Origin of the sequence: Ensifer sp. YR511 (assembly GCF_900103045.1) — a bacterium.
GTDB classification, from domain to species: domain Bacteria; phylum Pseudomonadota; class Alphaproteobacteria; order Rhizobiales; family Rhizobiaceae; genus Ensifer; species Ensifer adhaerens.
On sequence record NZ_FNGR01000003.1, the window covers coordinates 1 to 57,080 of the forward strand.

General features: G+C 62.8%; 53 protein-coding genes and 1 riboswitch (1 of these 54 running past the window's edge). Of the genes, 19 read left to right on the top strand and 34 right to left on the bottom strand.

Annotated features, from left to right (window positions below):
- The 3 genes from BLU15_RS07200 to BLU15_RS07210 form a co-directional block, all read right to left on the bottom strand.
- The coding region (locus tag BLU15_RS07200; RefSeq protein WP_244546725.1) for a cache domain-containing protein at window positions 1-1,340 on the bottom strand (1,340 nt) is incomplete at its 3' end.
- 378 nt (window positions 1,341-1,718) lie between these two features.
- On the bottom strand, window positions 1,719-2,471 hold the full coding sequence (locus BLU15_RS07205; protein WP_090294827.1) for a crotonase/enoyl-CoA hydratase family protein: 753 nt from the start codon (window positions 2,469-2,471) through the stop codon (window positions 1,719-1,721).
- 11 nt (window positions 2,472-2,482) lie between these two features.
- Window positions 2,483-4,264 (bottom strand): acyl-CoA dehydrogenase, encoded by a 1,782-nt coding sequence (locus tag BLU15_RS07210; RefSeq protein ID WP_090294829.1) that lies wholly within the window; start codon window positions 4,262-4,264, stop codon window positions 2,483-2,485.
- 289 nt (window positions 4,265-4,553) lie between these two features.
- On the opposite strand from BLU15_RS07210, the gene BLU15_RS07215 reads away from it, so the two are divergent.
- Window positions 4,554-5,543, top strand: coding sequence for a transporter (locus BLU15_RS07215; RefSeq protein WP_090294830.1), 990 nt, complete (start codon window positions 4,554-4,556; stop codon window positions 5,541-5,543).
- A gap of 76 nt (window positions 5,544-5,619) precedes the next feature.
- Entirely contained in the window at window positions 5,620-6,054 is a 435-nt protein-coding gene (locus BLU15_RS07220) for a VOC family protein (RefSeq protein ID WP_090294832.1), read from the top strand.
- 131 nt (window positions 6,055-6,185) lie between these two features.
- On the opposite strand, the gene BLU15_RS07225 is transcribed toward BLU15_RS07220, so the two are convergent.
- Both BLU15_RS07225 and BLU15_RS38895 read right to left on the bottom strand, forming a co-directional pair.
- Window positions 6,186-6,614, bottom strand: a complete 429-nt coding sequence (locus BLU15_RS07225; protein ID WP_034801454.1) for a BA14K family protein — start codon at window positions 6,612-6,614, stop codon at window positions 6,186-6,188.
- An 83-nt stretch (window positions 6,615-6,697) separates the two neighbouring features.
- Entirely contained in the window at window positions 6,698-6,952 is a 255-nt protein-coding gene (locus BLU15_RS38895) for a hypothetical protein (protein ID WP_143034205.1), read from the bottom strand.
- Between the two features lie 78 nt (window positions 6,953-7,030).
- Here BLU15_RS38895 and BLU15_RS07230 point away from each other — a divergent pair, with 78 nt between their 5' ends.
- Complete coding sequence (locus BLU15_RS07230) at window positions 7,031-8,182, top strand: glycoside hydrolase family 25 protein (RefSeq protein WP_176960275.1); 1,152 nt, start codon at window positions 7,031-7,033, stop codon at window positions 8,180-8,182.
- Between the two features lie 108 nt (window positions 8,183-8,290).
- Here BLU15_RS07230 and BLU15_RS07235 read toward each other — a convergent pair whose 3' ends face one another.
- Window positions 8,291-9,385 (bottom strand): FAD-binding oxidoreductase, encoded by a 1,095-nt coding sequence (locus BLU15_RS07235; RefSeq protein WP_034801131.1) that lies wholly within the window; start codon window positions 9,383-9,385, stop codon window positions 8,291-8,293.
- Window position 9,386: 1 nt separating this feature from the next.
- Complete coding sequence (locus BLU15_RS07240) at window positions 9,387-10,631, bottom strand: aromatic ring-hydroxylating oxygenase subunit alpha (RefSeq protein ID WP_090294834.1); 1,245 nt, start codon at window positions 10,629-10,631, stop codon at window positions 9,387-9,389.
- A 103-nt stretch (window positions 10,632-10,734) separates the two neighbouring features.
- A riboswitch (cobalamin riboswitch) is annotated at window positions 10,735-10,936 on the bottom strand.
- Between the two features lie 317 nt (window positions 10,937-11,253).
- Here BLU15_RS07240 and BLU15_RS07245 point away from each other — a divergent pair.
- The 3 genes from BLU15_RS07245 (at window position 11,254) to BLU15_RS07255 (ending at window position 14,483) form a co-directional block, all read left to right on the top strand.
- Complete coding sequence (locus BLU15_RS07245) at window positions 11,254-11,853, top strand: DUF6656 family protein (RefSeq protein WP_034801127.1); 600 nt, start codon at window positions 11,254-11,256, stop codon at window positions 11,851-11,853.
- A 77-nt stretch (window positions 11,854-11,930) separates the two neighbouring features.
- Window positions 11,931-12,905 carry an L-threonylcarbamoyladenylate synthase gene (locus BLU15_RS07250; RefSeq protein WP_090294836.1) on the top strand — a complete coding sequence of 325 codons (975 nt, stop codon included), beginning with the start codon at window positions 11,931-11,933 and terminating at the stop codon, window positions 12,903-12,905.
- Between the two features lie 144 nt (window positions 12,906-13,049).
- Window positions 13,050-14,483 carry an FAD-binding oxidoreductase gene (locus BLU15_RS07255; protein WP_060516349.1) on the top strand — a complete coding sequence of 478 codons (1,434 nt, stop codon included), beginning with the start codon at window positions 13,050-13,052 and terminating at the stop codon, window positions 14,481-14,483.
- A 69-nt stretch (window positions 14,484-14,552) separates the two neighbouring features.
- On the opposite strand, the gene BLU15_RS07260 is transcribed toward BLU15_RS07255, so the two are convergent.
- Window positions 14,553-17,027, bottom strand: coding sequence for a DUF1217 domain-containing protein (locus BLU15_RS07260; protein WP_034801120.1), 2,475 nt, complete (start codon window positions 17,025-17,027; stop codon window positions 14,553-14,555).
- A gap of 343 nt (window positions 17,028-17,370) precedes the next feature.
- Between BLU15_RS07260 and BLU15_RS07265 the strand changes: the two genes are divergently transcribed.
- Complete coding sequence (locus BLU15_RS07265; protein WP_034801118.1) at window positions 17,371-17,937, top strand: DUF6101 family protein; 567 nt, start codon at window positions 17,371-17,373, stop codon at window positions 17,935-17,937.
- 401 nt (window positions 17,938-18,338) lie between these two features.
- On the opposite strand, the gene ubiA is transcribed toward BLU15_RS07265, so the two are convergent.
- The 3 genes from ubiA to BLU15_RS07280 form a co-directional block, all read right to left on the bottom strand.
- A complete protein-coding gene (gene ubiA / locus BLU15_RS07270; RefSeq protein WP_090294838.1) occupies window positions 18,339-19,298 on the bottom strand; it encodes a 4-hydroxybenzoate octaprenyltransferase in 960 nt (319 codons plus the stop codon).
- A 74-nt stretch (window positions 19,299-19,372) separates the two neighbouring features.
- Window positions 19,373-20,179: a MipA/OmpV family protein gene (locus BLU15_RS07275; protein WP_051659573.1), complete on the bottom strand. Its 807-nt coding sequence runs from the start codon at window positions 20,177-20,179 to the stop codon at window positions 19,373-19,375.
- A 170-nt stretch (window positions 20,180-20,349) separates the two neighbouring features.
- Window positions 20,350-21,165 (bottom strand): AraC family transcriptional regulator, encoded by an 816-nt coding sequence (locus BLU15_RS07280; protein WP_034801113.1) that lies wholly within the window; start codon window positions 21,163-21,165, stop codon window positions 20,350-20,352.
- A gap of 109 nt (window positions 21,166-21,274) precedes the next feature.
- On the opposite strand from BLU15_RS07280, the gene BLU15_RS07285 reads away from it, so the two are divergent.
- The 5 genes from BLU15_RS07285 (at window position 21,275) to BLU15_RS07305 (ending at window position 28,057) form a co-directional block, all read left to right on the top strand.
- Window positions 21,275-22,471 (top strand): MFS transporter, encoded by a 1,197-nt coding sequence (locus tag BLU15_RS07285; protein WP_060516356.1) that lies wholly within the window; start codon window positions 21,275-21,277, stop codon window positions 22,469-22,471.
- 172 nt (window positions 22,472-22,643) lie between these two features.
- Window positions 22,644-23,684, top strand: a complete 1,041-nt coding sequence (locus BLU15_RS07290) for an ABC transporter substrate-binding protein (RefSeq protein ID WP_090294839.1) — start codon at window positions 22,644-22,646, stop codon at window positions 23,682-23,684.
- A complete protein-coding gene (locus BLU15_RS07295) occupies window positions 23,681-26,050 on the top strand; it encodes a putative bifunctional diguanylate cyclase/phosphodiesterase (protein WP_060584114.1) in 2,370 nt (789 codons plus the stop codon). The genes BLU15_RS07290 and BLU15_RS07295 overlap by 4 nt, the downstream gene beginning before the upstream one ends.
- Before the next feature lie 108 nt (window positions 26,051-26,158).
- Entirely contained in the window at window positions 26,159-27,430 is a 1,272-nt protein-coding gene (gene purD / locus BLU15_RS07300; RefSeq protein WP_090294841.1) for a phosphoribosylamine--glycine ligase, read from the top strand.
- 105 nt (window positions 27,431-27,535) lie between these two features.
- Complete coding sequence (locus tag BLU15_RS07305; protein ID WP_089044748.1) at window positions 27,536-28,057, top strand: plant virulence effector HPE1-like domain-containing protein; 522 nt, start codon at window positions 27,536-27,538, stop codon at window positions 28,055-28,057.
- A gap of 118 nt (window positions 28,058-28,175) precedes the next feature.
- On the opposite strand, the gene BLU15_RS07310 is transcribed toward BLU15_RS07305, so the two are convergent.
- The 6 genes from BLU15_RS07310 to BLU15_RS07335 all read right to left on the bottom strand — a co-directional run bounded on the left by BLU15_RS07310 (window position 28,176) and on the right by BLU15_RS07335 (window position 35,455).
- Window positions 28,176-28,679, bottom strand: a complete 504-nt coding sequence (locus BLU15_RS07310) for a 2-thiouracil desulfurase family protein (protein WP_090294842.1) — start codon at window positions 28,677-28,679, stop codon at window positions 28,176-28,178.
- A gap of 62 nt (window positions 28,680-28,741) precedes the next feature.
- Window positions 28,742-29,122 carry a cupin domain-containing protein gene (locus BLU15_RS07315; RefSeq protein WP_090294844.1) on the bottom strand — a complete coding sequence of 127 codons (381 nt, stop codon included), beginning with the start codon at window positions 29,120-29,122 and terminating at the stop codon, window positions 28,742-28,744.
- Window positions 29,123-29,234: 112 nt separating this feature from the next.
- Window positions 29,235-31,400 (bottom strand): glycine--tRNA ligase subunit beta, encoded by a 2,166-nt coding sequence (gene glyS, locus BLU15_RS07320; protein WP_060516363.1) that lies wholly within the window; start codon window positions 31,398-31,400, stop codon window positions 29,235-29,237.
- 112 nt (window positions 31,401-31,512) lie between these two features.
- The gene (locus tag BLU15_RS07325; protein WP_089044745.1) at window positions 31,513-33,453 is read right to left on the bottom strand and encodes a DUF2207 domain-containing protein; all 1,941 of its coding nucleotides are present in this window, start codon (window positions 33,451-33,453) and stop codon (window positions 31,513-31,515) included.
- Between the two features lie 109 nt (window positions 33,454-33,562).
- Window positions 33,563-34,834, bottom strand: a complete 1,272-nt coding sequence (locus BLU15_RS07330) for a 3-phosphoshikimate 1-carboxyvinyltransferase (protein ID WP_090294845.1) — start codon at window positions 34,832-34,834, stop codon at window positions 33,563-33,565.
- A 72-nt stretch (window positions 34,835-34,906) separates the two neighbouring features.
- Entirely contained in the window at window positions 34,907-35,455 is a 549-nt protein-coding gene (locus BLU15_RS07335; RefSeq protein WP_034801085.1) for a LemA family protein, read from the bottom strand.
- A 247-nt stretch (window positions 35,456-35,702) separates the two neighbouring features.
- On the opposite strand from BLU15_RS07335, the gene BLU15_RS07340 reads away from it, so the two are divergent.
- Window positions 35,703-35,900, top strand: coding sequence for a cytidine/deoxycytidylate deaminase family protein (locus tag BLU15_RS07340; RefSeq protein WP_034801082.1), 198 nt, complete (start codon window positions 35,703-35,705; stop codon window positions 35,898-35,900).
- Here BLU15_RS07340 and BLU15_RS07345 read toward each other — a convergent pair.
- The 6 genes from BLU15_RS07345 to BLU15_RS07370 all read right to left on the bottom strand — a co-directional run bounded on the left by BLU15_RS07345 (window position 35,893) and on the right by BLU15_RS07370 (window position 39,807).
- On the bottom strand, window positions 35,893-36,459 hold the full coding sequence (locus tag BLU15_RS07345) for an AAA family ATPase (RefSeq protein WP_090294847.1): 567 nt from the start codon (window positions 36,457-36,459) through the stop codon (window positions 35,893-35,895). The two genes, BLU15_RS07340 and BLU15_RS07345, sit on opposite strands and share 8 nt — an antisense overlap.
- Window positions 36,456-37,412: a glycine--tRNA ligase subunit alpha gene (locus BLU15_RS07350; protein ID WP_060516372.1), complete on the bottom strand. Its 957-nt coding sequence runs from the start codon at window positions 37,410-37,412 to the stop codon at window positions 36,456-36,458. The genes BLU15_RS07345 and BLU15_RS07350 overlap by 4 nt, the downstream gene beginning before the upstream one ends.
- Window positions 37,413-37,537: 125 nt before the next feature.
- Window positions 37,538-37,729 carry a membrane protein gene (locus BLU15_RS07355; RefSeq protein WP_034801076.1) on the bottom strand — a complete coding sequence of 64 codons (192 nt, stop codon included), beginning with the start codon at window positions 37,727-37,729 and terminating at the stop codon, window positions 37,538-37,540.
- Window positions 37,730-37,763: 34 nt separating this feature from the next.
- Window positions 37,764-38,630, bottom strand: coding sequence for a S49 family peptidase (locus BLU15_RS07360; protein ID WP_090294849.1), 867 nt, complete (start codon window positions 38,628-38,630; stop codon window positions 37,764-37,766).
- Window positions 38,631-38,803: 173 nt separating this feature from the next.
- Window positions 38,804-39,574, bottom strand: a complete 771-nt coding sequence (locus BLU15_RS07365) for a tRNA1(Val) (adenine(37)-N6)-methyltransferase (protein ID WP_060584101.1) — start codon at window positions 39,572-39,574, stop codon at window positions 38,804-38,806.
- 11 nt (window positions 39,575-39,585) lie between these two features.
- A complete protein-coding gene (locus BLU15_RS07370; RefSeq protein ID WP_034801069.1) occupies window positions 39,586-39,807 on the bottom strand; it encodes a putative signal transducing protein in 222 nt (73 codons plus the stop codon).
- 107 nt (window positions 39,808-39,914) lie between these two features.
- On the opposite strand from BLU15_RS07370, the gene BLU15_RS07375 reads away from it, so the two are divergent.
- The 4 genes from BLU15_RS07375 to moaB all read left to right on the top strand — a co-directional run bounded on the left by BLU15_RS07375 (window position 39,915) and on the right by moaB (window position 44,390).
- A complete protein-coding gene (locus BLU15_RS07375; protein WP_060516377.1) occupies window positions 39,915-40,931 on the top strand; it encodes a polyprenyl synthetase family protein in 1,017 nt (338 codons plus the stop codon).
- 160 nt (window positions 40,932-41,091) lie between these two features.
- Window positions 41,092-42,927 carry a tetratricopeptide repeat protein gene (locus BLU15_RS07380; protein WP_060516379.1) on the top strand — a complete coding sequence of 612 codons (1,836 nt, stop codon included), beginning with the start codon at window positions 41,092-41,094 and terminating at the stop codon, window positions 42,925-42,927.
- A 7-nt stretch (window positions 42,928-42,934) separates the two neighbouring features.
- Window positions 42,935-43,846 carry a 4-(cytidine 5'-diphospho)-2-C-methyl-D-erythritol kinase gene (locus BLU15_RS07385; protein WP_090294851.1) on the top strand — a complete coding sequence of 304 codons (912 nt, stop codon included), beginning with the start codon at window positions 42,935-42,937 and terminating at the stop codon, window positions 43,844-43,846.
- A 1-nt stretch (window position 43,847) separates the two neighbouring features.
- Window positions 43,848-44,390 (top strand): molybdenum cofactor biosynthesis protein B, encoded by a 543-nt coding sequence (gene moaB, locus BLU15_RS07390; protein ID WP_090294853.1) that lies wholly within the window; start codon window positions 43,848-43,850, stop codon window positions 44,388-44,390.
- Window positions 44,391-44,683: 293 nt separating this feature from the next.
- Here the strand turns inward: moaB and BLU15_RS07395 are convergent, their stop codons facing one another.
- Window positions 44,684-45,205, bottom strand: a complete 522-nt coding sequence (locus BLU15_RS07395; protein ID WP_090294855.1) for a glycosyltransferase family protein — start codon at window positions 45,203-45,205, stop codon at window positions 44,684-44,686.
- 175 nt (window positions 45,206-45,380) lie between these two features.
- Between BLU15_RS07395 and BLU15_RS07400 the strand changes: the two genes are divergently transcribed.
- The gene (locus BLU15_RS07400; protein WP_090294856.1) at window positions 45,381-46,538 is read left to right on the top strand and encodes a PA0069 family radical SAM protein; all 1,158 of its coding nucleotides are present in this window, start codon (window positions 45,381-45,383) and stop codon (window positions 46,536-46,538) included.
- A gap of 221 nt (window positions 46,539-46,759) precedes the next feature.
- On the top strand, window positions 46,760-47,410 hold the full coding sequence (locus BLU15_RS07405; protein ID WP_060584097.1) for a ribonuclease HII: 651 nt from the start codon (window positions 46,760-46,762) through the stop codon (window positions 47,408-47,410).
- A gap of 299 nt (window positions 47,411-47,709) precedes the next feature.
- On the opposite strand, the gene BLU15_RS07410 is transcribed toward BLU15_RS07405, so the two are convergent.
- From BLU15_RS07410 to BLU15_RS07455, 10 genes are all read right to left on the bottom strand, one after another.
- Entirely contained in the window at window positions 47,710-48,195 is a 486-nt protein-coding gene (locus BLU15_RS07410) for a F0F1 ATP synthase subunit B (protein ID WP_034801048.1), read from the bottom strand.
- 13 nt (window positions 48,196-48,208) lie between these two features.
- Window positions 48,209-48,826, bottom strand: coding sequence for a F0F1 ATP synthase subunit B (locus BLU15_RS07415; RefSeq protein WP_034801046.1), 618 nt, complete (start codon window positions 48,824-48,826; stop codon window positions 48,209-48,211).
- 76 nt (window positions 48,827-48,902) lie between these two features.
- Entirely contained in the window at window positions 48,903-49,130 is a 228-nt protein-coding gene (locus BLU15_RS07420; RefSeq protein ID WP_025426100.1) for a F0F1 ATP synthase subunit C, read from the bottom strand.
- A gap of 82 nt (window positions 49,131-49,212) precedes the next feature.
- The gene (locus BLU15_RS07425) at window positions 49,213-49,965 is read right to left on the bottom strand and encodes a F0F1 ATP synthase subunit A (protein ID WP_043620932.1); all 753 of its coding nucleotides are present in this window, start codon (window positions 49,963-49,965) and stop codon (window positions 49,213-49,215) included.
- Between the two features lie 60 nt (window positions 49,966-50,025).
- The gene (locus BLU15_RS07430; protein WP_034801042.1) at window positions 50,026-50,385 is read right to left on the bottom strand and encodes an AtpZ/AtpI family protein; all 360 of its coding nucleotides are present in this window, start codon (window positions 50,383-50,385) and stop codon (window positions 50,026-50,028) included.
- Window positions 50,386-50,685: 300 nt separating this feature from the next.
- On the bottom strand, window positions 50,686-51,807 hold the full coding sequence (locus BLU15_RS07435; RefSeq protein ID WP_060516388.1) for a cell wall hydrolase: 1,122 nt from the start codon (window positions 51,805-51,807) through the stop codon (window positions 50,686-50,688).
- Between the two features lie 345 nt (window positions 51,808-52,152).
- Window positions 52,153-54,054: a potassium transporter Kup gene (locus BLU15_RS07440; RefSeq protein WP_034801041.1), complete on the bottom strand. Its 1,902-nt coding sequence runs from the start codon at window positions 54,052-54,054 to the stop codon at window positions 52,153-52,155.
- Window positions 54,055-54,070: 16 nt separating this feature from the next.
- Entirely contained in the window at window positions 54,071-55,048 is a 978-nt protein-coding gene (locus BLU15_RS07445; RefSeq protein ID WP_034801039.1) for a magnesium transporter CorA family protein, read from the bottom strand.
- A gap of 362 nt (window positions 55,049-55,410) precedes the next feature.
- Window positions 55,411-56,574 carry an Mrp/NBP35 family ATP-binding protein gene (locus BLU15_RS07450; protein WP_034801037.1) on the bottom strand — a complete coding sequence of 388 codons (1,164 nt, stop codon included), beginning with the start codon at window positions 56,572-56,574 and terminating at the stop codon, window positions 55,411-55,413.
- 460 nt (window positions 56,575-57,034) lie between these two features.
- A protein-coding gene (locus BLU15_RS07455) for a LuxR family transcriptional regulator (RefSeq protein WP_051659571.1) crosses the window boundary here: on the bottom strand, window positions 57,035-57,080 show its 3' end. 728 nt of this gene lie beyond the right edge of the window; only the last 46 of its 774 coding nucleotides appear in the window; its start codon lies off the right edge, out of view; its stop codon occupies window positions 57,035-57,037.

Below are 57,080 nucleotides of genomic sequence, written 5' to 3' on the forward strand. Positions count from 1 at the left end.
TCGTCGGCGGCCGAGCGGATTTCCGTCGCGCCGGCATCAATGCCGCGGGCATTGGCACCGACGGCGCAGAGCGTGTCGTGCAGCTTGGCGACCGAGTTGTTGAAGTCGGCGCGCAGGCGATCGAGACGATCGGCAAAGGGATTGTCTATGCGATAGGCCAGATCGCCGTCAGCAAGACGGCCGAGGCCGGTTGCCAGACCATCGACAGCCTGCTGCACTTCGGCAGCATCGCGCGCCTTCTGCGCTTCGCGTTCCAGTCGCTCGCGTTCCGACAGCGAACGGTTCGCATCCGCTTCGCTTTCGAGGCGGGCGCGCTCGACTGCATTGGCCTTGAAGACGGCGACGGCGGCGGCCATCGAGCCGATCTGGTCGGTCCGCTCTTCGCCGGGGATTGCAACGTTGTGGTTACCCGAAGCGAGCTTCTCCATCGCGCTGGTCATGTCCGTAACCGGGCGGATGACGAGGCGGTTGAGGAAGGTCGCGAGGAAGACGAGCATCACGCCGACCGCAAGGATCGTGGCGATGGTCGCGGCAATGCGGAACTGATCGATCGCCGAATAGGCGGCGTCGGCGTCGATGACGAAGCCGACATACCATTCGACTGAGGGCAGGCCCTGGACCGGAACGAAGCTCACCAGCATCGGCTTGCCGTCGAGCTCGGTGTTCATGATACCGGAGCCGATTGCCGGTGTGTCGATCGGGAAGGCATCGGCGAGCGACTTGGTGACCAGCTTGGCATCGGGATGAACCAGGATCTGGCCGTCCTTGCTGGCGAGGAAGGCAAAGCCTTCACCGCCGACATCGACGCCCTTGATCATCGTCACCAGGGTATCGAGCGAGAAGTCGCTGGCGGCAACGCCATAGAGCTTGCCGTCGCGCTTGACCGGAACGGCGGCGCTGATGATCAGCGCGCCGCTGGACGCGTCGACATAGGGTTCGGTCAGCACGCGAGCGTCAGCCTTGATGGCCTGCTGGTACCAGGGGCGCTGACGCGGGTCATAGCCTGCCGGCATCGGATTGTCGGGCCAGGTGATGAACTTGCCGCTTTCGTTGCCAACATAGGTCGACATGAATTCGCTGGTGAGAACGTCGTTCTTCAGGATCGGCTGGACCCCACCGTCATCCGCGACGTTGCCGGTGGCATCAGCCACCATCGCCGTCAGCGTGACGCGGCCGTTCAGCCACTTGGCGACGCTCTGCGCGGCCTGGGTGCCGGAGGAGGCAATGTTCTCCTCGACGGCCTTGGTGGTCGTGTCGCGCTGCAGGCTGTCAATGTAAACGGAAAAGCCGGCGAAAGCGCCGACGACGACACAGGACGCGGCAACGAGAATGCGCGTCATGAGGTTCGATCGCTTGGACAAGGTGGGCTCCCAATGGGTGCCGGCGGCGACCGCCGGACATGAGCTCTTGATGATTTTCGCGCAGCATCCCTCGTCCGTCCGTGAAGACGGCGCGCAGAGGCTGACGGGAAAACGTTGAACATGCCCGAAGGCGGGGCCAGCCCTGCTTCATGCGGCTGGGGCCATCCCAAAATAGGGATGGGCCTATCGCGCAGGACGCTAGCGACCGGTATTTAAGAACAAATTAAAATTGATCTATTCAAGTTCGCGATGGCGGCGGCAACGGGATCTTTACCGCCGGACGGGTAAGAGCTTGCCCCCGAATGCAAAACGGGTGCACAGCGGCACCCGTCTCACCCATCACAAATCCAAACTGGTTTAGCGGCGCATGAACGCCTCGAAGGCGGCCCGCGCCTCGGCACTCTTCAATTGCGCGGCGAAGTGCTTCGCCTCTTCGTCGATACGCGCCAGCACGTCGCTGCGGTCGCCACGGACGAGATCGCGGGCGATGCGAAGCGCCTCCGGCGGCTTCTTGGCGAGCCGGCCAGCAAGCGCCAGGGTTTCGCTCTCGACCGCGTCCGCGCCGACAATCTTCCAGATAAGTCCCGCGTCCACGGCCTCGCCTGCGGTGAGCGGTTCGCCGGCGGCAAGCAGCGCGAAGGCCCGCTGGTGACCCATGATGCGCGGCGCGATCAGGCTGGAGGCCGCTTCCGGCACCAGCGCCAGGTCGACGAAGGGCGTCTTGAAGACCGAGCGCTCGGACGCAATCGTCAGGTCGCAATGCAGATGGATCGTCGTGCCGATGCCGATCGCGAGACCGTCGACGCCCGAAACGACAGGCTTCGTTGCGGTCGCGAGTGCCTTCAGGAACTCGATCACCTCTATGCCCATGGAACCGCCCATGGCGAAGGCGAGGAAGTCGGCCATGTCGTTGCCGGCGGAGAAGCAACCATCGGTGCCGAGAAAGGCGGTGGCGCGCACGGCCGGATCGCTAGAAGCGACCGTCAGCGCATTGGTCATCTTCGCGTACATGTCGCGCGTGATGGCGTTTTTCTTTTCCGGCCGGTTGAAGCGGATCACCTGGACGCCGGGGTGGGCTTCCGGCCGTTCGATGAGCACGTGGTCGGTCATGATGGGTCCTTTCAGGCCAGAACAGCGCGAGCGACGGCGAGGCTGTCGGCACCGTTGACGACACGGTCTTTCAGTGCGGCAGTCTCGGCCAGCAGGTTTTCGGCGGTGAAGCGGCAGAGCGCAATGCGCTGATCGTCCTTGCCATCGCTGACTTCCGCCAGACCACCCTTTGCGAGATAGGCGCCGGTCAGCGCCAGGCCGAAGAGCCGCTGGTAGGCGGTGGCGCCGGCGAGTGCTTCTGTGAGCTTGCCGCCGGCAACCGCCGCAATCAGCCACTCGGTCGCGGCCGAAAGATCGTCCAGCGCCGCATCGAGGCGTGCAGCCGTCTCGCCAAAACCGTCGCGGTTCGAGGCACGAACTGCCGCGGCGATCTCGCGCAACTCGGCAATGAAGCCACGCACGTGGCCGCCATCGGAAAGCGGCAGCTTGCGGGTGACGAGGTCGATCGCCTGGATGCCGTTGGTACCCTCGTAGATCGGCGCGATGCGGGCGTCGCGCAGATAGCGGGCAGCACCCGTTTCCTCGATAAAGCCCATGCCACCATGCACCTGGATACCCATCGAGGCGACATCGACGCCGGCGTCGGTCGAGAAGGACTTGGCGATCGGCGTCAGCAGGCTGGAGCGTTCCTGCCAGAACTTCGCCTTTTCGCCTTCGGCTGCATGCCCCATGTCGACGGCGTGGGCGCAGGCGTAGGAAATCGCGCGCGAGCCCTGCGTCAGCGCCTTCATCGTCAGGAGCATGCGGGCAACATCCGGGTGCTCGATGATCGGGCTCATGCCCTGCCCCGTCCAGCCAGGCGCCTTACCCTGAGTGCGCTCCTTGGCAAAGGCGATCGCCTTCTGCGTCGCGGCGTCGGCAATGGCCACACCCTGCATGCCGACGGCCAGGCGGGCGTTGTTCATCATCGTGAACATGCAGGCGAGGCCGCGGTTCTCCTCGCCGATCAGATAGCCGATCGCGCCCTTTTCAGCGCCGAACTTGCCGTCGCCATAGATCATCGTGCAGGTCGGCGACCCATGGATGCCGAGCTTGTGTTCGAGCGAATGGCAGAAGAGATCGTTGCGCTCGCCGAGCGAACCGTCCGCGTTGACCAGGAATTTCGGCACGAGGAACAGCGAGATGCCGCGGGTGCCGGCCGGCGCGTCCGGAAGGCGCGCCAGCACCAGATGGACGATGTTGTCGGTGAAGTCGTGTTCGCCCCAGGTGATGAAGATCTTCTGGCCGAAGATGCGGTAGGTGCCGTCGTCGCGGCGCTCAGCGCGGGCCTTGAGCACACCGAGGTCGGAGCCGGCATGCGGCTCGGTCAAGTTCATCGTGCCGGTCCATTCGCCGGAGACCATCTTCGGCAGATAGGTCGCCTTGAGCTCATCCGAACCGTGCTTTTCCAGCGCCTCGACGGCGCCCATGGTGAGCGTCGGGCCAAGCGCGAAGGCCATGGAGCCGGCGTTCCACATTTCCATGGCGGCGACGTGCAGCATATGCGGCAGGTTCTGGCCGCCGAAATCTTCCGGGGCCGTCAGCCCGTTCCAGCCGCCGGCGATCCAGTTGTGGTAGAGATCGCGCCAACCGTCTGGGGTCTCGACCTTGCCTTCGACGAGGCGCGAACCCTGCTTGTCGCCGATGTCGCCAAGCGGCGCCACCTCTTCCGTCGCGAACCGACCGGCCTCCGAAAGGATGGCATCGACCAGGTCTTCACCGAGATCACCCAGCGCGCCCGATTGCAGTGCATCGCCCATGCCTGCCACGTGCTTCAGCGTGAATGCGATCTCGTCGACGGGTGCCTTGTACATGATGATCCTCCCAGATAGCCAGGTCGCGCCGGGCGCGGCCTCGTGCGCCGAACACTATTGATTTTTACGTAAACGTCAACGTCAATTGCCGTCGGCTTCCCGAACATCGGGCTACGGCCGCCCGTAACAAAACTGTCATCAACGGCGCATAGAAGCCAAGACAGATAGTGCCGCGCGTCGTCGCTGGACGCGCGACTGTCACTTTAGCACTTTGAATGGCTGCGTGTTCCTCCCTCCCGTTGCCAACGATGGATCGGAACAGGCGGCGGACCCTGGACAAGGCGTTCAGATGAACCTGATTTCCACCGAAATACCCGGCATCGTCTGGGCCTATCGTTTCCTGCCGGGTGAAAGCCGCTGCCAGCGGATCGCCACCGACGCCTCGATCGACAGCCTGCTATCCGGGGAAGGATGGGTGTGGGTTCACCTCGCGCTCTCGGACGCGCGAACGCCTGCGCTCATCGAGCGGATCGGCAACCTGCCGCCGCTCGCAATCGCCACGCTGACGAGCCACGACACCCAGGCGGCCATCACCGTTTCGGACGATATCGTGCACGGCACGCTCGTCGATTTCGAGCGCACCTTCGACGCGGTGACGAAGACGATCGGCTGGCTGCATTTCGCCGTGAGCGACCGCATCATCATCACCACCCGCCTGCATCCTTTGCGCAGCATCGACCGCGTCAAGGCAGCGGTGGAAAAGAGCACGAAATGCGCACGGCCGATCGACCTCTTCGAGATGATCGTCGTCGAATTCCAGCGCACGCTGATCTCGCTGGTTCTGGAACTGACCGAGGATCTGAACGTCATCGAGGACCATGTTTATGGCGAGGCCGGGCATCGGCAGCAGCCGGGGCTTGCGCCGCTGCGGCGCACGGTGGTGCGGCTGCATCGGCACCTTCGCACGATCCTCGCCTTGCTCAGGCGGGCGGGCGCATCGGATGAGGACGAGGTACCGCCCGGGTTCATCGACGCCGCCGAGCGGCTTTCCGACCGGCTCGAAGCGGTCGACCGCGACGTCTTCGCGCTGCAGGAACGCGCGCGTCTGCTGCATGAAGAGATCGACAGCAAGATCTCGTCGGAGACCAATCGGCATCTTTACATCCTGTCGCTGATGACCGCCTTCCTCCTGCCGCCGACGCTCGTCACCGGCTTCTTCGGCATGAACACCGGGGCGCTGCCCTTCGCCGACGGCACCGGCACGCTCTATGCGGCGTTGTTCATCGCACTCTCCATGGGCTTTGCCTGGTGGATTCTCCGGCGGATCGGCATTCTCTGAGACGCGGTTCGGAACCCTCCCCAGGCGTTCGGTGTTGTTTGGAGCGACGTCCCCGTAGACCGTGGAGATTGGAAACATGGCGCTCAAGCGAATGGACAACATAGGCATCGTCGTCGAAGACCTCGAAGAGACGGTCGATTTCTTCCGCGAACTTGGCCTTGAGCTCGAAGGGCGGGCGACGATCGACGGGGAATGGGCCGGGCGTGTCACCGGGCTCGGCGATCAGCATGTCGAAATTGCCATGATGCGCACGCCGGATGGCCACAGCAGGCTCGAGCTTTCCCGTTTCCTCGCGCCACCGGTGGTCGCCGATCACCGCACTGCCCCGGTCAATGCGCTTGGCTACCTCCGAGTCATGTTCGCGGTCGACGACGTCGACGAGACGGTTGAGCGGCTCCGCAAACGCGGCGCGCAGTTGGTCGGCGAAGTGGTCCAGTATAAGGACGCCTATCGGCTTTGCTATATCCGCGGTCCCGAGGGCCTGCTCATCGGGCTCGCCCAAGAACTTTAGCCACTGCAGGACAAGTTTTCGCCAGGCACGGCGCGATCATCGGCCAGGCCCATCGCTCGCAGTTATGGCGGCCTCATGTGATCCCAGGCGAAAAAGGGCCAGGAGCGGAAGCGCCCGGCCCTGCCTACCCTTTAACCATAGGGCGAATAGCACTGGCGGCGCGGGCCGCCATAGGGCTGATAGGTATTGTCGTAGGCCCGGTATGAGCGGTAGCGGTCGTAGCACCACTGCACATGGCGGCTGCCATAGACGGGGGCAGGACGCGTGTAGCGCGGCGGCTGGGCGATCGCTCCACCGATAATCACTCCGGTGCCGAAGGCTGCCATCGGATACCACCAGCCATTGTAGTAGCGATAGCCAGGGCGGCGGTAGTTATAACCGCGGTAGCCGTTGTAGTAGTAATAGCCGCCACGACGCTCCATGCCCGGTCGGCGATACTGGACGTTCTGTGCATCGCTCTGCCGCTCAAGGCGCGGCGGTGTCGGCGTGAAGGCCTGCGACGGGGCGGCCGACGTCGCCAGCACAGCCACCGCAACGGCCACGGAAAACCACCGGCTCATCCCGGACTTCAGCACGTTCTTCATAAAATCCCTCCATCACCGAACGCATTTTGCGCGGCCCGGTTTCGGGTTGCCGCGGCATTTCAACCTTTCCATGATTTCACCCGGACCGAGGCCGATACGGGGATGTCCCTCAGCCGGGAAATCCGAAATCGACCGATAACGCATAAGTCACCGGTTTTGTTCCATCTTCCGCCTCCTGCGGGATCAGGTGGCGCGGCCAGCACCCGTTGCTGCAGCAAGGCATTGCCGCATCGTCGACCAACGCCTTCCCGGCTGATCGTCAGATCGCGAACATGAAAGCAATTGCTTATATACAGCCACAGGTCGGTATACATTCGCGCGTCGCTCCCGCACAGTCCGCTCGGGGGCTGGGATTTACGATGCGTTAACGATACTGTCGGCAATCTCAGAGAATGGCAAAGCGGTGTATCTCCACGACAGGGATGATTCTGCGCCTCGCGACCTTCATCGGTCTGGCTTTCGCGGCGGCGATCGCACGCGCCGGTGAAATGGAGCCCTGGAAGACCAAGTCGAATGCCATCATCGTCGACGCCTATGAGATGAACAGCATCGACTGGGAAACGATGCTTGGCGACAAGCGCGTTTCCGGTTTCATCGCCAAGGCCTCCGACGGCCTGCCCGAAAGCTTCTCCTGCACCGGCGACCACAACGGCGACACCTTCAACCACTGCAAGACCATGTGGCGCAAATACGCCGTCAGCCGCGAGCTCTACCAGACCCGCCGGATGATTGCCCGTTCGCACGGGCTGCTGTGGGGTGCCTACCATCTTGCCCGCCCGGGCAATCCCGTCGACCAGGCGAACCATTTCCTCGATTACGCCGATCCGCGCGACGACGAGCTGATGGTGCTCGATCTCGAGGGCATCGATCCGGACAAGTACATGTCGCTGGAGGACGCCGCCATCTTCGCCGGGCACATCAAGACCCGGACCGGGCGCTACCCGATCCTCTATACCAACCACATCACCGCCAAATACATCGCCGCGCACCGGGCCAAACACCGGCTGCTGTCGCGCCTGCCGCTCTGGTACGCCCGTTACAAACCGGATATCCGCCAGGTTTTCCCGATGGGCAACTGGGACAGTTACGCGCTGTGGCAGTTCTCCTCGGGCATCAACTGCGGCAAGCGCCGCTGCCCCTACCGCGTGCCGGGAACGCTTGACGACATCGACGTGAATGTGGCGGCAATGTCGCCGCCGGCGCTGAAAGCGATCTGGGCACAGGGCGCCTTGCTGCCGGAAAAGCCACTGCCGCTGATGCTCGTCGCCCAAGCCGAGCGGGGAACGGGCATGCTGGCGGTGGCAAGGGCGACTGCGATGTTTAGCGAGCCGCTGCTCGTGAGCCGCGCCGACGCTACGAGCGGCGCCGGCAGCGGCGTCGACATGTTGGTGACCGGCTCGATCGATTTCGCCCGCCAGGAACGTGCCCTGCAGGTGGCGATCGCCGGCAATGATGCCGCCCAGGGCGCATGCTCCAAGACGGAGGCCGGCACCGACGCCCCGGCAAGCGTTTCCGCCAATCCGATCCCCTGCAACGCGCCCTAAAGCCTCTCGCTTGAAAAAGCATTCACGCGACAGGCACTAAGCGCTTGTTGTTATGCATGTCGTTGCCGCAAAACCGCTGCACACTTTTGCGCGACATCATTAAAGCCTTCAAGCTTCGATCTGGACGTCTCCGAGCGGTCGCGAGCAGCAGGCGAGGATGTAGCCCTCATCGATCTCGTCGTCGAGAATGCCGCCATTGTGGCTCATATCCACCTCGCCTGAGACCTTCATCACCCGGCAGGTGCCGCAGATGCCGCCTTCGCAGGCAGCGCCGATGCGCACGCCGTTGGCGCGCGCCGCCTGCAGGATCGTCTGGCCGGGCTTGGCCTCGATCTCCTTGCCGCTCATGGTGAAGGCGATCTTGGCGGCCTGGACCTCGCCCTCGTCACCGGCGCCGGCGCGCACGGCAATCTCTTCCGCCGCAGGTGCGGCGGCCGGCTGGAAGCTCTCCTCGTGGTAGCGGCCCATGTCGAAACCGGCCGATTTCAGCATCTCGCGCACGCCGCGCATGAACGGTTCGGGGCCGCAGCAGAAAACGGTGCGGTCCATGAAATCGGGCGCAAGCAGCGGCAGCTTGGCGCCATCAATGCGGCCGCGAAGCCCGTGCCAGCCGTGGCGTGCCTCATGTCCCTCGACGATGAAGCCGAGGTTCAGCCCGGACATCTGCGTCGCCAGAACCTCCAGCTCCGAACGGAACAGCAGGTCCTCCGGACGACGCGCGCAGGAGATGAAGGTCACATCCGTCTCCGGCACGCAGTCCGCCATCCAGCGCGTCATCGACATCATCGGCGTGATGCCGGAGCCGGCCGAGATAAACAGGTATTTGTCGCCGGGATGGCGGACGAAGCTGAAATCGCCAAGCGGGCCAAAGGCGCGGAGTTTCATTCCGGGCTTCAGGTGCTCGAACATCCAGCGGGTGCCGATGCTGTCTGACTGCGCCTTGACGGTCACGGCGATCGACAGCGGCCGCGAGGGCGTCGACGACAGGGTGTAGGTGCGCATCACTGGCTCGTCGGCGACGGGCAGTTCGAGGGTCACGAATTGCCCGGGCAGATAGCGAAACCAGGCGGGCTTTTCGGCCCGGAAGGTGAAGGTCATGACATCGGCGGTCTCGACGACCGCCGATGTGCATTCGAGCATCTGCTGCCGGTCGATCCAGACGTGGAGCGCGTCGAAATGGTGAAACGAAGAGGCCATCTGCATGTTAGGCGACCCTTGAAAGCGGAGCCGCGTCGCCGGCAAGGCGCTGCTCCATGAACTTGCAGTACCACTCGACGAACTGCATCACGCCACCCTCGTGCTCGGGCGAATAGGGACCGGGCTCATAGGCCGGTGAGCGGATGCCGAAGGCATTTTCCTCGACGATCTGACGGTCCTGGTCGTTGGTCTCGGTCCAGACATGCGTCAGTTCATCTAGATTGTAGTCGACGCCTTCGACCGCATCCTTGTTGACGAGCCACTTCGTCGTCACCTGAGTCAGTTCGGGCCCGAGCGGCAGCACCCGGAAGGTGATGGCGTGGTCGGCGAGCACATGGTTCCAGGTGGTGGGATAGTGGAACATCAAGAGCGTGCCGATCTGGCTCTGGGAGACGTCGGCGGACAGGGCCCGCCTGACGGCGCGGGCGCCCGACATGGTGTAGCTTTCGGCATTGTCGACAAGCGGCATGCGGGCGGCGCGGAACTGACCGGTCGGCGACATCTTAAATTCGCTCGGCAGGCCCTCGGCCTCGCACTTCGCCCAATGTTCGGCGATCACAGGATCATCCTTGGCGCCCTGCACCCCGGTCGCCGTCGGCGCCTCAGGATAGGTGCGGCAGAGTTCCGGATGATTGGCGGCGCAATGGTAGCATTCGCGGTTGTTTTCCCAGACGAGCTTCCAGTTGCCCTTCTCGATGATGGTGCTTTCGAACGCGACCTTGGTTTCGCCGAGCCGATGCGGCGCAAGATAGGGCAAGGCCATGTCGCGGAACGTCGTGAAATCCATCGGCTTTTCCGACAGGTTGATGAAGATGTAGCCGCCGACCGTTTCGCAATGGATCGGCTTCAGACTGTGGGCGGCCTTGTCGAAATCCTCTCCCATCTGCCGGGCAAAGAGCAGCGAGCCGTCGAGTTCGTAGGTCCACTGGTGATAGGGACAGACAAGCTTTGCCGACGAGCCTTTCGCCTGCGTGCAGACGCGCGAGCCGCGGTGGCGGCAGGAATTGTGCAGCGCCCGGATGGCGCCCTGGCGGTCGCGGGTGATGACAACGGGGTAGCCGCCGACCTGGACGGTGAAGTAATTGCCGGCCCGCGGGATCTCGCAGTCATGGCCGATAAACAGCCAATCCTTGTACCAGATGTTTTCCAGATCCTGCCTGTAGTAGTCGGGATCGATGTAAAAGGCCCGGTCGAGGCTGTAGCCGTCCTGCCTGCCCTTCAGCTTTCGAAGCATATCGTTTCTGGTGTCCATGTCCTGTCCTCATGCGCCATGTTTCGGAGAGGCAGGACAGGAACCCGCACGGGCGCACGCCCATGCGTTTGAGGCTCCGATCCGGCTGCCCGCCGCAACCCGTTACGGTTATGTCCGTCAAGGCTGGTTTCCGGGCTCAGGAGCCGTCCTTTCGGACCTGCCCGGCGCCTTCCCGGACGAACCGTCCAGTGGCCTTTGCCGAGGCTTTCGCTCCACCACCGTTGCGGGGGCAGCGCCGGGATTTGACCGGCTTCCCAATTCTCCATCTTCCCTTCGAAGACGGCACCTTGAGTAAGGATATGTAATCGCGGAAGTCACCTTGGCAGCTGCCCGATAGCGACATCCAATTCCAGAATGACGACACGGAAAAAACCGCCACAAAAGGCCACCGTCTTAGAATTTTTACATTGCAAACATATAGATAGATCACATCTTGGGCAATTGCCGACTTTTGCGGCGCGGTCGGCGCAGATGCGGGAGGGCTTCGCCCGTTTGCGACATCGCGTCAGATAGAGAACGCTAATGATGCAGCCAGGACGAAATCATTCATTAACCATGAGCCGCTAGCCTAGCCGGCGGACGAGAGAGGTCCTGCAGGCAGGCAGATGGCGCGCTGACGATCATGGCAAAGTTGAGATACTACGACGCGACAGCCGAGAAGCTGCCGACAATCCCGCCGAAGGTGGCGGTTCATACCGAATTCCTGCGCACGGGCCGGATCAACCGCAGGCAATGGTTGCCGAGCGAACGCCGGTATTTGAGCTATGAGGAAGTCGCAGACAGGACGGGCAAGAAGCTCAGCACCGCCGGCGACACGACCCATAAGCGGATCAACGGGTTCCACAACTCGATCCAGTTCCCGAAGATGATCTTCCACCGCACGCTCGTCGGCCGGCCGCATCTCGGCTACTGTCACGTGACGGCGGCGCGTACGCCGGTTACTCCCTCCAAGGACATCACCTGGTCCTTCTACTTCGCCAACTTCTTCTGCAACCTGGGCGACGAGACGCATTTTTTCGAGAGTATCCAGCCCGGCTATTCACGCATGTACTTCGCCGTCGCCATCGAACCGGGCGCCCAAGCCGGGCAAATGGTCATCAACCGCAACTTTCGTGACAACGGGCTGCTGTTTCGCACAGATGATCCCAAGGTCGCGCTGAAAAACGTACTGATGCTTGGCGCCAAGGATGACGCGTTGCGTCGCATCATTCGCAGCCTCTGAGCCGAACCGGTTCCTTCAAAGAAAATCGTTCTGTTTTTCCGGTGCGTCCGTTAAGGAAGCGTCGGAAAGGAAACGGCATGGCTGAGATCATCGACACGGATAGAGAACCGGACCGCGCGATCGCGCGCGCCTGCGCCGTTCTTGCCGAAGGCGAGCCGGTCGCCATTCCGACCGAGACGGTCTACGGCCTTGCCGCCGACGCTACCAATCCCGATGCGATCAGTCGCATCTACGAGATGAAGGGGCGCCCGCGCTTCAATCCGCTGATCTCGCATGTTTCCGACATGGCGATGGCCGAAGCCCATGTGCATTTCGATCCGATTTCGAGGCAGCTGGCCGAAGCCTTCTGGCCCGGCCCGCTGACGCTGATCCTTCGGCAGCGCGCCGACAGCACGGTTCATGCGCTGGCGTCCGCCGGCCTCGACACGCTCGGCATCCGCATGCCCGACGGTTTCTCGCGCCGGGTAATCGCTCACTTCGGGCGACCACTGGCCGCGCCCAGTGCCAATACGTCGGGCAAAATCAGCCCGACCAGTGCGGTCCATGTGGAAGCCGATCTCGGCGACAAACTGAAGCTGATCCTCGACGCCGGCCAGGCCCAAATCGGCCTTGAGTCGACGATCATCAAGGTCGACGGCGACGAGATCCGGTTGCTTCGGCCGGGTGGCCTCGATGCCGCCGAGATCGAACGCCTGCTTGGCCGTCCGGTGACCCGGCCGGAGACGGCGGGAGCGACGATCGAGGCGCCGGGCATGCTCGCCTCGCACTACGCGCCCGGCGCTGCCGTCCGGCTCGATGCCGCCGAGGTGCATGCCGGCGAAGCCTTGATCCGTTTCGGCGGCAATCGGATCGCCGGCGAAGAGCAGGCGGCCGTCGTTCTCGATCTCAGCCCGACTGGCAATCTGCGCGAAGCCGCCGCCAATCTCTTCGACTATATGAAGCGGGCGGATGCCAGCGGCGCAGAGACCATCGCCTTCGGGCCGATCCCTTCGGACGGGTTGGGGGAAGCCATCATCGACCGGTTACAACGGGCGGCGGCACCACGAGGGTAAGATAGTGTGCGGCATCTTCTCCGCACCCACCCTCATCGAACGGCACCAATTGCGGTTATGATCGCCGCCGACCAGGAACCGAGGACCAGATCCTCAGATCGACCGATCCGATAGCGCGCGCAGGCGCAATGCGAAGTGAGGCCCATGACCACCCTTCCCTCTCCCGAACTCATCGCTTCCTTCGCCGAGATCGTCGGCAACACCAACGTGCTGACGGACGAAGCCGACAAGGCGCGCTATCTCGTCGAATCGCGCGGACTTTACCGCGGCACGACGCCGATGGTCCTGCGTCCGGCCAACGTCGACGAGGTCTCGCGCATCATGAAGCTCGCGAGCGCCACCCGCACGGCGATCGTGCCGCAGGGCGGCAACACCGGCCATGTCGCCGGGCAGATCCCGCGGGAGGGCAAGGCAGACATCGTTCTTTCGCTGGAACGGCTGAACCGCATTCGCGACATCGATCCGGTCGGCAATGTCATCGTCGCCGATGCCGGCTGTATCCTCGCCGATATCCAGAAGGCGGCGGACGAGCACAATCGCCTGTTCCCACTGTCGCTCGGCTCGGAAGGTTCAGCCCGCATCGGCGGCAATCTCTCCACCAATGCAGGCGGCACCGCCGTGCTTGCCTATGGCAATATGCGCCAGCTCTGCCTCGGCCTCGAAGTGGTGCTGCCGACCGGCGAAATCTGGGACGGGCTGCGCCGGTTGAAGAAGGACAATACCGGTTACGACCTGCGCGATCTCTTCATCGGTGCCGAGGGCACGCTCGGCGTGATCACCGGCGCCGTGCTCAAGCTTTTCCCGAAGCCGCTCGGGCATCAGGTCGCCTTTGCCGGAGTCGGCAGCGTCGAGCATGCGCTCGCTCTGTTCGAAAAGGCGTCCAGCCTTTGCGGGCCGGCGTTGACCGGCTTCGAGCTGATGCCGCGGCTCGGCGTCGAATTCACCACCAAGCACATCCCCGGCGTTCGTGATCCGATGGAAACGGTCCATCCCTGGTACGCGCTGATCGATATCTCGACGTCCGATAGCGCCGAAAGCGCGGAACGGATGGTGCAGGACCTGCTGGAGCAGGGATATGCGGCCGGCCTCGTCGAGAATGCAGTGATTGCCGCCAACGAGACACAGGCGAAGGCGCTGTGGCACATGCGCGAGAGCATGTCGCCGGCACAAAAGCCCGAGGGCGGCTCGATCAAGCACGATGTCTCCGTGCCCGTCTCCAGCATTCCGGCCTTCATGAAGGAGGCGGATGCCGCCGTCGTGAAAGCGATCCCCGGCGCCCGCATCTGCTCCTTCGGCCACATGGGCGACGGCAACATCCATTACAACATTTCGCAGCCAGTCGGCGCCGACAAGCAGGCCTTCCTCGACCGCTGGCGCGAAATCAACGCCATCGTCCACGGCATCGTTCTGAGCTACAACGGCTCGATCTCCGCCGAGCACGGCATCGGCCAGTTGAAGCGCGACGAACTCGCCGAGGTCCGGGCGCCGATCGAAATCGAGCTGATGCAACGCATCAAGCACGCGTTCGATCCTGCAGGTATCATGAACCCCGATAAAGTGCTGCGCGCCGACGGTTGACGACGCGCCGTTTCGCGCGGTGCGCGGCGATGCAACAACAGTCTTGGGCTGACCGTCAGACGGCGTGCGTCAGCGGCCGCCTGCGCGCAATTGCGAGAGCGACAGCAAGGTCTCGGCACTGACGCCAGCGCTGCCGCCGCCAGTCAGAATCGCGAGACCGGGCGATACATCCTGGTTGTTCTCGACGTCGTAGAGCGCCGTGAAGCGTTGCAGAAGCTTCTCAAGCTGACCCGGCTGCTGCAGTTCCTTGATGTTGACGGTGCGCTCGATAAAGGCCGCCTGGGCCTCAATCTTGGCGTTCTGCAAGCCCTCCGGCATGCTGTAGGCGGTCTTGATGACCTCGAACAGGGCGCGATCGGCCAGGATGTCGTAGGCCGTGTTGATGTCCGAGGCCTTGCGCTTGAAATAGAGCGCCAGGCGAATGCCGCCGTTATCGGCGCCCTCCTTCTCTTCGAGCGACTGATTGAGGAAGAGATCAACGGTGGTGACGAGACCGCGGCGGGTCTGGATCTGCCCTGCCTCGCCCCTGACGATCTTGCCGTCCTTGTCGAAGTTGAAGGACGAGACGATCTCGCGATACTTCAGCCCATTCGGGTCGGTGTTGATGAAGCTCTTCGGATCTTCGAGATCCGACGTAAACATACTCCTGAGATAGTCGGACTTGACCGTCTCCGGATCGATACCTGCGCCGACGAGAACCATGTCGACCAGCCGGCGGTTCTTGAGGAAGGCATCCAGCGTTTCGATCTTCGCGATCTCGGAGGTGTAATATTTGGCTTCTTCCTGGGCCTTTTCCTTCGCGATCTTCTTCTCGTCGTCCGTGCCGAAGCGGGACTTGGCGACGATATAGGCCCGCGCCGTATTCATGATGTCGCCGTCGCTCTGGGCGAGTTTTGGTGCGCCGAGAGTCCCGTCCGGATTGAAGTTGAACGCTTTCACGAGCTTGACGTAGCGTTCGTCGCGCAGCGTGTTGACGTAGCTTCTGGGATCGTTGAGATCGCTCGTCAGAATGCGCTTCAGATCACGCTTGCTCAGGCCCTCGTCTTCGAGACCGAAGGCGCTGAGCGTGAACTTCAGTACGCCATTGTCGGCCAGCAGCTTGTCGACCGACTCCATCGAATTGACCAGCAGCTTGAAGCGCTTGACCAAGGCTTCGTCTTCGGCATCGCCCTTGTCATTGTAGCGGACCATGTAGCCGTCGGACGTCTTCTTCAACTGATCGGCGTCCTGCGCCGTCTTGCCGGGCTGCAGCGTGCCGTCGGGCCGGAAGTTGAAGGCTTTGTGCATTTCCTTAAAGGCGGCATTGTACTCGCCGCCCTGCGTGTTGACGTAGCTGTTCGGGTCGTTGATGTCGCTGGTGAGGATGTTTTCGATCGTCGACGGCACGGTCGTCGACGCTTTGAGGCCGAAGGCCGTGACGAGGTAGTTGAACAGCCGGCTGTCGCTGGTCAGCTCGGAGATGCTGGTGACGCCGGCGATCTTGCCTTCGTAATATTCCTTGTTCAACAGTGCCCCGGCGCCGGTCAGGCGCGCGCCGCCGAGCGGCGTTTCGCCCGGTTTCTTGAAGACGTAGATGTTGTTGAGTTCCGTCTTCTTTGCGTCGCTTATCGCCTTTTCGCCGGCCGGCACGCTGCCATCAGCGTTGAAGTTAAAGGTTTCCGCCAACTTGATGTAGGTTTCGAGATTGCGGATGCGCCCGTTCAGCGTGTTCAATTCCTCGCCGAGCGATGCGAGCAGCGCGGGCGCCTGGTCGCGTGGCGGAAGCTTGGCATCGAGATCGGCGACGATCGCGTTGTGCTCGTCGATCTTGGCCTGAATCGCCGGCTTGTCGGCAGCGGGCGCCTCCGCCAGTTCGGACGTCAGCCTGTTAATCTCCCCGAGGGACTTGAGCCGCGTCTGAAGGTCAGTCTGCAGCTTGAGCGCTTCTTCCCGCCTCGTCACAGCGGCCGTGCGGCTTGCGGTCAGAGCGGCAGGGTCGCTGGTCAGCGCGTCGCGGACCTCGGTGTAGTTGAACGTCTTCGGGTCAATATCGAAGACGGTGAAAGCAAACGAACGCAGTCGTTCGTTGCCGAGGAACTTGTCGACATCGGTGACGAGATCCATGGCCGCGCCAAAATAGGCCATCTCTCCGCGCATGGCCGTGTCGAGGCTGGCGATCCGCTCGTTGTAGAGACCGATCAGCGCATCCTGCTGTGCGTTGGTTTGAGCCACCGGCTTCGACGAGCTGAAGCTGAAGGCCTGCGCGAAGTTGCGGTAGCGTTCATCGGTGAGACGGTTGGCAAAGCTGCTTTCGTCCGAAAGATCGCTTTCCAGCACCTTGCGCATGAAGGCCTTGGCATAGGTCATGTCCTCCAGGCCATGCGCTTTCATCGCGTATGAGTAGAGTCGATAGTCGTTCAGAAACTCCTCGACAGTTTTCACGCTGCCGATGTTCTCTTTATAATACTCCGCTTCGCGCGCGATCTGCGGCTGCTGGGCAATGCGGTTGAGGCTGCTCCTCATGTCCCGCGTGATGCGACTGTAGTCGAGATAGGTCGATACCATGCCCTGGCGCCTTGTCGGTTACCCATGGGGACAGGCTGGACCCGAGCCCCGAAACAGAATTCTGACGCGTCATGATTGCAGGACTGGCTTGCGTGTGGCTTTTCCCGGCAGGTCGAACGACGGCAAAGGTGCGCCTGATCCGAACGAATGCGGCCGCGCTGTTGACGAAACGGAAACCCTGACCGGTCGGCTTTTGCTAACCATCGAGAAACGCAAAGTTTTCTTAACCGCGAATTTTAAGTCGTTCGGAAAGGGCGCCGCCTATTCTCCCGCTCATAGAGGACGAAAAGTCCCGACGAGAAGACCGGAAACCGGCTCTCAAGGAAAAACAAGGGCGATTGAAATGCGCAACACACTCTCTCAACCCGCATGGGTCGAAAACACGCTCCGTCTTGATCCGCAGCGCTTTCCACAGCAGGCGAGCTACGCCTTGCGCGGTCACACCGGTAATGTCACGATCAGCCTGGACGAGCGTGGCGCGGTTCTGCGCAAGGTGCTACCATCGAGCGGCCTGCCGCTTTCGATCGCACTGCCGGCGCGCGCATTCAAGGGGGTCGCGGCTCGCGCGATCGATCACGGCGACGGAGACGTTACAGTGACGCTGGAACTTCATCACGACGACCCGGACCTCTGTGTCCCGCTGCTCGTCGCACACGACCTGTCCGACATCGCAGCCGACTGGCGCGCCTGGGCAGAAGCTTATCGCATTCCGATGCTCATGGTCGAAGCGGATGGCGTGGCAAGGCCGCTCGAAGAGCACCTTGGCGACGTGCGCACCGCGCCCGTCAAGCCGCGCCGCCGCCACTCCTTCTTCGCAGAGCGCCGCCCGCGCTTCCTCGTGCGCCGCTCCACCGGCACGCTTGGCGTACACATGAAGATCGACGGGCGCGAGATCATCGCCCGCAGCTGATTGAAGAGCCTACCTCCAGCGCGACAGCCGGCCGTTCCCTGCGGCCGGCTGTCGCGTTTGGCGAGGTCAGATCTGTCGGGACATTTTCTTCGTGCACGCATGCACTGGGGTCGTCGCCGCCTCCCCCGACGATTTACCGAATGTTCCCCCGGAAACAGTTGCGTCGCCTTCTTCGTGCCATATGGGCTGCATAGCCAAGACCACGAAAGAAGGAGAAACCCGATGCGCAAGCACATCGCCTCAGTCGTTGCCGCCGTCCTGTCCAGCTTCCGTGCGCGTCACGAGGCGAGGAAGCGCAAGGCCGCCCGCGACATCAGCTGGGCCTGAGATTTTTGCGGCCCGCAACAGGCGGGCCGACCATGGGGCAATGAAGACGATCCTCCGCCGCAACGGAGGATTTTTCATATCAGGCGCAGGAGAAGCGCCAGCACCAGCCCGGCGAAGACGATCAGACCGACGATGCTGTTGAACTTGAACAGCGCCAGGCACTGTGCAGGATCATGGATGTTCAGGACGAGGATCTGATAGGTCAGCATCGCTGCTGCAATCAGGAGGCCGACATAGGCGACGGCACCGGCGCCGGCTGCGACGAACGACAGAAGGACGAGCAGCGTCGCGATGCCATAAAGGCCGATCAGCCAGGGGCGCGGGTTTTCACCGAAACGCCGCGCCGTCGAGCGCACGCCGATCAGTTCATCGTCCTCCTTGTCCTGGTAAGCGTAGATCGTGTCGTAACCGATCGTCCAGGCGATGGCCGCGCCGTAAAGCAGAACGGCGGCAACCGACAACGTGCCGAATTCGGTCGCCCAGCCCATCAGCGCGCCCCAGGAAAACGCCAATCCCAGAAAGAACTGCGGCCAGTCGGTAAACCGCTTGGCGAAGGGATAGATCGCGACGATCGCCAGCGACAGGATGCCGAGCACGATCGAGAAGGTGTTGAACTGCAGCAGCACGACAAGGCCGACAAGTGCCTGCAGCACCGTGAACACCTTGGCCTGAAGGCGCGAGACACGCCCCGACGGCAGCGGCCGCGAGCGGGTACGGGCAACCTCCATGTCGATGTCGTGATCGACGATATCGTTGTAGGTGCAGCCAGCACCACGCATGGCGATGGCGCCGACAGTGAACAGGAAGCAATGGAACAGGAAGCGGCCGAAGGAGAATTGACCGGCACTCGCCGACACACCCGACGCCAGGGCCACGGACCAGAGGCAAGGCAGCAGCAGCAATTGCCAGCCGATCGGACGGTCCCAGCGGGCAAGCTGCGCATAGGGCCAGAGCGCACGCGGCAGCACGCGATAGACCCAGTTGTTGGACGGCGCGTCCTGAACGCGGCCGGAATCGGCAGAGATTGTGTTCATATCCCTGTTTGACGCCGCAGGCCCGGCCGGTCAAGCGGCGAGATCGCCGCCGACCACGGGAGGAAAACGCCTGATCAGGGAAGCGTGAAGTCGAAGCGGTAGGTGGCCGACAGACCGACGAGAACCTGGTTGCGGCTGCCGCGTTCGCGAACGAGGCTGGAATCGGCCGCCGGGCCAAGCAGGCGCTTGTATTCGGCATAGGCGCTCGTCTCGAGCTTTTCGGTTGCCTGCCAAGTGATCGCAGCACCGACACCGGCCGAGCCGACGCCGCCATGCGGGGTATAGTTGCTGAGACCGGAGGCCGTCGCCTCGCGATCATTCACGCCGTAGTAGGCCGTGTAGTAGCCGCTGCTGGCTGCCGACAGGCGCGGGCCGCCGGAAATGCGGACATTGCTGCTGACATCGGCAAAGGCGTCCGCCGCGACATCGGCAACGACGCCGTGGTGACTGCGGATACCCTGGCGGACTTCGGCGCGCACACGCAGCCAGTCGGTCGGGTAGACCTCGGCAAAGCCGCCGGCTTCACCGCCGAACTTGACCGGATCAAGTCCCTTGAGGTCGCTGGACGTGCCGGCATCGCGTTCGAAAATCAGCTTTCCGACGAGACCGGCGCGGAAGCTGCCCTGGTCGACCAGCGCATAGGACATGTTGTCGTTGCGCGAGGAGAAGCGGACCGTGCTGCCGGCCTTGCCGAGCGAGATCAGCGGGGCCGCCTGGAACATGCGCTTGGAAGCGCCTTCGTATTTCGGGCCGTAAAAGCCGGTGGCGCCGACCTTCAGGTACCAGTCACCGGACCAGAAATGTTGGCCGTCACCGGCGGAGGCGGCATTTGCCGACAGCAAAAGGGTTCCAGAAAGGAAAACAAGAGAACGGATACGCAAGAAACAACTCCGGAAGATTCATTCGCCGGGGCGAAATTGGCCGTGCCGTCGGGCCGAAGGAGGGAGTGGGCAGGAACGGCACAGGGCGAGTTATTGGCCCTTGTTCCTACGATTCCGTTAACCAGGTCAATTCAGCTTTCGTTTCCCATGAGCGCCGTAGCTGCCCGCGGTCACTGGCCGAGATAGGTCTTCAGATAGACGCTCGGCGGGCTGCCGAGCATGCGGCGGAACATCGTCGTAAAGGCAGCGACGTTCTCATAACCGGCATCAAGCGCCACATTGATGATCGGCTCGCCGTCGGCCAGAAGCGGCAGCGAGGCGAAGATGCAGGCCTGCTGGCGCCAGGTGACGAAGCTGACGCCCGTCTCGTTGCGAAACAGCCGCGTGAACGAGCGGCGGCTGAGACCCAGCCTGTCGGCCCACTGGTCGATGCTTGCGGCCGCCGACGGCGCCTGCAGGAATTGCCGGCAGAGCGCCGCAAGCTTTTCGTCGCGCGGGAACGGCAGGCCGAGTGGGCGCTCCTGCAGCCGGCCGATTTCCTCCAAAAGCAGATCAGTCACCAGTTGTTCGCGCCGCTCCGACATCGCCTCGTTCTCTACGCTGACGAGCGCATCGACGAGGCTGCCGGCCAGCGGGTTGATTTCCATGACCATCGGCCGCTCGGCGCGCAAAAGGTCCGGCGCGAAATAGATCGAGTGCATGCGCACGTCGCTGATCATCTCGGCCGAATGCTCCACGCCCGCCGGGATCAACAAAGCGTGGCCGGGCGGCACCATCCACCGCCCGCGCTCGGTGCGCATCAGCACGACGCCGCCGCGCGCCCACCACAGCTGGGTCCGGGTGTGTTTGTGAAAAGGCACGAGGAGGCCGGCATTGTAATCCCGTCCGAGCGCGAGCACCGGGGCGTTTCCCGTCTCGACCCAGTCGAGGTTCCGGAAGTGATCGTCATCGGGAAGCTGCGGCAGCGGATATCGGCGGATCGGCATTTGGCCCACTCACGAAAGAAATCGACCAGATCACAAAAGCAGGCCAACCGCAACCTCAGTAGAGATAGGCCACGCCGCACACAACCTTCGAGACGGCAAGGAATCACCCATGTCTACCGTGACTTCAACTTCCGGGATCTCCCCGGAGAAGACGGCTTTCTCCGTCATCCTGGCAGTCAGCTTCTGCCATATGCTGAACGACATCATGCAGTCGCTGCTGACGGCACTCTATCCGCTGCTGAAGGCGAACTACTCGCTCGACTTCGTGCAGATCGGCCTCCTGACCTTTACCTTCCAGCTGACGGCATCGATGCTGCAGCCGGCCGTCGGCATCATCACCGACCGCTGGGCCCTGCCCTATTCCCTGCCGCTTGCCATGCTGTCGACCTGCAGCGGCCTGATCCTGCTCGCAAATGCGCATGATTTCTGGGTCCTTCTGGTTGCTGCCAGCCTGATCGGCGTCGGCTCGGCGATCTTCCATCCGGAGTCCTCCCGCATCGCGCGCCTCGCCTCCGGCGGCCGCCATGGCCTGGCGCAGTCGCTGTTCCAGGTGGGCGGCAATGCCGGCAGCGCCATGGGTCCGCTGCTCGCCGCCTTCATCGTCATCCCCTTCGGCCAGGGCAGCCTCAGCTGGTTCTCGATCGTCGCGATCATCGGCTTCTTCGTGCTCTCCTGGGTCAGCACCTGGTATGTCCGCCATCGCCGCACGACCATGAGCCGCGCTGCGCCGAGCCGGGCGCTGCCTCTGCCGAAGGGCCGGGTGATGTGGGCTGTTGCCGTGCTCGTGCTTTTGACGGCCACCAAGAACGTCTACATGGCGAGCATCTCCAGCTACTTCACCTTCTTCGTCATCGAGAAATTTGGTATCGACGTACAGCAGGCGCAGTTGATGCTGTTCCTGTTCCTGGGCGCTGCCGCAGCCGGGACCTTCCTCGGCGGCCCGATCGGCGACCGCTACGGCGCCCGCTTCGTCATCTGGTTCTCGATCCTCGGCGTCATCCCCTTCGCGCTGATGCTGCCCTATGCGAACCTCTTCTGGACCGGCGTGCTCTCCGTCATCATCGGCCTGATCTTCTCCTCGGCCTTCTCGGCGATCGTCGTCTTCGCCCAGGAGCTGGTTCCCGGTCGCGTCGGACTGATTGCCGGCGTCTTCTTCGGGTTCGCCTTCGGTTTCGGCGGTATGGGCGCTGCCGTACTCGGCATCTTCGCCGACCGGCAGGGCATCGAGTTCGTCTACACGATCTGCTCCTATCTGCCGCTGCTCGGCATCCTGACGATCCTCCTGCCGAAGATCCCGACGCGATAGCCGCTCCGGCAGAAAAAACAGAAAATCGGACAGGGCGCCGCCATGCGGCGCCCGGTTTTCTTCTGCTCGGCAAACGGCACGCGGCACCCCGGCCACTCGTCGCAGCCCTACGTAATCATTCATCAATTTTTGCGCGCTACGGTCGTCTGACGGGCTTGGGCAGGGGTACACAATGCAGGGGCGAACGGCGATTCCGGCCTTACTGGCGACGTTGCTCTTTGCAACGGCGGCACCGGCCGAGACCCTGAACCTGCTCATCTGGGAATCCTATATCGACCAGAAGATCCTCGACCGCTGGTCGTCGATTACAGGCGTGTCAGTGCACCAGGTCTATTACGACAGCGGCGATACCCGCGACGAGGTGCTGGCCGATCCGAACAGCCGCGTCGACCTGGTGGTGACCGGCGAAAACAGCGCCGCCCTCTTCGGTCGCAAGGGCGTTCTCGAAAAAATCGACGAGACCAACGTCGCCTCGCTCAGGGACTATGACGAGAGCTGGCGCAAGCGCTGCTCCGGCCGGGGCCTGCCCTATCTCTGGGGTACGATGGGCATTCTCTACCGTTCCGACGTCTTAGCCGAAGCGCCGACCTCCTGGCAGGATCTGATGCGCCCTGCCGCTGCGCTTGCCAAGCATGTGGCCATGTACGACGACCACAACGAGGCCTTCGTCGCCCCGTTGATGCTGCTCGGCCAATCGATCAATACCAACGACAGCAGCACGCTGAAGGCCGCCTTTACGCTGATGAAGGAACAGGCCCCTTCGGTGCTCACCTACGAATACATCATCAGCGCGATCCAGAACCCTGCAGTCAGCAAGGACATCTACATGGCGCTCGGCTACAGCGGCGACCAGCACGTGCTGAACACCAAGGCCGGCACCCCTGGCGTGTGGCGTTATGCGGTTCCGAAGGAAGGCACACTCTCCTGGCTCGACTGCATGTCCGTCGTTGCCAATTCGCAAAACAAGGATCGGGCGCTGGCGCTGCTCGACTATCTCGGTTCGCCAGGAAGTGCCGCCGCCAACGCGCTGGCGCTCAACATGCCGACGGCAAGCCGGGCGGCCCACGCACTCCTGCCGGAAGAGGTTCGCTCCGACCCGGCGATCTACCCCTCGCCCGACATTCTGGCCAAGAGCCAGTATCAACAGGAACTGTCCACAGAGTCGGTGCAACTGCGCCGGCGTATCATCAGCACATTGGCGAATTTCCAGTGAACCTCGGCAAACGCGCGCTCATCCTGATCTTTCCCGTGGTGCTTGCCGGCTATCTGCTGGCGGCGGTCTCGGTCCACGTCACGCAGAGCCGCTCCATTCGCGCGCTCGAGCATGCCAAGCTGTCGCAGCGCCTTGAACATGCGGCCGCCGTCTTCCAGAACGAGATCGGCCGCAGCAAGGGCTTTCTCAATGCGCTGCTGAACGGCAATTCGCTGCGCCAGTACGTGTCCGAAACCGATGCGAGCTACAGGGCCAATGCGCTCGGCGTCCGGCTGCAGGAGAGCGTCAAATCGCTGCTCGACGATCCGACGGGCTATGTTTCGCTCGCGCTTCTGAGTTCGGAACTCAAGTCCGAATACTATTTTGAAAACAGCTGGGATCCGTTCGCCGAGATCGACGAGGCACAGCTCAACCTCGCCCGCCGGCTGATCCGCGAAGACAAGCTCGCCGACTGGACCTATCTCTACGAAGCGGGCCAGAGACCGCGCATCGTCTATTCCTTCTTCCTCGACCCCATTGCCTTTACCCGGCCGTTGCCGAGCAAGAAATCGAACGCCCTGCTCGTCCAGGTCGCGATCCAGCCCGACCGCTTCCTCGACATGCAGCAGGCGCTGAAAAAGGAATACGGATCCGACATCGTTCTGCAGCCCTGGCCGCAGGCCATCACCGACGACCTTTCGGCAAGCGTGCATCTCGGACCTTCGCTCTATGCGACGCTCACCGTTTCGAGCGAGCATTTCGACGCGCTGATGGCGCGGCAGAAAATCCTGCTGGCGCTCGGCGCCGTCGCCATGAGCCTGTTCTCGATCTGGCTGATCATCATGTTGATCCGCCGCTTCATCACCGATCCGATCGCCACTCTCGACGCAAATGTGATGGCCGTGATGGTGGGTGCGCGCGACGAAATCCGCGATATGGAAGAAAAGGGCGAGATCGGGCGCCTCACCGAAAACATCCGCGAACTGCACCGCCAGTCGGTGCAATCGCTGAAGCTCGTGCAGCGCAGCTCCTGGACCGATACGCTGACCGGGATCAGCAACCGTGGCCACTTCAACGCACTCGCCGCCGGCGTCGTTCGCGAGGCGATCGCGGCCGGCGAGAAGTGCAGCCTGCTGTTCATCGACATCGACAACTTCAAGTTCGTCAACGACAAGCATGGTCACGAGATCGGCGACGAACTCCTGAAAACCTTGGCGGCCCGCATCGCCGAGCGGGTCGACGTGATCACCGAGCGCCGCGGCCAAAGGCCGGCGATCCTCGCGCGCCTTTCGGGCGACGAATTCGCCGTGCTGGTGCGCTCGCGCCCGGGCGACGGAACGGTCCGGGAAATCTCGGGCGCCATCCTCTCGCTGTTCGAGGACGGCTTCGAAGTCTCCGACAAGCGTTATCCGGTGACCGCAAGCATCGGCGCTGCGATCTGCCCGGATGACGCCACCAACCTCACCGAACTGATCGCGAATGCCGATGCGGCAATGTATCAGGCCAAGACCAGCGGCAAGAACCGCTCCGCCCGCTACTCGCGCGCGCTTCACGACAAGCGCACGCGGCTGCGCCAGATCCAGGACGAGCTGCGCTCGCTCGATCCGGACGAACAGTTCCACCTCGTCTACATGCCGATGGTCGATACCGAGGGCCGGGTCACCGGCTGCGAGGCGCTGCTGCGCTGGTACTCGCCGGTGCTCGGCAATGTCACCCCGGATGAATTCGTGCCGATCGCCGAAAGCTCAGGGCTCTTCACCAAGATCGACTGGTGGGTGATCAACAAGGCGATGTCCGACTGCGGCCAGTTGAAGGCCCTGTTCGGCCCCGAAACAGTGCTCGCCATCAACATTTCCTCGGCCGAACTGCATTCCAAGGCGATCGCCGACCACTTCGCCGACTGCCTGGAACGGCATGGGCTGGAGGCACGCTCGATCGAGATCGAGCTTACCGAAACCTTCGCCGTCAAGTTCAGCGACCAGCTTCGCCGCAACATCGATGCGCTCCGCCAGAACGGCTTCCGGCTTTCGATCGACGATTTCGGCGCCGGCTACACGTCCGTGCAGCAGATCATCGAATACACCGCCGATACCATCAAGCTCGACCGGGCGCTGGTGTCGAACCTCACCGCGTCGCATTCCCTGCCGGTATTGAAGGCGCTGATCGCGCTCTGCCACGCCAAGGACGTCGCGGTCGTCGGCGAAGGCATCGACACGCCGGAGAAACTCTCCATGCTGACGGCTGCCGGCTGCGACCTGTTCCAGGGCTACCTCATCAGCAAGCCGCTGCCGATCGAGGATCTGGCGATCTGGGCGCTGACACGCACCGCGCGTTATGCGCACGACGAAGCGCTGGACGAGCAACAGAGCCGCCAGGCCATCGCCTGAGATGGTGGCGATTGCGAGAATCGCCGCCCGAACTCCCGTTTTCCCTTGACCTTGCCGCCCTGCCGTCCTAACCGCAGCGCAACATTTTTCGGGATATCGGGGGCTGCAATGAAGGTTCTTCTGATCGGATCGGGTGGGCGCGAACACGCCCTTGCATGGAAGATCGCGCAGTCGCCGAAACTGACGAAGCTTTATGCCGCACCGGGCAATCCCGGCATCGCCGAAGAAGCGGAAATCATCGCGCTCGACACGGACGACCATGCAGCGGTCGCCGACTTCTGCCGCAAGGAGGCGATCGATTTCGTCGTGGTCGGACCTGAGGGTCCACTGGTCGCCGGTATCGCCGACGTGCTGCGCGCAGCCGATATCGCCGTCTTCGGCCCCTCTGCCTCCGCCGCCCAGCTTGAAGGCTCCAAGGGCTTCACCAAGGATCTCTGCGCCCGCTACGATATTCCGACCGGCGCCTATGGCCGCTTCACCGATGCGGAGAGCGCCAAGATCTATGTGCGTGAACAGGGCGCACCGATCGTCATCAAGGCCGATGGTCTCGCCGCCGGCAAGGGTGTCACCGTCGCTATGACGCTCGACGAGGCGCTCGCCGCCGTCGACGACTGTTTCGCCGGCGCCTTTGGCGCCGCCGGCGCCGAAGTGGTCGTAGAAGCCTATCTCGATGGCGAGGAGGCAAGCTTCTTCTGCCTCTCAGACGGCAAAACGGCGCTGGCGCTCGCGTCGGCCCAGGACCACAAGCGCGTCGGCGACGGCGATACCGGACCGAACACCGGCGGCATGGGCGCCTACTCGCCGGCCCCGGTCATGACGTCAGAGATGATCGAGCGCACGATGAAGGAAATCATCGAGCCGACGATGCGCGGCATGGCGGAAAGCGGCCATCCCTTCTCCGGCGTGTTCTTTGCCGGGCTGATGATCACCGCCAAAGGACCGGAACTCATCGAATACAACGTCCGCTTCGGCGACCCGGAATGCCAGGTGCTGATGATGCGCATGAAGAGCGATCTTCTGCCGCTTCTCTATGCCGCGGCGACCGGCACGCTCGCCGGCATGACTGTGGAATGGCGCGACGAGACGGCGCTGACCGTCGTGATGGCCTCCAAGGGCTATCCGGGCAGCTACGCGAAGAACACGCCGATTGACGCCCTCCCCGCAGCATCCGACACCACCAAGGTGTTCCACGCCGGCACAGCGATGAAGGACGGAGGCCTGGTCGCAACCGGTGGCCGTGTGCTCAACATCACGGCGACAGGGGCAAGTGCCGGCACGGCCAAGGACAGGGCCTACGCGGCGCTGTCGGCCGTTTCCTGGGACAACGGCTTCTACCGGCACGATATCGGCTGGCGCGCGGTTGCGCGCGAGAAGGCCTGACTGGAAACCGGTCAATTCGCGGATCATTCTATTTTTACCAATTCTCCTGACGGGAAAGTAAGGGAGCGTGCATATTCTCGCCGGTACCGATCCGGGAGAAAAACGATGCGCCTGTTGCTGATCACCACCGTCCTTGGGCTTGCTGCTGGCAACGCCGCGGCGTCGTCGATCGAAGCGATCGCCTCCGGCACGACCGACAATGCCAGCGTCTCCACGGTTTCCTGCGCCGATTGCCCGCCGTTGCAGTCGCGGAAGAAGGTCACTTACGTCGTCCCGACGATCGCGGCGGGCGACGAGACGATCGAGCTCAAGAAAATCAACGGCGAGATGAAGATGGTGCGCACCGAGGCCTGGCTCGGCGGATCGCCGGTGGTGTTCGTCAGCAAGCCGTCCCACGAGATGATCAAGACGGCCGCGGCCGAAACCGACGATGCTGCAACGGTGACCGTCTCGAACATCGCAAACGACCAGAACCCGCAGGCTTCCAGGCCGGAGTTTCTTTCCATCGATCAGACCGCAAAGACCGCCGCGGTGACCCCGATCGGCGCGTCCATGGTGGCTGTGCCCGTGGCCGACGAGAGCTCACAGGATTTTGATCCGTCCACCCTCGAACTTCGGCTAGACTGATCACCTATCGGGAAAGTTCCCTGCCCCGCTCAGCCGTCCCCTGCATTTAAAGGCTGACGGGCGTATCGCTGTAAGAGCGAGAGATTGCGCCCCTGAGAGAAGCGGGGGCGCAATCTTTTTATTGCGAGCCTTCCAATTCATCGATCCGCGTGACCAGCGCCTCTATCTGTCTGTCAGAATAGACTTCGACGCCGTTGGCGAGGAGCAAGGCGGCCGTTACGCCTTCACCCGGATGGCGCGCGCCGGAAAAGCTCCCGTCATAGACGAAACCCGACCCGCAGGACGGGCTGCCATCGATCAGGAGCGCGAAGCGACAGTCGGCTTGCCTGGCAAGCGAAAGAGCGTTTTCGGCAGCCTGTATGACCCCCTCGGTGACGTCGCCGCCGTCTATCTCCACCACCCTCGCCTTGCCGGCGAGCACGTCCTTGCCGACAGCGCCGGCGGCGATCTCGGCCGGCGGACGCGGCACCGGCATGCCGGCCGACATTTCCGGACAGATGGTCACGAGACGGCCTTCCGCGCGCCAGCGGTCTATCGCCGGGTGCAGGAGCGGCTTCGACTGGCCGTCGTAGCGGACGGCATGGCCCATGAGGCAGGCGCTGACGAGAATTTTTGCGGGCATGCCTTTCTCTACTCCGGCGCCCTGCCGGTCAGCAAGCGCGATCGCAGTGCCCGGACAAGGGATCAGATCCAGCGGTCGTTTTGCGCGGTGCGTTCGCCACCCTCATGCCCGGTGTTGAGCGTGCCGCGCGGCTCGATCAAGAGCATCTTCACCTCGTGCTCCGCATAGGGCTTGTGTTCGACGCCCTTCGGCACGACGTACATTTCGCCGGGACCGAGCGTCACGGACCCGTCGCGAAAATCGATCCGCAGCGTGCCCTCGATGACGATGAAGGCCTCGTCGGTATCCTTGTGATCGTGCCAGATGAAGTCGCCCTCGATGCGCACGATCTTGAACTGGTAGTCGTTGAGTTCGGCAAGAACGCGCGGTTGCCATTGATCGCTGAAGAGCGAGAGTTTTTCGGCAAAATTGATCGGCTTGTAGGCCTTTGTCGCGATAGTCATCGGCTGTCTCCATCTTGCGTGATGGAGACAGCATATAGGTCGCCGGGCAGCGAGCCGCTTGAACGTTTGTGCGCGGGTGTGAGGCCGCCGGTCTCCCGGCGGCGACCCGGCCTTAGCCGACGATCTTCGAGAAGTCCGCGACCGTGCCGGTGGCCGAGCGGATCAGGCCGAGCAGCGCCAGACGGTTCGCACGGATTGCCGCATCATCGTCATTGACGAGTACGTCGTTGAAGAACTGGTCGACCGGTTCGCGCAGCTTGGCCAGCGCTTCCATGGCCGAACGGAAGTCTTCCTTGGCGATCGCATCGCGTGCTTCAGCCGAAGCAATTTCGACAGCCTGGTGCAGCGCCTTCTCGGCGTCGAGACGGAAGAGGCCGGCATCGACGGCGTCGGCGACGGCGGTGCCCTTCTTCTCTTCGGCTGCGAGGATCTGGGTGGCGCGCTTGGTGCCGGCCAAGAGGTTGCGGCCTTCCTCGTCGGTGATGAAGGCGGTCAGCGCTTCCACGCGGCGGGCGATCATCAGCAGGTCGTCGGCTTCCGGCGTCAGCACGGCGTCGATCAGGTCGTGACGGGCGCCGAGGTCGCGCAGATAGACCTTGAGGCGATCATGGAAGAAGGAGAGCAGATCGGCCGAAATGTCGTCCGCAAGCGCCGGCTTCTGCGCGCGCAGGGCGACGAGTGCCGTTTCGAATACAGGCAACAGCGCCAGGCGCGCCTTGCCTTCCAGGATCAGGCGGATCACGCCGAGTGCGGCGCGGCGCAGCGCAAAGGGGTCTTTCGAACCGGTGGGCTTTTCGTCGATCGCCCAGAAGCCGACGAGCGTGTCGAGCTTGTCGGCAAGCGCAACGGTCACTGCCACCGGATCGGTAGGCGCACGGTCAGAGGGACCATTCGGCTTCCAGTGGTCCTCGATCGCCGTGGCGACAGATCCGTTCTCGCCCTGAAGCAGGGCGTACTTGTGCCCCATGATGCCCTGAAGCTCAGGGAATTCGCCGACGGCTTCAGTGCGCAGATCGGCTTTGGCCAGCACGACGGCGCGGTCGACGAGCTTGGCGTCGGCGCCGGTGACCTTGGCAAGTTCACCAGCAAGCGCGCGGATACGGGCGACGCGTTCGCCCTGGGTGCCGAGCTTGGCATGGAAGGTAACGTTCAGCGCATCGAGCTTGGCCATGCGCTGATCGAGCGGCTTGCCGAGGTCCAGATTGAACTTCTTGGCGGATGCTTCCAGCGTTTCGAGGTCCGGCAAGTTGCCCTGGTCGCGGTGCCAGAAATGCGCTGCGTCCGAAAGACGGGCGCGCACGACCTTGCCGTTGCCATGCACGATCTCCTTGCCGCCGTCCTTCGCCTCGATGTTCGAGACCAGGATGAACTTGTTGGAGAGCGTGTCGGCGCCCGGCGCGCGGGTGACGAAGCACTTCTGGTTGGTCTTGATCGTCAGTCGGATGATTTCCGAGGGGATTTCGAGATAGGCTTCCTCGAAGCTGCCCATCAGCACCTGCGGCCACTCGACGAGGCCGGAGACTTCTTCGAGCAGGCCTTCGTCTTCGACGAGCTCGAGGCCGTTGGCGAAGGCGACATTGCGGGCGTCGGCCAGGATCATTTCCTTGCGGCGCTCGCCATCGAGAACGACCTTCGCCTTTTCCAGCTTCTCGGCATAGTCGGCAAAGCGGCGAACCGTGATCGCTTCCGGTGCATGGAAGCGGTGACCATAGGTGACGTTCGAGGCGACGATGCCGTCGACTTCAAACGGGATCACATGGGTTTCCTCGGTTTCCGACCCGAAGGTGCAGACGATCGACTGCAGCGGGCGGACCCAGCGCAGTGCGCCGGGCCTGGCCGATGCCACGCCGGAACGCATCGGCTTCGGCCAGGGGAAATTGCGGATGATATCCGGCATCGCCTCGGCGATGATCTCTTCGGCGGGACGGCCCGGCTTGACGATATGGGCGACGTAGAAGTCGCCCTTCTTCGGGTCGCTATGGACGTGCGCCTCGCTGATCGAGGAAAGGCCGGCGCCGCGCAGGAAGCCTTCGATCGCCTTCTCGTTGGCGTCGGTGCGCGGACCCTTGCGCTCTTCGCGAACATCGGCGGAACGGGCGTTGAGGCCGCGGATGTCAAGCGTCAGCCGGCGCGGTGTCCAGTACTCGCGCGCACCCTCATAGGTCAGGCCCGCTTCGACCAGGGCATCGGTCAGCAGCTTCTTGAGGTCGCCGGCCGCCTTGCGCTGCAGGCGGGCAGGAATTTCCTCGGAGCGGAGTTCGATAAGAAGATCGGGCATGGGAGTGACTTTTTCTGTTCCTGACGGTTGCGGCGGACTTAGCAATCTCTGGCAAGATTGTCACCAAGCGCCGCGATGAATTTGGTTTTCCAAGGGCAAGTGCGAGGCGGATTTACCAGCCGCCGCCACCACCGCCACCACCGCCGCCGCCGGAGAAGCCGCCGCCGGAAGAAAAGCCCGACGATGACGATTTGGGTGGGGGCGGCAGCGACGACGTCATCGTGTCGGCCATGGATCCGGCAAAACCGCCGATGCGATCGCCGAAGGTGCTCGAGCCGAAGCCGTCACCGTGATACCAGCCCGGCTGATAGGCAGCGGCCGCAGCCGCCCCAGCCGCCGCGGCAAGCAGCCAACGATCGAAGGTCTCGGTCCAGGGCTTCTCGACGCCAAGCGCCACGGCGTAAGGGAGCAGCGTCTCGAAATGCCGGGGCGACATTTCGGGCGCGCCTTGCATGTTCATCCGGTCTTTCTCGGCGAGCGTCATGTATTGCCTGAGCCCGTCGATGCCATCCATCATCCGCGTTCCGAGCGGCGTCGGCGCACCCATCAGGAAGAAGAACAGCACGTTGACGAGCACGATCGCACCGATCACGAAGAGCAGCGGCAGTTCGTCGGTTTCGGCTGCCGAATAGAAGACGGCCGCAAGGATGGTCGAGAAGATGGTGAAGGCGACGAAGCCGATGAAGGCGACCACGACGATCGACATGATCCGGCTCATCAGGCTCCTTTCGCGGCGAAGCGACTTGCCGAAGGAGACTGCGAGGATCGAGACGAAGAAGGCGATGAAAACAGGAACGATCACCAGCGGCAGGCTGTCCTCGCTGAGATCCCCGAACAGGAACACGGCCGCAACCGCCAACACCGAAAGGATGACACCGGCGACGATGTAACCGCTGTTGGCGTGGTAGTACTTGCCGCGATGCTCGCGCTCCATGGCGTTGCGGAAATCAGCGCCGGTCGCCTGCACCCGTGTGCCATGGGCGCGGTCGATGGTGAGCTTGCCGCCAGCGGCATTGACCGCCTTCATCACGGCCGCCTCGCCGGTCGGCAGCTTTTCGTCGGGTTTCTTGCCGGTGGCGGCAATGACGATGGCGTTCTTCAGGTCTTCGAGAACCACGTGGCCCTTGACCGCGAGATTGAGTGCTGCCGCCGACAACGCGGTCCAGCCCTCACCGGAAAAGCCCCTGTTGTCGATGTAATTGACGAGCGCCGGTGAGATGCCCTCCGGCGGATCCCAGCGCGGCACCATGACGCCGCGGTCCGGGTCACGCCCGGCCCTGAGCCAGGCCTGGCTATAGTAAAGCAGGACGACGGCAAGGCCGGCACCGGCGATGACGAGCGCCAGATGGTCGTGCAGCCACCAGGCATTTTCCTGGCTGGAGGTGGGCCTGTCGATGCTGCCCTTCGGCATCTTGATGGCGATCGTCAGCCCTTCGCGCGGGTCGAGACGTCGGGTGGTGGCAAAGAAGATTTCGCTGCCGTCCCTGGATGCGCGCGCATCCTTGCCGGTCGCGCCATAGCCGCCAGTGAAGTAATCGAGCGCTTCGGCCCTTACGCCTTCCGGCAGCGTCACGGTCGCACTCGCCTCGTCGATCGGGAAATCCCACTCCGTACCGGTGACGTTCCAGTAGAGTTCGTCGTGATCGTCAAAGAAGCGGATCTGCCGGCCAGTCTCGTAGGTGAACTGGAAGGTATGCTCGCCCCGCTCCAGAAAGACCTCGGCCGAACCGGTGTAGATGCGGATGCCGCCGTTGATCGTCTCGGTGCGATAGGGCTCCTCCTCACCGTCACGCTCGACCGAGAGCAGCTTGAAATCGACCTTGCTGCGCTTGCCCTTCGCGTCGGTGAAGGTCAAAGGCATATCGCGATAGATGCCGCGGCGGATCTTGTTGCCCTCGACCGTCGCCGTGATCGTCTCGGTCACCGTCATCGTGCCGTCCTTTGCGACATCGATGACGGAGCGATAGGCGGAGAAGACCTCCTCCGCCCGACCGACGCCTGCCGTTGCCAGCAAAAACACCAGAACGGCAAATGCGGCAGCGAAACGGACCATGCGGATCAAGCTTTCTTCCGGTTGAGGTTCAAGACACGAGACCGGTTCTTATGGGTGAGAACAGGATGCGCGCGGAAACCGCAGACACGGCCGCACATCCCGCCCGGTATCAAGGCCGGTCGCCGGTAAATTCGACGCCGAGCGAAGCGAGCGCATCCCAATAGGCCGGGTAGGTTTTGGCAACGCAGCCGGGATCTTCGATGGCGATGCCGTGGATCTTCAGGCCGGCAAGCGCGAAGCTCATGGCGATGCGATGGTCGGCGAAGGTGTCGATCGAGGCGGGCAAGGTCTGGCCGGCAAGCGTGGGATCGGAAGAGACGATCAGGTCGTCGCCTTCCTCATGCGCCAGATCCGGCCGGATCGCTGTCAGACCGAGCGACAGCGCGCGCACGCGGTCGCATTCCTTGACGCGCAGGTTGGCGAGACCGACGAAGCGCACCGGCGTCTTGTTGAAGGCGGCAAGCACGGCGATCGTCGGGATCGCGTCCTGCATCTGCGAGCCGTCGATAACGGCGGGCAGGTTCGGGAAGCTCGCGATCACCGCATGGGCGCGGGCATCCGGCTGCGAGAAGGCGTCCGCTGGAACGCCGATATCGATGGCGCCGCCGGTCAGGACTTCCGCAGCCCAGAGATAGGTCGCCGCCGAAGCATCCGGCTCGATGACATAGTCGGCTGCCTTGTAGCCGGTCGGCGCGACCTGCCAGACGGAGGGGCTCAGCTGCTCGACTTCGGCGCCGAAGGCACGCATGGCGGCAACCGTTAGGTCGATGTAACCGCGCGCGCCGATCTCGTCGCCGGCAAGCTCGATGCTGACAGGACCCTTGGCGCCGGGGGCCGCCATCAGCAGGGCCGAGACATACTGGCTCGACAGGCCGGCATCGATGACGACGCGACCGGCCGGGAAGCCGCCGGTGCCTTTGACGGTGACCGGCGGGCAGCCGGTTTCGGAGGTGACTTCGACGCCGAGCGTTCCGAGTGCCTCGACCAAGGGCTTGATCGGCCGCTTGCGCATGTGCTGGTCGCCATCGACCACGACCGTGCCATCGACGAGCGCGGCAGCAGCCGTCAGGAAGCGTGTCGCCGTTCCGGCATTGCCGAGGAACAAGGGAGCTGCCGGCGGGAGCAACTTGCCCGTGCTGGTGACGACGAAGGTCGTTTCATCCGGCTCGCTGACCTCGACGCCCATCGCGCGCAAGGCTTCCGCCATGTAGCGGGTGTCGTCGCTCTTCAAGGCACCCGTCAGCCGGCTCGTGCCCTTGGCAAGGCCGGCCAGAAGCAGCGCCCGGTTGGTGATCGACTTCGAGCCCGGCGGGCGCACATGACCGCGGAGCGGGTGGTCGGTCGGCAGGATGGTCAGTTTTTTCATGCTATCGGAGGTCATCGAATAGGTCTCTTGATGCGAATGGCGCCGCGGCGGGATCCCGCGGCGAGGAATGTTCGGGAGGCGTGCCGGTCAGAACTTGACCTGCGGCACCGCGCGGTCGGCTTCGTTGGTGATCTCGAAATAGCCGGCTTTGACAAAGCGGAAGGCGTTGGCGATCAGGTTGGACGGGAAGCTCTCGACCTTGACGTTCAAGTCACGGGCCGCACCGTTGTAATAGCGGCGCGACATCTGGATTTCGCCCTCGATCGTTTCCAGCGAGCGCTGCAGCTCGGCGAAATTCTCGTTGGCCTTGAGGTCCGGATAAGCTTCCGCCAGCGCAAAGAGCTTGCCGAGCGCCTGGGAGAGCGCGCCTTCCGCCTGGGCCCGCCCCTCGACGTCGCCGGCTGGCACCGCCTGTGCGCGGTTGCGCATGGCGATCACCTCTTCGAACGTCGACTTCTCGTGTGCGGCGTAGCCCTTCACGGTTTCGATCAGGTTCGGGATCAGATCGGCGCGGCGCTTCAACTGCACATCGATACCGGACCACGCCTCCTCGGCGATCTGCCGCGCCTTGACGAGACCGTTATAGACGAAAACCAGATACAGAATCACGACGACGGCGATTGCCAGACCGATCATAGGGCACCCTCCAAAAACTCGCGCAGAGATTAGCATTCGCTTCTCAGCTTCAAAGCGCTTTCTGCAGCATTTGGCCAGAGAAACCTGCTCCTCCCCAATTCCCGCCTGCACCGTGAACACTGTGTTTCCCGATGCCACGCCTTTTCACGTCAAAAGACCGGCTTTCCTGTTCCATCGGGAACGGCGACCGGACCGGTGATGGGCGATAGTCGGTTCATCGAACAACCCCGGAAACGAAGTGAAGACCATGAAAACGCTCGCAACTCTCATCAACGTGATCGCCTTTACGGCGCTCTTCGTTGCCTATGCGAGCGCCCATTCTCCGGAACGGCCGAGCGGTGTTCGCCGCGCTCTTCAGACCTACTCCGGTCAGGTCTATACCGGCGCCTATCCCACAATGAAGCCGTACTGCAAGAACGACGCCGGCACGACCTTCGTCATCTGACAGTTGAAGGTCCAGCGATCCGCGCGGCGATTGCCGCTGCCGCCTCATCAGCGCCGAGCGTCGACACATCGATCTCAATCAATCGGTCGCTTCTGCCGCGTAGCAGCCGGTGCGCGCGCCGCAATCCCAGAAGAACTTCCGGATCGGTCAGCTTGTGCAACTTGCTCCGGCCGGCGCGTGTCAGGCGCTTGAGATTTTCCTCGACGTCGCAATCGATCACGACCGCAACGAAGCGAGCGCCGCGTTTTTGCGCGAGTGCGGCGCAGTCCTCGAAGGCACGCGTGTCGGTGGCATCGTCCGAGAGCGCATCGGTGAAGATGAACGACCGTTCGGCTGCCGCCCTTTCCAGGTGCTCGAACACGCTTTGGCGGACCGCCGATCGAAGCGAGCGATAAAGCGGGTCACTGCGCGCAAACAGTGCCTCGGCCGGATTGATCAGCGTGTGATTGTCGGCGAGCCGCGCGCCCAGCCTTTCAGCAAGATGGCGCGCGATCGTCAGCTTACCGGTGCCCGGCCAGCCGTTGATGTGAACGACAAGGCCGGACGGTTCTACGCTCAAGCGGCGTCCCGGTTGAGGTTCGCGCCACCGGCGTCGGTCAACAGGAAGGCTTCGCCGCAGGCCTTGGCGAGCGTGCGCACCCTAAGGATGTAGCTCTGGCGCTCGGTGACCGAGATCACGCCGCGGGCATCGAGCAGGTTGAACACATGGCTTGCCTTGATGCACTGGTCGTAGGCTGGGAAGACGCATTTGTGCAGGTGGTTGTTGCTGTGGTCGCCCGGTGCTCCGGCAGCCAGCAACGCCTGGCACTCGGCTTCCGCATCGATGAAGTGCTGATGCAGCATCGCCGTGTTGGCGTATTCGAAATTGTAGCGCGAATATTCCTGTTCGGCCTGCAGGAAGACATCGCCATAGCTGATCTTCTCGGCACCCTCGCGACCGTTGAAGTTCAGGTCGTAGACGTTGTCGACGCCCTGCACATACATGGCGAGGCGTTCGAGACCGTAGGTCAGTTCCCCCGAAACCGGCGAGCATTCGATGCCGCAGACCTGTTGGAAATAGGTGAACTGCGACACTTCCATGCCGTCGCACCAGCACTCCCAGCCGAGACCCCAAGCGCCGAGCGTCGGGCTTTCCCAGTCATCCTCGACAAAGCGGATATCGTGCAGCAGCGGGTCGAGGCCGATCGCCTCGAGCGAGCCGAGATAGAGTTCCTGCAGGTTGGACGGGTTCGGCTTCAGGATTACCTGATACTGATAGTAGTGCTGCAGGCGGTTCGGGTTTTCGCCGTAGCGGCCATCGGTCGGGCGACGCGACGGCTGGACGTAAGCCGCACGCCAGGGACGCGGGCCCAGCGCGCGCAGGGTCGTTGCCGGATGGAAGGTACCGGCGCCCACTTCCATGTCGTAGGGCTGCAGCACGGCGCAACCCTTGTCGGCCCAGTAATTGTGGAGTGTCAGGATCAGAGCCTGAAACGAGCGCTTCGGGTTCATATGATCAGGCAGAGTGGTCATGGATCGCGTCCGGATTTCTTCTGGAAAATGTGCCGGACAGGTGCCACGCCTGATGACAGGGGTCAAGCGCTACGGCAGCGGGCGGGCAAATAGACCGCAGCCACACTGACGCGTTCCGACCGCCCTCACTCGCCGTCGCGCTTCAGCCTGTATTCGCCGGTCTCCGGGTCCTGCACCAATGTTCCCTGCGCCCCGGTCTGCTCCTCGCGGCGAGCCTGTTCGCGCTGGCGCGTCAGCTTCTGGGCATCCGCCACGAACTTGCGATAGCCGAGCCAGAAGACGAAACCTGCGATCAGGAGCAGGATGAGTTGCGGCATTTTCCCTCCAAGGACATTTAAGGCCGGGCAGGCATCAAAGCCCGAACCGCGCCCACAATGCCCTTTCCTCGATGGCTTCGGCAAGTCCCGCCGCTGCGGAAGCGGCCATTGGCTCGACCAGAGCACCGGCAATGGCCGCGCCGCTCTGCCGGCGGCCAAAAAGGCTGCGCACCGGCTGGATGAGCTCGAGCCGCGCCTTGTCGCCATAGCGCTTCTTCACCTCGCCGCGCAGATCGCCGAGACTATCGATGATGCCGAGCTCCAGCCCGCGCCGGCCGGTCCAGAAAAGGCCGGAGAAGATATCCGGATCGTCGGCGAGCAGCTGGCCGCGACGGGCCTTGACCATCTGGATGAAGGTATCGTGGATATCGAGCTGCAGGTTCTTCAGGAATGCGATGTCGTTTTCCTTTTCCGCTTGGAACGGATCGAGCATCACCTTGTTTTCGCCAGCGGTATAGACACGCCGCTCGACGCCGATCTTCTTCAGGAGTTCCGGAAAACCGAACCCGCCGGAGACAACGCCGATCGAGCCGACGATCGAGGTCGGGTCGGCAATGATCTCGTCGCCGGCAAGCGCGATCATATAGCCGCCGGATGCGGCGACGTCCTCGACGAAGATCAGCACACGCTTTTTCTTCTCCTGGGCGAGATCGCGGATGCGTTGGTAGATCAACCGCGACTGCACCGGGGAGCCGCCAGGCGAATTGACGGAGATCGCGACAGCAGGCGCGTCCTTGTTTGCGAAGGCCTTTTCGAGAAGCGGGGCCGCTGTCGCCAGGTTGAGCGCCGGCCGGAACTGACCGCCGCCGGCCATGATCGCGCCGTGGAGCCGGACGACGGGGACCGTCACGCCTTCCTTGCGAAAACGCTTGGGCAACAACCGTCTCAAGAACGTCTTCATTTCAACTCCTGCCTGCTGGGACATGCCATGATTTTGAGCCGGAACGACCGGAAATCATAGACATGACCGCGTCTCATCGGCGAAAAGCGGAATGCTTCGCCCGATCGCCCGCCAGGGGCTCTTCCATGCCATGTATGCACTGATGCGGCGAACGCAATGCCGCATACGGTAAATCAGCGGCGGCGATAGGCGGCGCGGCCATTGTTGAGGTCGTCGACATGGTCTGCGAAGCGATGCCCCTCCTCGTGCATGACGAGCGGGGCGCGGAAGACCAGCCGTTTGCGACTCTGCTTGATCGCCGTCACCAGGATGCGCACGGCGTTTTCACCGACCCGCGGATGCAGCGCCGTGATCTCGATGCCGCCAAAGCGGCGGCCGCAAGCGGCGATGATCTCGGCGATCGATTCCGGCCGAGCGATCAACGACAGTTGCCCGCCGGGCTTCATGATCGCGCCCGCCGTCTTCACCCAGATCTCGAACAGCCCGTCGCTCATCGCATGGGCCTCGGCCTTGAGCGCATCCGGAGTCTTGCGGTCCGAGGCATCGTTGAAGGGTGGGTTCATGATCACATGATCGAAGCTGTCATCCGCCAGACCCGTCGCGACACGCGCCTTGCCGGTCAGTGAAACGTCGGCCTCAACGACCGAGACGCGCGAGGAAAGACGGGCGTTTTCGGCAAGCGCCAGGCTGCGGCGGGCAAACTCCGCCATAACGGGCGAGCGCTCCACCAGCACCACTTCCGCATCGTCGATCCGCGAGGCGACGGCCATGCCGGCTGCACCCGCGCCCGCACCGAGATCGGCGACCCGGCAGGGACGATCCGATGCAACGAGCGACGCAAGCAGCATGGCGTCCATGCCGGAGCGATGCCCCTGGCCGAGTGGCTGGACGACATGGAACTTGCCGCGGTGAAATGCATCTACGGTTTCGGTCGCAGCCGGCATCGGCTCCGTGCTCAAGGGCGCAACTCCGCCTCGAGCCCGGCATCGATCAGGATCCGGCGCGCCGCGTCCGCGTCTTCCTCGGCGACCAGAAAGCGACGGGGCAAGAGGCCGAGCGAGCCCTCAAGAATGCTCATCCCCTGGTCGGCGATGAGGCTTGCGATGCCGGCATCCTTCATCAGGCTCTCGGCAAAGGAGAGCACGACGGCATCGTTGGTACGGATCAATTCCTTCATCCGGCGGTTTTTCCTGTCCTATTTCAGCAAGCGGGACAATTCGCCTCTTGCCGCACGGGACACCCCTTCCTATTGTCGAAAGCGACAATGAAAACAGGAGTCCCGGTGTGGGCGTAGTGATACCGCTGGAAGACAGCAAAAACAAACAGGCGTCCGTAAAGCCGCTCGTTGATCTGACCACTGCGGACATGGAGCGCGTCAACCAGCTTATCCTGTCGAAGGCCGGCTCCGACGTTCAGATGATTCCCGAGGTCGCCAACCACCTGATTTCTTCGGGCGGCAAGCGCCTGCGCCCGATGCTGACGCTCGCCTCCGCTGCGATGTTCGGCTACGAGGGCGACGCCCACGTCAAGCTCGCAACCAGCGTCGAATTCATGCACACCGCGACGCTTCTCCATGACGACGTCGTTGACGAAAGCGACCTTCGCCGCGGCAAATCCACCGCACGCACGATCTGGGGCAACCAGGCAAGCGTGCTGGTCGGCGACTTCCTGCTCGGCCAGGCCTTCCGCATGATGGTCGATGTCGGCTCGCTTGACGCGCTCGACGTGCTGTCGACCGCAGCTTCGGTCATTGCCGAAGGCGAAGTGCTGCAGCTCTCCGTCGCCAAGAACATGGAGACGACCGAGGACGACTATCTCCAGGTCATCCGTGCCAAGACCGCAGCCCTTTTTGCCGCCGCGGCCGAAGTTGGGCCGATCGTTGCCCAGACCAGCAAATCGGACCGCAACGCGCTGAAATCCTACGGGATGAACCTCGGCCTCGCCTTCCAGCTCGTCGACGACGTGCTCGACTATGGCGGCTCGTCGAGCGACCTCGGCAAGAATGTCGGCGACGACTTCCGCGAGGGCAAGATCACCCTTCCGGTAATCCTCTCCTATCGCCGCGGGACGGCGGAAGACCGTGCCTTCTGGCGCGAGGCGATCGAAGGCGGCGACAGCAGCGACGCGAACCTCGACAAGGCACTCGGCCTGATCAAGCGCTATGGGGGCTTGAGCGACACCATCGCGCGCGCCCAGCATTACGGCACGATTGCCCGCGATGCGCTGGCGCCGCTGCCGGCGTCTCCCTGGAAATCGGCGCTCACCGAAGTCATCGACTTCTGCATCGATCGCGTCAGCTGACGGGCTCCGGGCAGGTCAGAACGAGCGACAGGATTTTCTTGCCGCGTTGCGCCAAAAAAGCCATTCTGTTCCTCAAGAGTTGCGTTGGGCTATATGTGGCTGACTCCGAAAACAACCCTTAGTGGTGCGAAAGCCGAGCAATCGGCGCGAAAGGTTTGACATGCGGCAAAAGACGATTCTCCGCCTCCTCAGCGGCGCAGCACTGCTGGCTCTCGCTGCTGTCAGCGGCGGCTACCAGGCATTTGCCGAGGAGAAGACCGCAGCCGTCGAGGAAACTGAGCCGTTCGACATCAAGTCGGTCAATACCTTTTCCGGCGCGTTTCTCGCTGCCCGCACCGCCGATACGGACCGCGACTTCGCTTCCGCTACGGAACTCTACCGCATCGCGCTGCAGTTCGAGCCGAACAACAACGACGTCAAGCAGCGGCTGATGATCACGCTTCTGATGGCGGGCCAGTTCGACGAAGGCGCGAAGATTGCCGAGCAGTTGAAGTCCGACCCGGCCGTCGAGCGTATCACGACGGTCATTCGCGCGATCGAGGCGATCCGCAAGCGCGAGTATCGCAACGCACAGAAGCTTCTGAACTACCAGGGTCCGAACGATCTCGACCGGCTGATGAACGGCCTGCTTTCGGCCTGGGCGAAATTCGGCCAGGGCAAGCCGAAGGAAGCACTCGCCGAGATTAACGGCCTTGACGGTCCTGAATGGTTCCGCGTGTTCAAGAACTATCATGCGGGCGCGATCGCGGTTGCTGCGGGTGACAAGCAGACGGCGCGCACCAGGCTCAACGATGCCATTCTCGACCGCGAGGGCGGAAGTGCCGCTCCCGATACCTTCATGCGCGCGGTCGAAGCGCTTGCCCGTTTCGAGGCGCGCGAAGGCAACAAGCAGAAGGCGCTCGATACCGTCGCCGTCGGCGAAAACATGGTCAACAACTACACGCCGCTGCAGGCGCTGAGGACCGATATCGAGAATGGTGTTCCGCAGGAACAGCAGGTCAAGAACGCCACCCAGGGCGCTGCGGCCGTGCTCTTCTCGATCGGTGCGGCACTCAACCGCGACGGCGCCGAGGACATCGTCTCGCTCTACCTGCAGACCGCGCGCCGGCTCGACCCTGACAGCGCCGACATCCTGGTCATGCTCGGCGGCATCGCCGAAAACCTGAAGAAACCGAACGAGGCGATCGAACTCTACAAGGCCATTCCCGAGACCTCGCCGATGCGGCGCGTTTCGGAACTACAGCTCGGGCTCAGCCTCGCCAGCATCGGCAAGGTCGACGAGGCGAAGAAGCACCTGAAGGCGCTCATCGACGTCGATCCGAAGAACATCCGCAACTATCTCGCCTATGGCAGCGTGCTTTCCGACGCCAAGGACTACAAGGAGATGGGCGAACTCTACGATCGCGCCGTCGAACAGATCGGCTCCGTCCCGAAGCGCAGCGACTGGACGGTGTTCTTCCAACGCGGCATCGCCTATGAGCGCCAGAAGCTCTGGGACAAGGCCGAGCCGAACTTCCGCAAGGCGCTGGAGCTCAATCCGGACCAGCCGCAGGTGTTGAACTATCTCGGCTATTCCTGGGTCGACATGAACATCAACCTCGAAGAAGGCCTGGAGATGATCCGCAAGGCCGTCGAGTTGAAGCCGGATGACGGCTATATCGTCGATTCCCTCGGCTGGGCCTATTTCCGCATGAACCGCTTCGACGACGCCGTCGTGGAACTGGAGAAGGCGGCCGAACTGATGGCCGGCGACCCGACGATCAACGATCACCTTGGCGACGCCTACTGGCGCGTCGGCCGCAAGCTCGAAGCCGTGTTCCAGTGGACGCAGACGCTCGAACTGAAGCCCGAGGAAGCCGAGATCCCGAAGATCAAGGCAAAGATCGAGAACGGCTTGCCGCCGCTCAAGGAAACGGTCCCCGCCTCGGCCGATGCCAAGGAAACCGCGCCGAAGAAGGTGACCCCGGAAGCACCGGCGCCGGACAAGAAGTCCTGACCGTTCCATGTCGGAAGGTGACATCGCGGGCTTCGCGCTGACGCGTGCAGCCCCCGCCAAGATCAATCTGGCCCTTCACGTCGTCGGCCAGCGCGCCGACGGCCACCATCTTCTCGAAAGTCTCGTCACTTTTGCCGATCGCGGCGATCGCATCGGTCTCTCGCCGGCGGATGCGGATCGCTTCACGGTTTCGGGCGCGTTTGCCGCCGCGCTGCCGATGGATGCCGGCGCGGGCGGCAACCTGGTTCTGAAGGCACGGGACCTGCTGCGCGCCGAACTGCAGGCACTTGACCCCGACACAGCCGGGCCGGTCCACCTGCATCTCGAGAAGAACCTGCCGCTCGCCTCGGGCATTGGCGGCGGATCCGCGGATGCGGCGGCGACGCTTCTTGGGCTTCTCGATCTTTGGGGCGCGACGATCGAACCCTCCCGCCTCGGCGCCATCGCGCTGCAGCTCGGGGCGGACGTGCCGATGTGTCTTGCCGGCACGCCACTGCTCGCGAAGGGGATCGGCGAGGACATTACGCCGCTTGCGGATTTCCCCGCGCTGCCGGTCGTGCTGGTGAATCCGCTCGTCGCCCTCTCGACTCCGGTTGTCTTCCGGGCCCTCGCCAACAAGACGAACCCGACGCTCGTTGCGCCTCACAGAGCCGGTACGGCGGCCGAGTGGATTTCTGCCATCGCCACGATGCGCAACGATTTGCAGCTGCCGGCAGAGGGCCTTGAGCCCGTGATCGGCACGGTCCGCAAGGCATTGACCGAAGCCGGAACGGCGCTCACGCGCATGTCGGGCTCGGGCGCCACATGCTTCGGCCTTTTCGACAGCGACGTGCGCGCGGCTGCGACAGCGCGCGCTCTTTCGGAGGCCTACCCCGGGTGGTACGTTCTCGCCTGCAGGACAGTGGGCAAAGGGAAATAGCATGGCCGGTATCGACGAAAAGCGTCCGTTCATTCCTGTCGGGATCGCCATCCTCACGGTCTCCGACACGCGCACGCGCGCCGACGACAAGTCGGGCGACACATTGGAAGCGCGGGTGCGTGACGCCGGCCATCGGCTTGAGGCGCGCGCCATCGTTTCCGACGACAAAACGAAGATCTACGACCAGGTGAAGGCCTGGACGCTCGATCCCAACATCGACGTGGTGATCACGACAGGTGGAACGGGCTTCACCGGGCGGGACGTGACGCCCGAGGCGCTGGAACCGTTGTTCGAGAAGCGCATGGACGGGTTCTCCGAAGTCTTCCACCGTATCTCCTTCGAGAAGATCGGCACCTCGACGATCCAGTCGCGCGCAACCGGCGGCGTTGCCAACGCCACCTTCATCTTCGTGCTTCCGGGCTCGCCCGGTGCCTGCCGCGATGCGTGGGACGGCATCCTCAAGCAACAGCTCGACTACCGGCACATGCCCTGCAATTTCGTGGAGATCATGCCGCGGCTCGACGAGCATCTGAAACGTAGCTGAAGAGCTTGGACCGTTCCGGCTTGGCCGACCTGTTACCTTAGTAACTGACGGTCGCTTCTCCTCTCGTTAGTCTCCCAGCGTTGACACAGCGAGGAACGACCGCCGCACGTTCTATTCCTCGCGCCGCAAGACCCTTCCGCCTCTGTCCCCCAGGCGGAATGCAATGTTGGATACGACGGGCAGCCAGAATGCTACCCGGATAGAAATCTGCCAAACAAGGTCATTTGAGAGCCGCTTGGAGGTGCCGTCCCCCCGGGACTGGCACCTTTAATTTTGCGCGCGACGAACCGGCGTTACCGCCTGGCTTCGACGGCGACCCAGGCCGGAACAAGTTCGGTCGAAAGCTTGCGGACAGAGCGGACATTCGTCATGGCATCCAGGCCCGTATTGCCGCGGGCGGCCGCAAGAGCATCGTTCTTGCGCAGGAGAAAGCCTGTCTCCAGCGGCTTTCCCCGCCGGGTCAGCCGGCGGAAGAGAGGCATGCGATGGAGTCTCGAACCGGAGAAGCGGGCCGGTGCCTTGTTCATCGACACGTACTCGGCCAGTTCATCGATCCAGCGGCCGATCGGGCGGGCGCCCGGCTCCAGCAACATCAGCCATTCGCCACGCGCCGAACCCACCACATCGGCGAGATTCCAATCCCGGCAGAAACGGCATCCAGCGGCATCGGCCACATCGGACGAACCATCCTTCGAACCGTGATCGAGGATGATCACATCGCTGACCAGCCCCTCCACCGCGCCGGCAACCAACACAGCAAGCGTCTGCGCCAGTTCGGCTTCGTTGTCGCGGGTTTCCATAATGATCGTGAGCATGGTTTCTCGTAACGCATCGGCACGGCAATTGCTACATCCAGGACATCGACCGAAGCGGTGCCTTGATCGACAAAACCGAAATTCCAATTTTTTGTTCTTGAATTGTTCTCTCATTCGCGATAGGAAAATAATCAGAACAAAACGGGATCAAATATCTGATTCCGGGGAGATTCCAATGACCGAGCTGTCTCAGATCCGGCAGGGTGCTCTTGCGCCCGCCAACACGGCAGATGTGGCCGAAGCGATGATGAGCGCAACGGGCCTCCGGATCGACATCGATCGCCGCCGGGGGCGCGGCGCCGGGATCAACATGTCCGGCAGGTTCGAACCGCGCAGCCGCGAGACGTTCGACGACGGTTGGGAAAGCCTGGAGGATCTGCCGCCGTTCAAGACCGAGGTTCAGGTCGAGAAGCCGCGCACGGTGATCACGAGGAACGAGTCTCCCGACATCTCCTTCGACCGCTCGATCAATCCCTATCGCGGCTGCGAGCATGGTTGCATCTATTGCTTTGCCCGCCCCACGCACGCTTATATGGGCCTATCGGCCGGCCTCGACTTCGAAGCGAAGCTGTTTGCCAAGCCGGATGCACCGCGACTTCTGGAGCGCGAACTGGCGCGGCAAGACTACAAGGTGAGGCCGATCGCCATCGGCACCAACACCGACCCCTATCAGCCGATCGAGAAGGAGTGGCGCATCATGCGCCAGATCCTCGAGGTGCTGCGGGACGCCAACCATCCGGTCATGATCGTCACCAAATCAGCGATGGTCACCCGCGATATCGATATCCTGGCGCCGATGGCGGAAAAGGGACTGGTGCGCGTCGGCATCTCCGTCACGACACTCGACCGGAAGCTCGCCCGCACGATGGAGCCGCGGGCCTCTACGCCAAGCAAGCGGCTGGAGGCGATACGCATGCTTGCCGAAGCGGGCATCCCGGCCGGTGTTCTCGTTTCCCCTATCATTCCGGCGCTGAACGACCACGAGATCGAGCGCGTGCTCGAAGGAGCAAGGACAGCCGGAGCAACTGAAGCAAGCTATGTCCTGCTGCGGCTGCCGCTCGAGGTCAGCCCGCTCTTTCGCGACTGGCTGCTGCGCAATTATCCGGACCGCTACCGGCACGTCATGTCGCTCATCCGCTCCATGCGTGGCGGCAAGGACTATGACGCCGAATTCGGCAAACGCATGAAGGGCGTCGGCCCCTATGCGTGGCAGATTGGCCGCCGCTTCGACCTGGCGGTCAAGCGCCTCGGCTTCAACCCGACGCGCCGGCAGCTGCGCGACGATCTCTTCGTGCCGCCGCTCGGAACGGGGGTGCAGCTCTCGCTTCTTTGAAGGCTTTCCGGTCGCCTGGGTAGCCATCCCGCAATTTCGTAATCGGCGCGCGGCGAGAGATGATCGCCCCGCACCGCCAGGCGAACCCGATAGCGGGCGCCTCAGATTGCATAGCAGTTCCGGTGCCCCTTACCCGCCGTGGGCCCCGGTAATCCCCCGTCCGCCGCCGCACTCGGACCTGGGGGCTTGAAGAGAATCGGTCGATCATGCGAATTAGACTTATGTCTCGCAGATCGTCCGATTCTCCCCTTTTTCCCGATATCATCGAAGCGCCCGATTTCAATTTCGAGCTTTCGGCCAAGGGCGATGGCTTCTGGCCGGTCGCCGGAGCGGATGAGGCCGGGCGTGGGCCGCTCGCGGGACCGGTGGTCGCCGCCGCCGTCATCCTCGATCCGGACGCCATTCCCGCAGGCCTCGACGACAGCAAGAAGCTGACGGCGCAGGCGCGCGAAAAACTGTTCGAAGAAATCCTCGCCACGTCCGAAGTGTCGATCGCCTCGGCTTCGGCCGGCACGATCGACGCCACCGACATCCGCAAGGCAAGCCTTGAAGCCATGCGACGCGCCGTGGCCGGCCTGCCCTCGAACGCACGCTTCGTGCTCGTCGACGGCCGTGACGTGCCGCCCGGCCTCACCTGCCACGCCAAGGCGGTCGTCAAGGGCGATGCGCGGTCGCTGTCGATCGCCGCCGCTTCGATCGTCGCCAAGGTCACCCGCGACCGCATGATGGCCCGTGCCGATCTCGCACATCCCGGCTACGGCTTCGCGCTCCATGCCGGCTATGCGACGGTGACCCACCGTCGCGCCATCGAGACCCACGGCCCCTGCCCGCTGCACCGCATGAGCTTCCGGCCGCTGCGCCGGGACGACTAACCTTTGCGCAATCCCTGACCAGCGCTACGCAGGCGTTGTCGGTTCCGCTTCCGACATATCTCGTCAACAGCTTTTCTCGCGTCAAAAGCCATACCGGCGGCGCGCATGCTGACGTGCGCCACGCTAGCTCTTGAACACTGGTCCTACTTCGGCGGCCAAACCTGATGTGGCGAAACGCCTACGCAAATCTCTGACGGAGGCTGGCACCACCCATTGTTCGGGCCAACGCGGTCTCTGCAGACAGGCATAAAAAAAGCCCCGCACGAAGCGGGGCTTTCTCCAATCGAATGTCCGAGCGCTTAGTTCAAGCGTGCCTTGACGTCGCCAAGTGCCTTCTTGAACAGATCGCTCTGGGCGCCGGCGTCGGCCTTGGCGGCAATGACCTTCTCGGCAGCGGCGATCGCGAGATCGACGGCAGCGGAACGAACCGCGTTGATCGCGTCGCTTTCGGCCTGCTTGATCTTCTGTTCCGAAAGAGCCGTGCGACGAACGACGTATTCCTCGGTCTTCTGCTTGGCTTCCGCGGTCAGCATTTCGGCTTCGCGCTGGGCGGCAGCGACGATGCCAGCAGCTTCCGCTTCGGCATCCTTGCGCTTGCGCTGGTATTCAGCGACGAGGCCCTGTGCTTCTTCGCGCAGGCGCTTGGCTTCGGTCAACTCGTTGCCGATCTTTTCGGCGCGGGCGTCGAGCGCCTTGCCGACCATGCCCGGAACCTTGAGATAGGCAATCAGGACGAAGAACAGGATCAGGCCAACGAAGGCATAGAAAGTTGCATCAAGATGCATAGTTCAGTGCTCCTCAGTTGCCAGCCGATGCCTTGACGGCAGCGGTGATCTCGGCCTTGGTGACGGTTCCGCCGATCAGCTGCTTGACGACAGCCGTTGCGGTTTCCTCGGCGATGGCGCCGACGTCGGCCAGTGCCTTTGCCTTGATGTCGGCGATGCGGTCTTCTGCAGCCGAGATCTTCTTGGCAAGGTCGGCTTCGACGGCGGTGCGGTCAGCATTGGCCTTGGCCTTTGCGGATTCGCGGGCGTCGTCGGCGATCTTGTGACCCTTGGACTTGGCGGCTGCCAGGTCCTGCTCGTAGGAAGCGATGGCAGCGTCGGCTTCGCCCTTGAGGCGGGACGCTTCATCGAGATCCTGAGCGATCCGATCGTGACGGGTTTCCAGAATTCCGCCGATGCGCGGAATGATGACCTTCGACATCAGGAGATAGAAGAGGCCGAACGTGATCGCGAGCCAAAGCAGCTGCGATGCGAAATGGGTCGTATCGAAGGGCGGGAACACGCCGGAGCCAGCCTCGCCTTCGTGAGCCACACCCGTTTCGGTGTGCACCTCACCGGCCGCAGCGGCATCGTGTGCTTCGGCGCCTTCAGTGGTGGTTGACTGCTGGGCATAAGCCGCGGTCACAAACATGCTCACCTCCAGGTGCACTCAAGAATATGCGCGGCCGCGACCTTTTGACGGGTCGCGGCCGAAACTCCAGCCGATATTAGACGGCGAAGAGGAGGAGCAGGGCTACGAGCAGCGAGAAGATGCCCAGAGCTTCCGTAACGGCGAAGCCGAATACGAGGCGGCCGAACTGGCCGTCAGCAGCCGACGGGTTACGCAGCGCGCCAGAGAGGTAGCTGCCGAAGATGTTGCCGAGGCCGAGAGCCGTGCCGGCCATGCCGAGGCAAGCGAGACCTGCGCCGATGTACTTTGCTGCTTCCGCTTCCATGTTTGAACTCCTTCGAATGGTGTTGCGGCTTAGGATTGCGCTTCCGGCGGAGGTCCGGCCGGAAGCAAGCGACTGTTATTCCTTAGTGGCTTCCGGGATGGACAGCGTCGTTGAGGTACATGCAAGTCAGTACCGCGAAGACATAGGCCTGGAGGAAGCAGACGAGGAACTCAAGACCGGTAATGGCGACGGTCATGATGAGCGGCAGGATGGCGCCACCGATGCCGACCGCGCCGAGGGCGCTGAGCGAGGTGACGAAGCCTGCGAAGACCTTCAGCGTGATGTGGCCGGCCAGCATGTTGGCGAAAAGACGGACCGAGAGGCTGATGGGGCGGGAAAGGAACGAGATGACTTCGATCGCGACGACGAGCGGCAGAAGGACGCCAGGAACGCCATGCGGCACGAAGAGCTTCAGGAAGCCGAGACCGTGCTTGTAGAAACCGTAGAGAATGACGGTACCGATGACGAACAGCGCCAAAGCGAAAGTGACGATGATCTGGCTGGTGACCGTGAAGAAGTAGGGCATCATGCCGAGCAGGTTCGCCGTCAGGATGAACATGAACAGCGAGAACACCATCGGGAAGAACTTCATGCCGCCGCTGCCGGCACCTTCGCGCAGCATCGAGGCGATGAATTCGTAGGACATTTCCGAGACCGACTGCATGCGGGTCGGGATAAGACCGCGCTGCGACGTCGTCAGATAAAGAAAGCCTGCGGCAACACCCACGGTCGCAACCATGAACAGCGACGCATTGGTGAAGGAAAAGTCCATTCCGCCAATTTCGATCGGGACAATCTTATTGACCAAGAACTGGTGGGTCGGATCGTTTGACACCGCGCTTCTCTTTCGTTCTACCCGCCCGAGAGCGGAAACCGTTTTCTTCGGGGCAACGCCTCAGCGGGCGTCGCCGTCCTTCTTGTCATTCCCAGAACCGCCTCTTCCGGCTTCCGGTGTCGCCACCATACCGGCCGAGCGCAGCACATTCAGCACGCCAGCGCAGAAGCCGAGAAGCAGGAAGATAATCAATCCCCACGGCCCTGTACCCGCAAAGTGGTCCAAAAGATAGCCCAGAAACGCCCCGACAACGATGCCGGCGATGAACTCGCTCGAGAGCTTCATCGCCGCCGCATAACCTTTACGGCTTTCGGCGGCCCTGGCTTCCGCTACATCAGGCGTATTGGGCCTCTTGGCCTCAATCTTGTCGCCGAGCTGCTTCAGCCGCGCTTCCAGACTTTCTTCAGGTTTCTCCGCCACGTGGCTACTCCCTTGTCGTCCTTATCGGGTCTCAGACCGCGATTTCGGTCATACAATAGGCCTTCGCACAAGCCACGTTTCGGCCCCATTTGAAGTCGCGCGCAACATAGTTTTAGGCACCCGCATAGTCAAGGCGTGCAGGTCGCTTGATCGTGGACAATGTTTTCCATGAAATTCAATGGGTTAAGCACACGTTCATCGATCTTCGACAAGGTCGCCGCAGGATTCCGGCCGGAGACCGGCGGGAATCCCCCTTCCGCGTGTGCGCAGGAAAGGCGGCGGAATCGCGTCGGGCGCGGATCAGCTCCAGCCGCCGCCATAGGTGCGATAGAATATATGCATGCCGATCTTGCCGACCCGCTTCATCGTCTTCGCCCACGGCGGATTGACGTAGGTTGCGTGGTAATGGGTGGCAGAGCCCACTTCCGGCAGCCAGATCTTGCCGGCGGTGACGGCCATGGCGACTTCCTTGGCGGTCTTCCAGTGCGAGCGGGAATAAATAAGGTCGCGTATCATGTCGCAGGCGAAGGAAAACTGGCAACGGTTGCGCCAGGCCTTGTTCTGATAAACAACGCCGCAGATGGTCTTCGGATAGGTGGGATTGCGCACGCGATTGAGAATCACTTGCGCGACCGCGGCCTGACCCTTGAGCGGCTCGCTACGGGCTTCGAAGTAGATGCCTTCGGCCAGGCAGGTCTGCTCTTCCTTGCTGAAGACCGACCCCGGCAATGCGGTGGCGGCCCAGGCGTGGTCGTCCGGCGCAATCTCGGGAATGAAGCGACCGGCGTTCCTGTCTTCGCGCAGGATCGAATCGAAGGGCGATTCACGCGCGTAGTCCGGCTCGGGCCGGACGTAAGCAGTCGCAAGAATGTCGGGGCGATCATTGGTAACGAGCTTGGCCAGCATCGGCGAAACGCCGGGCTCCGCCTTTGGCGGCGTCTTCCGGTAGAAGGCGGTGGCGATCTCGATCTCCTTGCCTTCGATGCGGGACTTGGCGAAGACCATCTTCTCCCCCTCCCCCAGGCTTGGCTCCATCAGGGAGCTGGTGCGCTGCAGGATGGAGCCGGCGGAGAAATCCTTCGGCGGCGTTACCGGGGTCACGGCGACGACGCGGCCCTTCTTGGCCTGACGGTTGACGCGGTCTTCGTCGGGCGTGCCCGAATGTTTGGTTTCCGCGGTCAGCGCGACGCGGCTGCCGTCCGGCATGGTGATGCCGGCGCCGCCGTCAAGCGCGCCCGTGGTGACCGGATCGGCAAACACCATTTCGGCTTCGTGGATCGAGCCGGCCGGCGACGGCGTCATATACATGCGCCAGCGCTCGCCGCCCCGGTTGATGCCGGACAGGAAGGTCGCGAGGTCGGCATAGGCCGCAGACGAGGGAAAGCCGAGATAAAGCGCAAGGCCGATGATCGCGGGCGCCATCCAGGCGGACGGGTTCAGGCGAGACTTTATACGCAGGTTCCGACTCTTACGCACCAACCGACTCCACGCAACGCTATCAGGCGGCACGGCTTCGCCCGCGCCGGCTATGCGCCAGCGTCGAGAATTCCGCGCGGGAAGATTAGACAATCAAGCAACCGGACACTTCGCCGGGACTGCTCCGTTCGTGCTTTGAAAATGAAGCATTAACCTTGATGTTTGGTTAATGCGCGATCGCTGAAAGGTGGATGCCCCCACAACGCAACGAAGCCGCCTCCCCATCGGAAGGCGGCTTCGTCGCGTTGTATATCCGGCCCATCTCGCGCCCGGCCAAGGACCGGGCGAACGTCAGATGATCACGTGCGAGCCGAGTTCGACCACGCGGTTGGTCGGCAGGCGGAAGTAGTCCGATGGATCGATTGCCGCATTCGCAAGCGCGATGAACAACCGGTCCTGCCAGTGCGGCATGCCGCTCTCGGCATCGGGCACGAGCTTGCGGCGGCCGAGATAGAAGGACGTCGACATGATGTCGAACTTCAGGCCCGACTTGCGGAAGAGACCGAGCGCCTGCGAGACGTTCTGCGTTTCCATGAAGCCGAAGCGCATTTCGAGCAATGTGAACCGGTCCGACAACGGCTGCATGCTCACCCGTTCCGACTTCGGCACCTTCGGCGTATTGGCCGTGCGGATCGTCAGGATGAAGTTCTGATTGTGCAGCACGTGGTTGTGCTTGATGTTGTGGAGCAGTGCGGCCGGCGTCGATTCCGGATCGCTCGTCAGGAACACGGCGGTTCCGGGCACGGCCACCGGCGCATGTTCGCTCTTGCGCTCGATCGACTTGATGAAGCTCGCCAGCGGTATGTCGATGTGGCGGGTCTTGGCGTGCAGGATTTCGGTGCCGCGCCGCCAGGTCCACATGATGATGATGAAGGTGGCGGCGATCAGCACCGGAACGTAGCCGCCGTCGTGGATCTTCAGCATGTTGGCGCCGAGGAAGATGAACTCCAGCGCGAAGAGCGGCAACAGCACAGCGGCGGCCGCAAGCGCCGACCAGTTCCAGCGCATGCGCAGGAACTCGAAGGAAAGCACCGTCGTCACCACCATCGCGCCGGTCACCGAGATGCCGTAGGCGGTCGCCAGCGATTCGGACGAACCGAAGACGAAGACCAGCGCCATGACGCCGAACATCAGGAGCGTGTTGACGTTCGGCAGGTAGATCTGGCCAGTATGGGTCTCGGACGTATGGAAGATCGCCATGCGCGGCAGGAAGCCGAGATGGATCGCCTGGCGCGTCAGCGAGAAGGCACCGGTTATCACCGCCTGGCTGGCGATGATGGTTGCCGCCGTCGCCAGAATGACCACTGGCAGCAGTGCCCATTTCGGGAACATCAGGAAGAACGGGTCGGACATCGCTTCCGGGTTCTTCAGGACGAAGGCGCCCTGGCCGAGATAGTTGAGGGTCAATGCCGGAAAGACGATCAGGAACCAGGCCCACTGGATCGGCCGGCGGCCGAAATGGCCAAGGTCGGCGTAGAGCGCCTCTGCACCGGTCACCGTCAGGAAGACGGCGCCGAGCACGATGATGCCGACATAGCCTTCGCTGAGCATGAAGCTCACGGCGTAGTAGGGATTGAAGGCCTTGAAGATCGATAAGTCGTCGGAGATGTGCACGAAACCGATGCCGCCCATCACCAGAAACCAGACGAGCGTGATCGGACCGAAGAAATTCGAGACCGCCGCGGTTCCCTTCGACTGCACCGCAAAGAGCATCAACAGGATGACCACCGCGATCGGCACGACATATTCCGACAGCGCCGGCGTCACCAGCTTCAGACCTTCGACCGCCGAAAGAACCGACAGCGCCGGCGTGATCATCGCGTCGCCGATAAAGAGCGCGGCGCCGGCAATGCCCATGAAGAAGAGGATGGCGGCGTGGCCGTTGGCGGACTTCATCAACAGGGCAAGCAGCGACAGCGTACCGCCCTCCCCCTGGTTGTCAGCGCGCAGAAGAAACAGCACGTATTTGATCGTGACGATGATCGTCAGCGTCCAGATCATCAGCGAGATCAGGCCGATGATCTCCGCATCGGTCACACCGTCATGGGAAACCGGGCGCAACGCTTCGCGAAAGGCATAGAGCGGGCTGGTGCCGATATCGCCATAGACGACACCGATCGAACCAAGCCCGAGGACCAGCAGACGGCGCAGGTCCTTCGGCTCATGAGTGGAAGGGGCATGCGATTGGGTCATGCAAACCTACTGGCGTTCAAAGCCAGCCTTTCCAGCGGAAAAAGAAAAAGGGGATCACGGCCGATATCACCATCGCCGCGATCGCCCAGGGATAACCGAATTGCCATTCCAGCTCGGGCATGACGCGGAAGTTCATGCCGTAGACAGAGGCGACCAGCGTCGGCGGCAGAAGCACGACCGACGCGATCGAGAAGATCTTGATGATGGCGTTCTGCTCGACGTTGATCAGGCCGAGCGATGCATCGAGCAGGAAGGTAATGTTGCCGGAAATGAACCCGGCATGTTCGGACAGCGATTGGATGTCGCGCGAAATCGAGCGGCAGAGTTCGCGCGTTTCCTTGTCGTCCTGCACCTGCGGAACGGTGTAGACGAATGTCAGCAGGCGCGAGAGCGAGGCGAGGCTGTCGCGGGTCTTGGCGACCAGACGATGATGCCCGGCAACGTCGCGCAGGCGCGCCTCGAGAAAATGCGGCGGGCGGCGCTTGCCGGCGGCCTTGTCGCCGAAGACGGCGATCGACAGATCGTCGATCTTGGTCACGGCCTCTTCGAGAATTTCGGCGGTCCGGTCGGCGATCGTTTCCAGGAGCCGGGTCAAAACCACCGCGCCGTCTCGGCAATTTCCGGGGAAGCGGTGCATCGACGCCTTGAAGAGGGCGAAGGATCGGGGCTCGGCATAGCGGATGGTGACGAGCCGGCTACCCGCCAGGATGAAGCCGATGTCGGTCAGGCCGGGTATCTCCGTGTCCGAACGAAACACCAGTGACGCCGTCATGAACACGGCGTTCTCCTCGATATAGAGACGGCTCGAAGGCTCGATGTCCTTGAGGTCGTCGCGCGTCGGGATGGAAATGCCGAGCAGCTTTTCCATCATCAGATCTTCCGCCTTGTTCGGCTCGACCAGATCCAGCCAGATGAGGTCCGAACGCAAGCTCTCGGGCGGGTCGGCGGGCGTCAGGACGACGGCCGTGCCATCGGCGCAATAGCCGGTGATCATGCGAGCGTCCTCGTCATGCCAACCTTAGGGTCGAATGGAAGAGGCGAAAGGTCGTGCGCCACAAAATACCCACAATAGAGATCCATCGGATGGGACGTTCCGCCAGTCAGGACAAAGTCTTCAACTCAGTCATCGCGAGAGGCCAAGATCTCGGGCGAGAGGGCGTCAAGTTGGGCACCTTCGCAAGTGCGGCAAGGCATATGGCGCAACGCAAACGCAAAATCAATGCCCTCTTGCAATCCGGCACGCGGGCATGCGCCGCCAGTTCGGCGCCACCCTATAGCATGTTTGCTTAAATCAAAACCGAATCAAGGGCAAAACGATTCGTGCCCGGCAGCCGGGCAGAACCACTTCGAGACAAACTACTCGAACACGATGTTCGGCGCGGCGCGGCTCTTGTCCTGCTGCGTGGCCGATACCTGTTCCCAGACCTTTGTCGCGATATCGCGGTAGACGCGCGCGACCTCGCCTGCCGGGTCGGAGGCGACCAGCGGCGTTCCTGCATCCGACGTCTCGCGAATTCCCATCGTCAGCGGCACTTCGCCGAGGAAGGGCACGCCGATGCGTTCTGCCTCCTTGCGGGCGCCGCCGTGCCCGAAGATGTCGTAGCGGTTTCCGGTGTCGGGCGCGACGAAGTAGCTCATGTTCTCGACGATGCCGAGCACCGGGACTTCCACCTTGCGGAACATGGCAAGGCCCTTGCGCGCATCGATCAGCGCCAGGTCCTGCGGCGTCGAGACGATGACGGCACCGGCAAGCGGCACCTGCTGGGCCATGGTGAGCTGGGCGTCGCCCGTGCCCGGCGGCATGTCGACGACGAGCACGTCAAGATCGCCCCAGGCGACCTCGCGCAACATCTGCAGAAGCGCCGACTGGATCATCGGTCCGCGCCAGATCATCGCCACTTCCTCATCGACGAGGAAACCCATGGACATGACCTTGAGGCCGTAATTTTCCATCGGGCGGATGAGCCGGCCCTCGATCTGCTGCGGCCGGCCGGAAATCTTCAGTAGCCGCGGCATCGAGGGGCCGTAGATATCGGCATCGAGCAGACCGACTTTCAGGCCGTTTGCCTGGAGTGCCAGCGCCAGATTGACCGACGTGGTCGACTTGCCGACACCGCCCTTGCCCGAAGCGACGGCGATAATCGCGCCGACGCCGGGGATCCCCGCCTTGGCGGGCGGTCCGCCAGCCGGACGCGGGGCGTGGGAGTGGCCTGCATGGGACGGTGCCTGCGGCTGCGGGCGCTGCACCGGCGCGCTGCCTGCGGCTGCCTTGCGGTCGGCCGTCAGAGCGACCATTGCCGCGGTGATCCCGGGAATGTCACGCACCACGCGCTCGGCTGCAGCCCGCATCGGCTCCAGCTCCTTGGCGCGTTCGGCCGGCACGGTGATCGAGAAATAGGCCTTGCCGTCGGAGATGAAGACATCAGACACGAGCCCGAGGTCGACGATATTGCCTTCCATGCCCGGGCCACGCACCGTGCGCAACTTTTCGAGCACTACTTCTTTCGTGACTTCCGGCATCGCGCCCTCTCATTCTTTTGTTATCTCTTAGATAGTCGAGGCGGGGCGCTTCGCCAATGCGACATAACGGAAAAAGGAAGGGCCACCACCCGCCTCGGTGTCCGTACATCCGGGATCACCTTTAAGGCGGGCAGTGGCCCTTTCGGTCGCGACCTTCTTGGGCGCTGTCTTCTTTTTAGTCCCCTCTGGACATGCCAATAGAAATGCAGGATGCGTGCCAGTTTCAGATCTGGCGGAAATAAGCAGCAATTTCAAAAAGATAATCTCGACCGCCATTCATCGGCCGGCGATGGCATATGCCCAGTTTCTGAGCAACCGTCTGCAAATCGTCCAAGGATGGAGCAGATCGCCCAGATGACGGAACCTTGGCGACAGCATGCCGGGCTTCCCCAAGCTTCTTTCGATCGCATCAGGTCGAGGACATTCAGGAAGAGGCTTGCGGCGCAGGGCCGACTTGGGGCTAGCTGATGTAGCCCTTCTTCATCGCCTTCACGACCGCCTGAGTG

Coding starts and splice junctions, on each gene's coding strand:
- purD (WP_090294841.1), top strand. CDS start 26,159: ATGAAGGTTCTTCTGATCGGATCGGGTGGGCGCGAACACGCCCTTGCA.
- BLU15_RS07210 (WP_090294829.1), bottom strand. CDS start 4,264: ATGTACAAGGCACCCGTCGACGAGATCGCATTCACGCTGAAGCACGTG.
- BLU15_RS07365 (WP_060584101.1), bottom strand. CDS start 39,574: ATGCCGGCTGCGACCGAAACCGTAGATGCATTTCACCGCGGCAAGTTC.
- BLU15_RS07405 (WP_060584097.1), top strand. CDS start 46,760: ATGTCTCGCAGATCGTCCGATTCTCCCCTTTTTCCCGATATCATCGAA.
- BLU15_RS07260 (WP_034801120.1), bottom strand. CDS start 17,027: ATGGTATCGACCTATCTCGACTACAGTCGCATCACGCGGGACATGAGG.
- BLU15_RS07440 (WP_034801041.1), bottom strand. CDS start 54,054: ATGACCCAATCGCATGCCCCTTCCACTCATGAGCCGAAGGACCTGCGC.
- BLU15_RS07325 (WP_089044745.1), bottom strand. CDS start 33,453: ATGGTCCGTTTCGCTGCCGCATTTGCCGTTCTGGTGTTTTTGCTGGCA.
- BLU15_RS07245 (WP_034801127.1), top strand. CDS start 11,254: ATGGCAAAGTTGAGATACTACGACGCGACAGCCGAGAAGCTGCCGACA.
- BLU15_RS07360 (WP_090294849.1), bottom strand. CDS start 38,630: ATGAAGACGTTCTTGAGACGGTTGTTGCCCAAGCGTTTTCGCAAGGAA.
- BLU15_RS07355 (WP_034801076.1), bottom strand. CDS start 37,729: ATGCCGCAACTCATCCTGCTCCTGATCGCAGGTTTCGTCTTCTGGCTC.
- BLU15_RS07250 (WP_090294836.1), top strand. CDS start 11,931: ATGGCTGAGATCATCGACACGGATAGAGAACCGGACCGCGCGATCGCG.
- moaB (WP_090294853.1), top strand. CDS start 43,848: ATGGCCGGTATCGACGAAAAGCGTCCGTTCATTCCTGTCGGGATCGCC.
- BLU15_RS07335 (WP_034801085.1), bottom strand. CDS start 35,455: ATGATCGGTCTGGCAATCGCCGTCGTCGTGATTCTGTATCTGGTTTTC.
- BLU15_RS07450 (WP_034801037.1), bottom strand. CDS start 56,574: ATGCCGGAAGTCACGAAAGAAGTAGTGCTCGAAAAGTTGCGCACGGTG.
- BLU15_RS07205 (WP_090294827.1), bottom strand. CDS start 2,471: ATGACCGACCACGTGCTCATCGAACGGCCGGAAGCCCACCCCGGCGTC.
- BLU15_RS07410 (WP_034801048.1), bottom strand. CDS start 48,195: ATGCATCTTGATGCAACTTTCTATGCCTTCGTTGGCCTGATCCTGTTC.
- BLU15_RS07315 (WP_090294844.1), bottom strand. CDS start 29,122: ATGACTATCGCGACAAAGGCCTACAAGCCGATCAATTTTGCCGAAAAA.
- BLU15_RS07445 (WP_034801039.1), bottom strand. CDS start 55,048: ATGATCACCGGCTATTGCGCCGATGGCACGGCCGTCGTCCTGACGCCC.
- BLU15_RS07310 (WP_090294842.1), bottom strand. CDS start 28,679: ATGCCCGCAAAAATTCTCGTCAGCGCCTGCCTCATGGGCCATGCCGTC.
- BLU15_RS07380 (WP_060516379.1), top strand. CDS start 41,092: ATGCGGCAAAAGACGATTCTCCGCCTCCTCAGCGGCGCAGCACTGCTG.
- BLU15_RS07435 (WP_060516388.1), bottom strand. CDS start 51,807: ATGGCGCCCGCGATCATCGGCCTTGCGCTTTATCTCGGCTTTCCCTCG.
- BLU15_RS07230 (WP_176960275.1), top strand. CDS start 7,031: ATGGCAAAGCGGTGTATCTCCACGACAGGGATGATTCTGCGCCTCGCG.
- BLU15_RS07290 (WP_090294839.1), top strand. CDS start 22,644: ATGCAGGGGCGAACGGCGATTCCGGCCTTACTGGCGACGTTGCTCTTT.
- BLU15_RS07220 (WP_090294832.1), top strand. CDS start 5,620: ATGGCGCTCAAGCGAATGGACAACATAGGCATCGTCGTCGAAGACCTC.
- BLU15_RS07370 (WP_034801069.1), bottom strand. CDS start 39,807: ATGAAGGAATTGATCCGTACCAACGATGCCGTCGTGCTCTCCTTTGCC.
- BLU15_RS07400 (WP_090294856.1), top strand. CDS start 45,381: ATGACCGAGCTGTCTCAGATCCGGCAGGGTGCTCTTGCGCCCGCCAAC.
- BLU15_RS07215 (WP_090294830.1), top strand. CDS start 4,554: ATGAACCTGATTTCCACCGAAATACCCGGCATCGTCTGGGCCTATCGT.
- BLU15_RS07305 (WP_089044748.1), top strand. CDS start 27,536: ATGCGCCTGTTGCTGATCACCACCGTCCTTGGGCTTGCTGCTGGCAAC.
- BLU15_RS38895 (WP_143034205.1), bottom strand. CDS start 6,952: ATGTATACCGACCTGTGGCTGTATATAAGCAATTGCTTTCATGTTCGC.
- BLU15_RS07285 (WP_060516356.1), top strand. CDS start 21,275: ATGTCTACCGTGACTTCAACTTCCGGGATCTCCCCGGAGAAGACGGCT.
- BLU15_RS07235 (WP_034801131.1), bottom strand. CDS start 9,385: ATGCAGATGGCCTCTTCGTTTCACCATTTCGACGCGCTCCACGTCTGG.
- BLU15_RS07330 (WP_090294845.1), bottom strand. CDS start 34,834: ATGACCTCCGATAGCATGAAAAAACTGACCATCCTGCCGACCGACCAC.
- BLU15_RS07265 (WP_034801118.1), top strand. CDS start 17,371: ATGCGCAACACACTCTCTCAACCCGCATGGGTCGAAAACACGCTCCGT.
- glyS (WP_060516363.1), bottom strand. CDS start 31,400: ATGCCCGATCTTCTTATCGAACTCCGCTCCGAGGAAATTCCTGCCCGC.
- BLU15_RS07385 (WP_090294851.1), top strand. CDS start 42,935: ATGTCGGAAGGTGACATCGCGGGCTTCGCGCTGACGCGTGCAGCCCCC.
- BLU15_RS07280 (WP_034801113.1), bottom strand. CDS start 21,165: ATGCCGATCCGCCGATATCCGCTGCCGCAGCTTCCCGATGACGATCAC.
- BLU15_RS07395 (WP_090294855.1), bottom strand. CDS start 45,205: ATGCTCACGATCATTATGGAAACCCGCGACAACGAAGCCGAACTGGCG.
- BLU15_RS07415 (WP_034801046.1), bottom strand. CDS start 48,826: ATGTTTGTGACCGCGGCTTATGCCCAGCAGTCAACCACCACTGAAGGC.
- BLU15_RS07420 (WP_025426100.1), bottom strand. CDS start 49,130: ATGGAAGCGGAAGCAGCAAAGTACATCGGCGCAGGTCTCGCTTGCCTC.
- BLU15_RS07255 (WP_060516349.1), top strand. CDS start 13,050: ATGACCACCCTTCCCTCTCCCGAACTCATCGCTTCCTTCGCCGAGATC.
- ubiA (WP_090294838.1), bottom strand. CDS start 19,298: ATGAACACAATCTCTGCCGATTCCGGCCGCGTTCAGGACGCGCCGTCC.
- BLU15_RS07350 (WP_060516372.1), bottom strand. CDS start 37,412: ATGACCACTCTGCCTGATCATATGAACCCGAAGCGCTCGTTTCAGGCT.
- BLU15_RS07340 (WP_034801082.1), top strand. CDS start 35,703: ATGAAAACGCTCGCAACTCTCATCAACGTGATCGCCTTTACGGCGCTC.
- BLU15_RS07225 (WP_034801454.1), bottom strand. CDS start 6,614: ATGAGCCGGTGGTTTTCCGTGGCCGTTGCGGTGGCTGTGCTGGCGACG.
- BLU15_RS07240 (WP_090294834.1), bottom strand. CDS start 10,631: ATGGACACCAGAAACGATATGCTTCGAAAGCTGAAGGGCAGGCAGGAC.